At 63.0% G+C, this 56,451-nt stretch carries 54 protein-coding genes and 4 pseudogenes (1 of these 58 only partly in view); 22 read left to right on the top strand and 36 right to left on the bottom strand.

Annotated features, from left to right (window positions below):
* The 4 genes from ACHIRB_RS18580 to ACHIRB_RS18565 form a co-directional block, all read left to right on the top strand.
* A protein-coding gene (locus ACHIRB_RS18580) for a glycoside hydrolase family 65 protein (RefSeq protein ID WP_395115727.1) crosses the window boundary here: on the top strand, positions 1-467 show its 3' portion. It extends 1,903 nt beyond the left edge of the window; 467 of the gene's 2,370 nt are visible here — the last part of the coding sequence; its start codon lies off the left edge, out of view; its stop codon occupies positions 465-467.
* Entirely contained in the window at positions 464-1,189 is a 726-nt protein-coding gene (locus tag ACHIRB_RS18575; protein WP_395125395.1) for an HAD family hydrolase, read from the top strand. Before ACHIRB_RS18580 ends, ACHIRB_RS18575 begins: the two co-directional genes overlap by 4 nt.
* Before the next feature lie 104 nt (positions 1,190-1,293).
* Positions 1,294-2,607: a DoxX family protein gene (locus ACHIRB_RS18570; protein WP_395125396.1), complete on the top strand. Its 1,314-nt coding sequence runs from the start codon at positions 1,294-1,296 to the stop codon at positions 2,605-2,607.
* 28 nt (positions 2,608-2,635) lie between these two features.
* The gene (locus ACHIRB_RS18565; protein ID WP_395125397.1) at positions 2,636-3,664 is read left to right on the top strand and encodes a TIGR03617 family F420-dependent LLM class oxidoreductase; all 1,029 of its coding nucleotides are present in this window, start codon (positions 2,636-2,638) and stop codon (positions 3,662-3,664) included.
* Here the strand turns inward: ACHIRB_RS18565 and ACHIRB_RS18560 are convergent.
* The gene (locus ACHIRB_RS18560) at positions 3,624-4,334 is read right to left on the bottom strand and encodes a DUF998 domain-containing protein (protein WP_395115731.1); all 711 of its coding nucleotides are present in this window, start codon (positions 4,332-4,334) and stop codon (positions 3,624-3,626) included. The two genes, ACHIRB_RS18565 and ACHIRB_RS18560, sit on opposite strands and share 41 nt — an antisense overlap.
* A gap of 120 nt (positions 4,335-4,454) precedes the next feature.
* On the opposite strand from ACHIRB_RS18560, the gene ACHIRB_RS18555 reads away from it, so the two are divergent.
* Positions 4,455-5,120 carry an Abi-alpha family protein gene (locus tag ACHIRB_RS18555; RefSeq protein ID WP_395125398.1) on the top strand — a complete coding sequence of 222 codons (666 nt, stop codon included), beginning with the start codon at positions 4,455-4,457 and terminating at the stop codon, positions 5,118-5,120.
* 12 nt (positions 5,121-5,132) lie between these two features.
* Entirely contained in the window at positions 5,133-6,551 is a 1,419-nt protein-coding gene (locus ACHIRB_RS18550) for a DUF445 domain-containing protein (RefSeq protein WP_395115733.1), read from the top strand.
* A 72-nt stretch (positions 6,552-6,623) separates the two neighbouring features.
* On the opposite strand, the gene mbp1 is transcribed toward ACHIRB_RS18550, so the two are convergent.
* Positions 6,624-6,860 (bottom strand): microaggregate-binding protein 1, encoded by a 237-nt coding sequence (gene mbp1 / locus ACHIRB_RS18545; RefSeq protein WP_395115734.1) that lies wholly within the window; start codon positions 6,858-6,860, stop codon positions 6,624-6,626.
* Between the two features lie 437 nt (positions 6,861-7,297).
* On the opposite strand from mbp1, the gene ACHIRB_RS18540 reads away from it, so the two are divergent.
* Positions 7,298-7,594 (top strand): MerR family transcriptional regulator, encoded by a 297-nt coding sequence (locus tag ACHIRB_RS18540; RefSeq protein WP_395115736.1) that lies wholly within the window; start codon positions 7,298-7,300, stop codon positions 7,592-7,594.
* 49 nt (positions 7,595-7,643) lie between these two features.
* A complete protein-coding gene (locus tag ACHIRB_RS18535; protein WP_395125400.1) occupies positions 7,644-9,824 on the top strand; it encodes a bifunctional diguanylate cyclase/phosphodiesterase in 2,181 nt (726 codons plus the stop codon).
* A gap of 10 nt (positions 9,825-9,834) precedes the next feature.
* Here ACHIRB_RS18535 and ACHIRB_RS18530 read toward each other — a convergent pair whose 3' ends face one another.
* Entirely contained in the window at positions 9,835-10,128 is a 294-nt protein-coding gene (locus ACHIRB_RS18530; RefSeq protein ID WP_395125401.1) for a hypothetical protein, read from the bottom strand.
* A gap of 127 nt (positions 10,129-10,255) precedes the next feature.
* Between ACHIRB_RS18530 and ACHIRB_RS18525 the strand changes: the two are divergent.
* A pseudogene (locus ACHIRB_RS18525) lies at positions 10,256-12,142 on the top strand (diiron oxygenase); the annotation flags it as partial.
* A 77-nt stretch (positions 12,143-12,219) separates the two neighbouring features.
* The gene (locus tag ACHIRB_RS18520) at positions 12,220-12,552 is read left to right on the top strand and encodes a 2Fe-2S iron-sulfur cluster-binding protein (protein ID WP_395127743.1); all 333 of its coding nucleotides are present in this window, start codon (positions 12,220-12,222) and stop codon (positions 12,550-12,552) included.
* Positions 12,553-12,558: 6 nt separating this feature from the next.
* On the opposite strand, the gene ACHIRB_RS18515 is transcribed toward ACHIRB_RS18520, so the two are convergent.
* The 4 genes from ACHIRB_RS18515 to ACHIRB_RS18500 all read right to left on the bottom strand — a co-directional run bounded on the left by ACHIRB_RS18515 (position 12,559) and on the right by ACHIRB_RS18500 (position 15,627).
* Positions 12,559-13,323 carry an enoyl-CoA hydratase gene (locus ACHIRB_RS18515; protein ID WP_395125402.1) on the bottom strand — a complete coding sequence of 255 codons (765 nt, stop codon included), beginning with the start codon at positions 13,321-13,323 and terminating at the stop codon, positions 12,559-12,561.
* An 87-nt stretch (positions 13,324-13,410) separates the two neighbouring features.
* A complete protein-coding gene (locus ACHIRB_RS18510; RefSeq protein WP_395115742.1) occupies positions 13,411-14,745 on the bottom strand; it encodes an HNH endonuclease in 1,335 nt (444 codons plus the stop codon).
* A 64-nt stretch (positions 14,746-14,809) separates the two neighbouring features.
* On the bottom strand, positions 14,810-15,289 hold the full coding sequence (locus tag ACHIRB_RS18505) for an SRPBCC family protein (protein ID WP_395115743.1): 480 nt from the start codon (positions 15,287-15,289) through the stop codon (positions 14,810-14,812).
* A complete protein-coding gene (locus ACHIRB_RS18500; protein ID WP_395115744.1) occupies positions 15,286-15,627 on the bottom strand; it encodes an ArsR/SmtB family transcription factor in 342 nt (113 codons plus the stop codon). Before ACHIRB_RS18500 ends, ACHIRB_RS18505 begins: the two co-directional genes overlap by 4 nt.
* Positions 15,628-15,789: 162 nt before the next feature.
* Here ACHIRB_RS18500 and ACHIRB_RS18495 point away from each other — a divergent pair, with 162 nt between their 5' ends.
* Complete coding sequence (locus ACHIRB_RS18495) at positions 15,790-16,572, top strand: hypothetical protein (RefSeq protein ID WP_395125404.1); 783 nt, start codon at positions 15,790-15,792, stop codon at positions 16,570-16,572.
* On the opposite strand, the gene ACHIRB_RS18490 is transcribed toward ACHIRB_RS18495, so the two are convergent.
* Positions 16,563-17,555 (bottom strand): AraC family transcriptional regulator, encoded by a 993-nt coding sequence (locus tag ACHIRB_RS18490; RefSeq protein ID WP_395125405.1) that lies wholly within the window; start codon positions 17,553-17,555, stop codon positions 16,563-16,565. The genes ACHIRB_RS18495 and ACHIRB_RS18490 overlap by 10 nt on opposite strands.
* Before the next feature lie 89 nt (positions 17,556-17,644).
* On the opposite strand from ACHIRB_RS18490, the gene ACHIRB_RS18485 reads away from it, so the two are divergent.
* Complete coding sequence (locus tag ACHIRB_RS18485) at positions 17,645-18,307, top strand: NAD(P)-dependent oxidoreductase (protein WP_395125406.1); 663 nt, start codon at positions 17,645-17,647, stop codon at positions 18,305-18,307.
* 30 nt (positions 18,308-18,337) lie between these two features.
* A complete protein-coding gene (locus ACHIRB_RS18480; RefSeq protein ID WP_395125407.1) occupies positions 18,338-18,949 on the top strand; it encodes an ABC transporter permease in 612 nt (203 codons plus the stop codon).
* Here the strand turns inward: ACHIRB_RS18480 and ACHIRB_RS18475 are convergent.
* From ACHIRB_RS18475 to ACHIRB_RS18440, 8 genes and pseudogenes are all read right to left on the bottom strand, one after another.
* Positions 18,946-19,567: pseudogene (locus tag ACHIRB_RS18475) on the bottom strand (response regulator). The gene ACHIRB_RS18480 and the pseudogene ACHIRB_RS18475 sit on opposite strands and share 4 nt — an antisense overlap.
* On the bottom strand, positions 19,564-20,727 hold the full coding sequence (locus tag ACHIRB_RS18470) for a sensor histidine kinase (protein ID WP_395125442.1): 1,164 nt from the start codon (positions 20,725-20,727) through the stop codon (positions 19,564-19,566). Before ACHIRB_RS18470 ends, ACHIRB_RS18475 begins: the two are co-directional and overlap by 4 nt.
* On the bottom strand, positions 20,727-21,545 hold the full coding sequence (locus ACHIRB_RS18465) for an ABC transporter permease (protein ID WP_395125408.1): 819 nt from the start codon (positions 21,543-21,545) through the stop codon (positions 20,727-20,729). The genes ACHIRB_RS18470 and ACHIRB_RS18465 overlap by 1 nt, the downstream gene beginning before the upstream one ends.
* Complete coding sequence (locus ACHIRB_RS18460; protein WP_395125409.1) at positions 21,542-22,528, bottom strand: ABC transporter ATP-binding protein; 987 nt, start codon at positions 22,526-22,528, stop codon at positions 21,542-21,544. The genes ACHIRB_RS18465 and ACHIRB_RS18460 overlap by 4 nt, the downstream gene beginning before the upstream one ends.
* Entirely contained in the window at positions 22,525-22,764 is a 240-nt protein-coding gene (locus ACHIRB_RS18455; protein ID WP_395125410.1) for a hypothetical protein, read from the bottom strand. Before ACHIRB_RS18455 ends, ACHIRB_RS18460 begins: the two co-directional genes overlap by 4 nt.
* Positions 22,765-23,040: 276 nt before the next feature.
* Complete coding sequence (locus tag ACHIRB_RS18450) at positions 23,041-23,562, bottom strand: hypothetical protein (protein WP_395125411.1); 522 nt, start codon at positions 23,560-23,562, stop codon at positions 23,041-23,043.
* Between the two features lie 17 nt (positions 23,563-23,579).
* Positions 23,580-24,191 (bottom strand): hypothetical protein, encoded by a 612-nt coding sequence (locus ACHIRB_RS18445; protein WP_395125412.1) that lies wholly within the window; start codon positions 24,189-24,191, stop codon positions 23,580-23,582.
* A complete protein-coding gene (locus ACHIRB_RS18440) occupies positions 24,188-25,576 on the bottom strand; it encodes an MFS transporter (RefSeq protein ID WP_395125413.1) in 1,389 nt (462 codons plus the stop codon). The genes ACHIRB_RS18445 and ACHIRB_RS18440 overlap by 4 nt, the downstream gene beginning before the upstream one ends.
* A gap of 117 nt (positions 25,577-25,693) precedes the next feature.
* Here ACHIRB_RS18440 and ACHIRB_RS18435 point away from each other — a divergent pair, with 117 nt between their 5' ends.
* Positions 25,694-27,082 (top strand): wax ester/triacylglycerol synthase family O-acyltransferase, encoded by a 1,389-nt coding sequence (locus tag ACHIRB_RS18435; RefSeq protein ID WP_395125414.1) that lies wholly within the window; start codon positions 25,694-25,696, stop codon positions 27,080-27,082.
* A 12-nt stretch (positions 27,083-27,094) separates the two neighbouring features.
* Here the strand turns inward: ACHIRB_RS18435 and dacB are convergent, their stop codons facing one another.
* On the bottom strand, positions 27,095-28,663 hold the full coding sequence (gene dacB / locus ACHIRB_RS18430; protein WP_395125415.1) for a D-alanyl-D-alanine carboxypeptidase/D-alanyl-D-alanine endopeptidase: 1,569 nt from the start codon (positions 28,661-28,663) through the stop codon (positions 27,095-27,097).
* A 144-nt stretch (positions 28,664-28,807) separates the two neighbouring features.
* On the opposite strand from dacB, the gene ACHIRB_RS18425 reads away from it, so the two are divergent.
* Positions 28,808-29,689: an esterase/lipase family protein gene (locus ACHIRB_RS18425; protein ID WP_395125416.1), complete on the top strand. Its 882-nt coding sequence runs from the start codon at positions 28,808-28,810 to the stop codon at positions 29,687-29,689.
* A 24-nt stretch (positions 29,690-29,713) separates the two neighbouring features.
* Here ACHIRB_RS18425 and ACHIRB_RS18420 read toward each other — a convergent pair whose 3' ends face one another.
* The 18 genes and pseudogenes from ACHIRB_RS18420 to ACHIRB_RS18335 all read right to left on the bottom strand — a co-directional run bounded on the left by ACHIRB_RS18420 (position 29,714) and on the right by ACHIRB_RS18335 (position 49,001).
* On the bottom strand, positions 29,714-29,986 hold the full coding sequence (locus ACHIRB_RS18420; RefSeq protein WP_395125417.1) for a hypothetical protein: 273 nt from the start codon (positions 29,984-29,986) through the stop codon (positions 29,714-29,716).
* Between the two features lie 405 nt (positions 29,987-30,391).
* Positions 30,392-31,630 carry a bifunctional 3,4-dihydroxy-2-butanone-4-phosphate synthase/GTP cyclohydrolase II gene (locus ACHIRB_RS18415; RefSeq protein WP_395125418.1) on the bottom strand — a complete coding sequence of 413 codons (1,239 nt, stop codon included), beginning with the start codon at positions 31,628-31,630 and terminating at the stop codon, positions 30,392-30,394.
* A gap of 9 nt (positions 31,631-31,639) precedes the next feature.
* On the bottom strand, positions 31,640-32,821 hold the full coding sequence (locus ACHIRB_RS18410; RefSeq protein WP_395125419.1) for a thiolase family protein: 1,182 nt from the start codon (positions 32,819-32,821) through the stop codon (positions 31,640-31,642).
* Positions 32,818-34,284, bottom strand: coding sequence for an aldehyde dehydrogenase family protein (locus ACHIRB_RS18405; protein ID WP_395125420.1), 1,467 nt, complete (start codon positions 34,282-34,284; stop codon positions 32,818-32,820). The genes ACHIRB_RS18410 and ACHIRB_RS18405 overlap by 4 nt, the downstream gene beginning before the upstream one ends.
* Before the next feature lie 25 nt (positions 34,285-34,309).
* On the bottom strand, positions 34,310-35,434 hold the full coding sequence (locus ACHIRB_RS18400; protein WP_395125421.1) for an LLM class flavin-dependent oxidoreductase: 1,125 nt from the start codon (positions 35,432-35,434) through the stop codon (positions 34,310-34,312).
* 84 nt (positions 35,435-35,518) lie between these two features.
* On the bottom strand, positions 35,519-37,042 hold the full coding sequence (locus tag ACHIRB_RS18395; RefSeq protein ID WP_395125422.1) for a GMC family oxidoreductase: 1,524 nt from the start codon (positions 37,040-37,042) through the stop codon (positions 35,519-35,521).
* A 176-nt stretch (positions 37,043-37,218) separates the two neighbouring features.
* Positions 37,219-39,477 (bottom strand): ATP-binding protein, encoded by a 2,259-nt coding sequence (locus ACHIRB_RS18390; RefSeq protein ID WP_395125423.1) that lies wholly within the window; start codon positions 39,475-39,477, stop codon positions 37,219-37,221.
* Positions 39,478-39,534: 57 nt separating this feature from the next.
* Positions 39,535-39,690 (bottom strand): hypothetical protein, encoded by a 156-nt coding sequence (locus ACHIRB_RS18385; protein ID WP_395125424.1) that lies wholly within the window; start codon positions 39,688-39,690, stop codon positions 39,535-39,537.
* A gap of 21 nt (positions 39,691-39,711) precedes the next feature.
* Positions 39,712-41,202, bottom strand: coding sequence for an aldehyde dehydrogenase family protein (locus ACHIRB_RS18380; RefSeq protein WP_395125425.1), 1,491 nt, complete (start codon positions 41,200-41,202; stop codon positions 39,712-39,714).
* Positions 41,199-42,232, bottom strand: a pseudogene (locus ACHIRB_RS18375) (LLM class flavin-dependent oxidoreductase). The gene ACHIRB_RS18380 and the pseudogene ACHIRB_RS18375 overlap by 4 nt, the downstream one beginning before the upstream one ends.
* 98 nt (positions 42,233-42,330) lie before the next feature.
* A complete protein-coding gene (locus ACHIRB_RS18370) occupies positions 42,331-43,716 on the bottom strand; it encodes an ammonium transporter (protein ID WP_395125426.1) in 1,386 nt (461 codons plus the stop codon).
* 27 nt (positions 43,717-43,743) lie between these two features.
* Entirely contained in the window at positions 43,744-44,202 is a 459-nt protein-coding gene (locus ACHIRB_RS18365) for a RidA family protein (protein WP_395125427.1), read from the bottom strand.
* 158 nt (positions 44,203-44,360) lie between these two features.
* The gene (locus ACHIRB_RS18360) at positions 44,361-45,008 is read right to left on the bottom strand and encodes a TetR family transcriptional regulator (protein ID WP_395125428.1); all 648 of its coding nucleotides are present in this window, start codon (positions 45,006-45,008) and stop codon (positions 44,361-44,363) included.
* Positions 45,009-45,242: 234 nt separating this feature from the next.
* A complete protein-coding gene (locus ACHIRB_RS18355; RefSeq protein WP_395125429.1) occupies positions 45,243-45,743 on the bottom strand; it encodes a flavin reductase family protein in 501 nt (166 codons plus the stop codon).
* Entirely contained in the window at positions 45,740-46,543 is an 804-nt protein-coding gene (locus ACHIRB_RS18350; protein WP_395125430.1) for an enoyl-CoA hydratase-related protein, read from the bottom strand. Before ACHIRB_RS18350 ends, ACHIRB_RS18355 begins: the two co-directional genes overlap by 4 nt.
* Position 46,544: 1 nt before the next feature.
* Positions 46,545-46,940 carry a RidA family protein gene (locus ACHIRB_RS18345; RefSeq protein ID WP_395125431.1) on the bottom strand — a complete coding sequence of 132 codons (396 nt, stop codon included), beginning with the start codon at positions 46,938-46,940 and terminating at the stop codon, positions 46,545-46,547.
* 11 nt (positions 46,941-46,951) lie between these two features.
* Positions 46,952-47,800: an amidohydrolase family protein gene (locus tag ACHIRB_RS18340; protein WP_395125432.1), complete on the bottom strand. Its 849-nt coding sequence runs from the start codon at positions 47,798-47,800 to the stop codon at positions 46,952-46,954.
* A 28-nt stretch (positions 47,801-47,828) separates the two neighbouring features.
* Positions 47,829-49,001, bottom strand: a complete 1,173-nt coding sequence (locus tag ACHIRB_RS18335; protein ID WP_395125433.1) for an LLM class flavin-dependent oxidoreductase — start codon at positions 48,999-49,001, stop codon at positions 47,829-47,831.
* A gap of 306 nt (positions 49,002-49,307) precedes the next feature.
* Between ACHIRB_RS18335 and ACHIRB_RS18330 the strand changes: the two genes are divergently transcribed.
* The 6 genes and pseudogenes from ACHIRB_RS18330 to ACHIRB_RS18305 all read left to right on the top strand — a co-directional run bounded on the left by ACHIRB_RS18330 (position 49,308) and on the right by ACHIRB_RS18305 (position 53,416).
* Complete coding sequence (locus tag ACHIRB_RS18330; RefSeq protein ID WP_395125434.1) at positions 49,308-49,760, top strand: MaoC/PaaZ C-terminal domain-containing protein; 453 nt, start codon at positions 49,308-49,310, stop codon at positions 49,758-49,760.
* The gene (locus ACHIRB_RS18325; RefSeq protein ID WP_395125435.1) at positions 49,757-50,191 is read left to right on the top strand and encodes a hypothetical protein; all 435 of its coding nucleotides are present in this window, start codon (positions 49,757-49,759) and stop codon (positions 50,189-50,191) included. Before ACHIRB_RS18330 ends, ACHIRB_RS18325 begins: the two co-directional genes overlap by 4 nt.
* On the top strand, positions 50,188-50,889 hold the full coding sequence (locus tag ACHIRB_RS18320) for an SDR family oxidoreductase (protein WP_395125436.1): 702 nt from the start codon (positions 50,188-50,190) through the stop codon (positions 50,887-50,889). The genes ACHIRB_RS18325 and ACHIRB_RS18320 overlap by 4 nt, the downstream gene beginning before the upstream one ends.
* A 19-nt stretch (positions 50,890-50,908) precedes the next feature.
* Positions 50,909-52,054, top strand: coding sequence for an acyl-CoA dehydrogenase family protein (locus ACHIRB_RS18315; protein ID WP_395125437.1), 1,146 nt, complete (start codon positions 50,909-50,911; stop codon positions 52,052-52,054).
* Positions 52,054-53,093: pseudogene (locus tag ACHIRB_RS18310) on the top strand (acyl-CoA dehydrogenase family protein). Before ACHIRB_RS18315 ends, ACHIRB_RS18310 begins: the two are co-directional and overlap by 1 nt.
* Positions 53,090-53,416, top strand: a complete 327-nt coding sequence (locus ACHIRB_RS18305) for a carboxymuconolactone decarboxylase family protein (protein WP_395125438.1) — start codon at positions 53,090-53,092, stop codon at positions 53,414-53,416. The pseudogene ACHIRB_RS18310 and the gene ACHIRB_RS18305 overlap by 4 nt, the downstream one beginning before the upstream one ends.
* An 11-nt stretch (positions 53,417-53,427) precedes the next feature.
* On the opposite strand, the gene ACHIRB_RS18300 is transcribed toward ACHIRB_RS18305, so the two are convergent.
* A complete protein-coding gene (locus ACHIRB_RS18300) occupies positions 53,428-54,348 on the bottom strand; it encodes an alpha/beta fold hydrolase (protein WP_395125439.1) in 921 nt (306 codons plus the stop codon).
* Positions 54,349-54,591: 243 nt separating this feature from the next.
* Here ACHIRB_RS18300 and ACHIRB_RS18295 point away from each other — a divergent pair, with 243 nt between their 5' ends.
* Positions 54,592-55,755 (top strand): tyrosine-type recombinase/integrase, encoded by a 1,164-nt coding sequence (locus ACHIRB_RS18295; RefSeq protein ID WP_395125440.1) that lies wholly within the window; start codon positions 54,592-54,594, stop codon positions 55,753-55,755.
* Positions 55,756-56,451 lie beyond the last annotated feature (696 nt).

Genomic DNA, 56,451 nt, shown 5'->3' with positions numbered 1-56,451 from the left:
AGTACTACGAATCCCGCACGCTGCACAAATCGTCACTTAGCCCTGCCATCCACGCGATCATGGGGATCGAGGTCGGCGATTTCACCCGGGCGCTGAAGTACTTCACACGATCCGCGTTCGTCGATCTGCACGACAATCAGGGCAACACACACGAAGGTATGCACGCCGCATCCACCGGCGGCACCTGGCAGACGCTGGTGTGCGGATTCGGTGGCTTCCGAGTGCTCAACGGGCACATGTCGTTCACTCCATGGCTCCCGGAGCATTGGGAGGAGATCCGCTTCCGACTGCAGTGGCGCGGCTCGACGGTACGGGTTGCGGTTCGCCACAACGAGATCGAGCTCGGTCTCGATGCCGCGAGCGGTACCACCGAACCGATCATGGTGTGCGGTCGGGAATACACGCTCTCGTCGCAACGGGATTCGGTCATCGCCTATTCTCGTGCCGAGGTCGGAATAGCGATATGAGGGTGTCGGACTCCGTCGCGGTCCTGTTCGACCTCGACGGAGTACTGACCGACACGGCCGCCGTACATGAGCGAGCCTGGGCGCGCGTGTTCACCGATTTCTTCGCGAGCCAACCAGCCGAACGCGACACAGCGCCGTACACCGACGCCGACTACTTCACCTACATCGACGGCAAACCGAGGTTGGAAGGTGTTCGGGCGGTGCTCGATTCGCGCTCGATTGTGCTGCCGGAGGGCGAGGCCAACGATTCTACCGACGCTGCAACGGTGTACGGACTTGGCAATCGCAAGAATGCACTGTTCCTCCAGTTGTTGGAAACCGAAGGTGTGCAGGCATTTCCAGGCTCCACCGCGTTGGTCGACCGCTTGACCGAACGTGGTCTGCCGATCGCCGTTGTCTCCAGTTCGCGCAACGCGAATGCCGTGCTTGTCGCTGCCGATCTGGCGTCGAAGTTCAGCACGGTCGTCGACGGCGAACTCGCCGCAACAATTGGACTCGCAGGCAAACCTGCGCCCGATACGTTTCTGCACGCCGCCGCCGAACTCGGCGCCGAACCGCATCGCACGATCGTCATCGAAGACGCGTCCTCCGGTGTCCGCGCCGCCCACGCCGGTGGCTTCTGGGTCGTAGGCGTCGATCGCGGGTCGGGACATAGCGCGCTCCTCGACGACGGTGCCGACATCGTGATCACCGATCTGGCGGAGCTTCTCGAGCAGTGCTGAGACGTACCGCTGCTGCTCGTGCTGGCACGTACGTCGAAAGAGGTAGAGACAAATAGGGGTCATCCCGGAGGCGAATCACTGCACCGCTCCGATACCTTCGGCCCATGACGAATGGCCCCCGAACGACGACCGAGTGGAACCCCCTGAGCCGCATAGTCTTCCGGTTCGTCGTCGCCTACTTCGGACTGTTCTGCCTGCTGTTCGCGCAGATCACCTTCGTGTTCACCGGACTCGCGGGAAAGTGGTTGCCCGACGGTGCGATCATGTGGCAGATGCGGACCGTCACCCCGCTCACCGACTGGCTCGGTGGCAAGGTGTTCGGCGTCGACGCTGTGCTGCACGAGGATTCGGGTAGCGGCGACCAAGCATCGATCTGGTTGCTGATCTTCGGTCTACTACTGGCTGCCGCGGTGATCACCATCGTCTGGTCGGTACTCGACAGGCGTCGCCGACAGTACGTCACCTTCGGCAGTTGGTTTCTCGCCGCAATGCGCCTGTGCCTCGGTGGCCAGATGCTCTGGTACGGAATATTCAAACTCATTCCCACCCAGATGCCGTCGCCTGCACTGACGACATTGCTGACCGACTACGGCGACTTCACCCCGATGATGGTGCTGTGGAATCAGGTCGGCTCGTCGCATCACTACGAGATGGCTCTTGGTGCGGCGGAAGTGGTCGGTGGACTACTTCTCTTCCTCCCCCGAACCGCCACTGGCGGTGCCCTGTTGAGCATGATCTGCATGGCTCAGGCGTTTCTCCTCAACATGACCTTCGATGTGCCCGTGAAGATTCTGTCTCTCCACCTGCTGTTGCTGTCGCTGGTCGTACTGGCACCGCAGGCGCGACGCCTCGCGAACGTGCTTGTGCTGGAGAAGGATTCCGAGCCGGCGACCCAGCCGGCCCTGTTCGCTACCCCGCGTCGCAACCGAATCTCGGCCACATTGCAGGTGGCCCTTGGCATCTGGATTCTGCTCGGTGCTGTCCAGATCGCCTGGCAGGGCTGGCGCGAATGGGGCGACGGTGCGCCGAAGCCGGAGCTGTACGGAATCTGGACCGTCACGGAATTCACGAGGGACGGGCTACCGGTACCGCCATTGACGACCGACCCGATCCGTTGGCAACGGCTCGTCGTCGACACCAACGACACCTCGTACCAACTGATGGACGACACGTTCGTACCCACCGTGGCCACCGTCGATACCAACGCCGACACGATCACGCTCACCGAACCCGCCTCGACTCCGGACGCAGAACCGACCGAGATCGCAACCTTCACCTTCGTTCGGCCGACACCCGAGGAAATGACGTTGACCGGGCAACTGAACGGCCGCGCCGTCATGGTCGTCCTGCAAGAATTCGACATCGACTCGTTCCCGCAACGCAGTCGCGGTTTCAACTGGGTGCAGGAATACGCTTAGCGCACATCGAGGTCCACGGGAGGCATGCGTGAAGATCGATACGACGTCGACCGGTGGACTCCATACGATCGCGCAGGACGCCATCGCGGCCGAACAGGCCGGCTACGCCGGTCTGTGGACCTTCGAGGGTGCCCACGATCCGTTCCTACCTCTGCTGCTCGCAGCAGAACATACCGAGAACATCGAGATCGGCACCTCGATAGCTGTCGCCTTCGCACGAAATCCACTGCTGCTGGCGACAATCGGTTGGGATCTGCAATCGTTTTCTCGAGGGCGGTTCGTGCTCGGCCTCGGCACCCAGATTCGCGCTCACGTGACTCGCCGCTATTCGATGCCGTGGAGTCAACCCGCGGAACGGATGCGCGACATGGTGTCAGCCGTTCGAGCGATCTGGGCCTCGTGGACGGACGGGAGCCGCCTCGATCACAACGGTCCGTTCTATCAGCACACGCTGATGCCACCGCTGTTCATGCCGAATCCGACCGAGGTCGACGGCTTCGGTCCGCCGCCGATCTATCTGTCTGCGGTCGGACCGCGAATGACGCGGGTTGCAGGCGAAGTTGCCGACGGCTTGATGTCGCATCCATTCTGCAGTCCGCAGTTTCTGCGTGAGGCTACCGTTCCGGAGTTGGCTGCCGGTGCCGATGCTGCGGGAAAGTCGCTGAGCGACATCGTCGTTCACCATTCGGTGATGCTGGCGATCGGCGAGAACGAAGAACGAATCGCGGCAGCACGCTCCGCGATCCGCAAGCAGATGGCGTTCTACGGTTCGACGCAGGCGTATTGGCCGATTCTCGCGCTGCACGACCGCCAGGAGTTGGGGCCACGGCTTCGAGATTTGTCCAAGAAGGGCGAGTGGGACCGGATGACGGACCTGATCGACGACGAGTTTCTCGACGCTGTCGCCGTGACCGTCCGTAGTCCCGCGGAGGCGGCTGACGAACTGCGACGTCGCTTCGACGGCATCGTCGATCGTCTGGGATTCAATACCCCCTATGCGGCGGATCCGATATTGCTCACCGGACTGTTGCGCGCATTGGGCGGAAGCGGCGACTGATCATCGTTGCCAGAACCGCCACCCCGGTCACGGCCATAAACGCCGGCAGCGGGTACAACACCAACCGTTCACTGATACCGATCCGTACTGCCGAACCGAGAAACAGCACGGCCCCGACGACGCCGCTCAGTGCACACGTCGCAGACCACACGGCAACGATTCGCCGCTGCTTCCACAACCACACCGCAAGCAAGATCAGCACGATGTGCCGTGACACGAACCCAGGTACGACGGCAAGCATGTGTAGAACGAAGTTGTCGTTCGACGGCATGAGTCCGGTCGCAGCTGTACTCAGTCCGACGAGAACCGCGAGCGACAGGATCCACCGGCGCTGGTAGCCGTTCGTGAGGGTTTCTCGAAACAGCACAGCACCAACGATTGTGAGCAAACCGAGCACGACGAACGTTGTATTCATCACCAGGTGGCGCGGGGAACAGATGTCGACTGTGCACGCGGTGACACCGAGGTCGCTGATCGTGTCGTGTTGGAAGCTGTACGGTGTGCTCCAGGCCAAAGCGGTCACGATCTCGGCTGCGATGTAGACGAACGCCAGACTCCACGCGACTGCGGCCGCGGCATGTCGGACACCGCGGGACTGCAAAACCAGGTCGACGCGGACCATGCCCGCAAGGACGTCCTGAGCGATACGAATGCGACGCGGGTCTGACATAGGCCTCGCTCCGTCGCGTTATGTGTCCTACTTCACTACCAACGACGCTACGCTCCGACATGCGTTACTCGAGATCGGAGCCTCATGAGCGAGCCGAGTGGTCAACAAGGATCCACGGACGTGCGCGTCCTGCTGTCGAAACTGCTCGACGCGGTGAGCATCGGCCCTCGAGATGCGGTCAAGGCCGCCGTCGCATTGACCAGGGATCTCGAAACAGCTGACGACCTTCGAAAACGAGGGAACAAGCTCATCCGCGATTCGCACAATCCCGAATCGCAGCCCCGTCGTTTGCATCCCGCGTTCTCCAGAATCATGGACGATCTGACTCCCGACGAGGCACGCATTCTGCGATTTCTCGCGGTTGCGGGTCCGCAACCGGTCGTCGACGTACGAACGAAGACGTTGTTTCAGCTCGGCTCGGAGCAACTCGCGGAAGGCGTCAGCATGATCGCGGAAATGGCGAGCTGCCGCTGGCCGGACCGCGACTACCACTACTTCGCGAACCTCCATCGACTCGGTTTGCTGCGCTTCTCGAAGGAGCCGGTCGACGACGTTCGCAGGTACGCATTGATCGAAGTGCAGCCTCGGGCCCTCGACGCGATGGCACGCGCAAAGAAGTCGATCACCATCTACCGCAGTATCCGCCTGTCCGTCTTCGGCGCGCAGTTCTGCGAGACGTGTTTCGACACAACCGGATACCACGCCGGCGGGTGGGACTCCGACGAGCGAGGCGACAAGATCATCGGCCCAGGTCCACCGGATCCGTCCAAGAAGCACCACCACTGACCGGGGGACGTCATGGAAACTCTTGCGGCCGGAATGTTCATCGACTGGGAGCAATTGACAGGCCAGTCGAAGTTCGTCGTCGACATGGTCAGCGTCCCGATCTTCAGCGCGCTTGCCGGCCTGATAACCAACTGGACCGGCGTGATCATGCTGTTCGCGCCTGTCCGTTTCACAGGCTTCTACGTACCCGGCCTGAAATCCCTCTTTCCGTTCCTCCCCCGCAAACTGCAGATACTTCCGACGTTCGCGCCGAACGGAGTACTCGGCTTCCAAGGATTCATTCCGTGTCGAGCCGAGAAGATGGCCAGTCTGATCGTCGACAAGTCGATCGCACGTATCGGCAGCATCGGGGATTTCTACGACCAGCTTGGCCCGGACAGCCTGGCCGATCGGCTTGCACGATCGGCGAGACCCGAGATCCGACGACTGACCGAGGAGGTCATCGAGAAGGAGCATCCGAATCTGTGGCGGTCACTGCCCGATGCAGTCAAGGAGACGGTCCTGCAAACCGTCGACGACGAACTTCCGGATATCTCCAGACGCGCGTTCGAGAAGATCGGCGACAATATCGACGAACTGCTCAACGTGAAGCTGATGACGGTCAACTACCTCCGCAAGAAGCCGGAAGTGTTGCGCGACATCATCAAAGGCATGGCGGTTCCCGAGCTGCGATTTATGGTGAAGATCGGAGCACTCGGCTTTCCGATGGGCATCCTGTTGGCTCTGTGGTTGTCGTTCGTGCACTACAGCAGCGATCACGTCATCGACCATGCCGGACCCGGCGCTGTCACCATCGATCTACCCGGACCGATCAGCGACATCGTGCATTTCGTCCCAGCTTGGCTCTGGGTTGTCGGAGGTGCGGCGCTGATCGGGATCTTCGTCAACATCATCGCTATCAAGGTTGTCTTCGAACCCGGCGAGCCGCAGCCGAGGTACAAGTACCTGTGGAAACAGGGGCTGTTCGCGCAGCGGCAGCATGAGGCGGCGGCCGAGCTGTCGCAGATGTTGTCCGCCGAAGTGTTGACCGTCGCCAACTTCGCGAACGAACTTCTCAACGGCGCGGGTGGTGACAAAACGGTCGAATTCATCGAGGAAGCGGTCTCCGAAGAGGCTAGGCGGATTCTCGGCCCGCTGATGACGATCGCTGAAAACTCCTTCGGTGTCGTCGATGTCGAAGCGCTCGAACACGACGCTGGTTCCGCTGCAGTTGCGTTCGCACCGACCCTCTTCTACGACCCGGACTTCAATCGTGAGCAAGCCGAGAAGATCGACGCCTTCGCTACCGAGAAGTTCCGCGAACTACCACCCGAGGAATTCGGCGAAATGCTGTATTCCGCCATCGAGCAGGACGCGTGGCTGCTCTACGCACACGGAGGCCTGCTCGGCTTGGTCGTCGGTGCGCTGCATATCTTGATCTTCGGGGCCTGAACCCACACGGAACGTCGGCACACGAAAGAGCCGGACTTCTTTCGAAGTCCGGCTCGACCGTTGTGCAAGCTGCTACTGAGCTGCGCGCTGACGCTCTTCGTCTGCCTTGGCCGCGGCACGGGCCTTCTCGGCCTCTGCTTCCTTGAGCGCAACCTCGCGCTGGTTCTCAGCCTTGTCCTGCTGAGCTGCGCCTTCTTCCTGGAGGCTGTCGTTGCCGACGACGCTGCCAACTGCTTCCTTGGCCTTGCCCTTCACGTCTTCGACAATGCCCTTGACGCCTTCGGCGGGTCCACTGTTTTCGTCAGCCATGTCGCTCCTTCATATCGTTGGGTTCGTGCTGGAGAAGTAGTACCCACGCAGCCTGCGGTCGTAAACGTAGCCGGAACAGACTTTCTTCGGATTCTGCAGAATCCTTTGCCTTGCAGCGCTTTACGCGTACCCGCCGCCCTTGCCGTGAGCAGGTCGTTTGACCTCGCGCCCAACTGGGTACGCCTGATCCGATCGAGTGAAGGGTCGGTTTCATGGCAGACGAACGCACATCCGCGAAGGCCACTCCGGAGCGGAAGAAGGACAGGGACGACCACACCGATCCACCGGGCCCGGTCGACCATGGTGGCCGCGGCGGTATGGCAACGCGGGAGCAGGATTCGAACGAGCCAGAGAGATAATCTGCTTCGACTGCCACAGATCTGCCAGCACCTGAGCTAGACTTGGCGACTACCCGTCAGCCAGGAAGGTGAGGCGCGATGCGCGAACCCGACCACTCATCCGGGCCGCCCGCTGCTGGTCACGCTGTGTACGGAATCTCGGTCGCTGCCGAACTTTCCGGTGCCGCAGTTCAGTCCCTGCGCTTGTTCGAACGCCACGGCTTGGTCACCCCCGCACGCAGCGAAGGAGGCACCCGCCGGTACAGCAGCAACGACATCGACCGCATTCGACGCATCACCGACCTGATGAAGTCCGGCATCAATCTCGCGGGGATCGACCGAATCCTGGAGCTCGAAGACGACAACGCCGAGCTTCGCGAAGCAAACGGCCGCTGATACATTCCGATCCATCGATCGAAGTCCTCGTCGAACCGGGGAGGATGCGGTGCACAAGGAAACAGAGACCGTCGAGCTGCTGCGCTCGGTCTTCGACAAATCACCCGATTCGATTGTCCTGACGGATTCGGCAGGTCGGGTTCTCTACATCAACCCGGCAGGGACGGCGTTGGCAGGATTGCCACAATCGCCGGCGGGCTCGAGCCTTTCGATGCGAGAACTGTTCGGCGGCAGCGAGTACGACGATCTAGCGCAGGTAGTGGTCCAGTCCGGGCAGTGGTGCGGACCCGGCCACATCCAACATGGTCCTACCGGGCAGCAGATCCCCGTCCAAATTTCAGCGTTTGCCATCGAGGGCACCGACGACAAACCGATCACGGCCCTGATCGTCCGCGACTACCGCGAAGTCGAGTACGAACAGAGGCGGGCCGCCGTCGACGCACTGGAATATCGAGCAGCGGAACAACAGGCTGTCGCGGAACTGAGCAAGCTCGCTCTCGACGGAAAGCTCGGCGAACTACTCGAGGCGGCCACCGCAGCCGCGTCGACATTGATGGGCGTCAACCGATCCATGATCACGCGGATCTCACCCTCCGATGCCGACTTGCTCACCGTCGAAGCCTTCGCGGGCAAGCCACCCCGGCCACCGCACCTTCCCGCGGGCACGTGGTCCCTGATGGGTTACTCGCTGCTCACCAACGAGGTCGTGATCTGCGAGGACCGCGACTACGAGACGCGCTTCTCCACGGTCGCCATGGCGTCCTACGGTTTTCGGAGTGGCGTATGCGTGCCCATCCCGGCCGGTGCTCACGCGTGGGGTGCACTGTCGGTGCACAGCGTGAAGAACCGCGTCTACACCGATCGCGACATCGCGTTTCTGCAGACCGTCACCGGCATTCTTTCGGCAGCGATTCGACGTCTCGATCTCGATAGACAACTGCACGAGCGCAGCATGCGAGATGCGCTGACAGGGCTACCCAACCGTGCACACGCCTACGAATGCATAGACGCCTCCCTTGCGCGGGCAAACAGTGCCGGGACGACGATGGCCGTGCTGCTGATCGACATCGACGACTTCAAGATCATCAACGACAGCTTGGGCCACGATGCAGGCGATCTCGCTCTGATCCGGTTCGCCGAACGACTTGTCGCGACCACTCGTCCGGACGACACGGTCGCAAGACTCGGCGGCGACGAATTTCTGGTCGTCTGCGACGGAATCGTCGGGGCCGACGATGTAGCGGTGATCGCGCGCACCCTGACCGACGCGATCGGCCGCGCCCACGTGTTCGACAAGGATCCCGCACCCCTGAGCGCAAGCATCGGAGTCGCGATCTCGGACCGCACGACAACACGACAAGAGCTGATCCGCCGTGCCGATCTCGCCATGTATCGAGCCAAGGAGACCGGCCTCGGGGGCCACGCCGTCTTCGACCAAAGCGACGTCTACGACGCCGAACGAACTCGCGCACTGTCCGTGGACCTGCGAACCGGCCTGAGTCGGGGAAATCTGACTCTCGTCTATCAACCCTTGGTCGACCTGACCACAGGTGCCATCGACGCCATGGAAGCGCTTGCGCGATGGGAGCATCCGACCCTCGGTGCGATCGGCCCGTCCGAATTCATCGCTATCGCAGAGCGAACCGGACTCGTCGGCGAACTCGGCGAGTGGGCATTGCAGACAGCATGCGAGCAAGCCGCGTCATGGCGCGAATTCACCGACGTCGGCATCCGCGTCAACGTCAGCGCACTGCAGTTGCGTGACCCGGCTTTCGTCTCGCAAGTCGCAGAGATCTTGGCTCGGACCGGCCTCGACCCAGCTTCGTTGGGGCTGGAGATCACCGAGACGGTCTGGGTCTCCGACACCGCTCGGGTGGCAGGGACGTTGTCCACACTGCATGAAATGGGCGTGAAGATCGTTCTCGACGACCTCGGCAGCGGTCACAGCTCCATCAACTATTTGCGCCGCTACCCGGTTTTCGACTGTTTCAAAATCGACAAATCCTTCATCTCCGACCTACCTGGCACTCGTCCCGAAGCGATGGTGTCGGCCATGGTGATGCTGGCTCGGGCATTCGACGTCACGTGTGTCGGCGAGGGAGTAGAGACGGCCGCACAACTCGACGCACTGCGCAGGTGCGGTTGCGATGTCGCTCAGGGGTTCCTGCTCGGCCTGCCGATAGCAGCGGACAAAGCTATGTCGCTACTCATGGCCGGCGTATCGCACTAGTCGACGCGAATCAGACGCTCGGCGGCTCGCCGAGATGGTTCGGCCACGGCCGCTTGCCTTCGCGAACCTCCACGTACTTGATCGGCTGATCCGGCTTCAAGTCGACGAGACCGGACTTGCGCACCCAGATCGACGGAATCCACGTGCCCATGTCGTTGCGGGCGATGACGGCGGGAGCCGGCGCGTACCAGCCGCGTTCCAACGCAAAATTCTCCAGGTCCGCGATCGTATCGGACTCGAGAACCGGCCTCAGGTCGCTGAGCATGTAATGCTTAACCGATTGCCAGAGACCGTATTTCGCCATCGGTCGATTCTAGGTGCGCCCAACACCTGAACCGGGATTCGCAACACCACTGCCTCGTGCCGATGCCGATGTTAGGCTCCGTGATCTAGGTCACAGCGGTGTTTTTGACGGTGCATTTGGAGGCGACATGACCGGCGCAGTCGACGAACGTTTCGAGGCATCCGAGAAGATCTCGAGCCGGCTGATCAAATCCTCGCTCAAGCAGTCCTACGATCCTTGGTCCGACATCGATTGGGACGCTCCACTTGTCGGAGACGCACCGTTTATGCCGCTGCATCGCTCGACTCTGTACGGCACAGACATCTGGGAGACCCTGTCCCCCACCCAGCGAGTCGAGTTGACGCGTCACGAATTCGGCAGCGTGATGAGCACAGGCATCTGGTTCGAGATGATCCTCATGCAGTTGGTGCTTCGCAGCGCCTACGACATGGATCCGCGCACAGCACACATGCAGTGGGCGCTTACCGAGGTTGCCGACGAATGCCACCACTCGATCATGTTCGGAAAAGTCCTCGCGCGCACCGGCATTCCGCCGCACCGGCACTCGAAAGTACTCAACGAACTCGGCCGCGTGTTCAAGGCGATCACCTGGGGACCCAGCTCGTACGCTGCGATTCTGGTAGCTGAGGAGATACTCGACGAAGCTCAGCGAGAGATGTTGTCCGACGAGACGATCGAGCCGCTGATCAAGCGTATCAACCAGATTCACGTCACCGAAGAAGCGCGGCACATTCGATTCGCGCGTGAACAGATCTCCGACATGATGAAGCAGGGACTGGACCCCGCCGAGTTGCTGATTCAGCAAACCCTCTGCGCTGTAGTCGGATTCGCCATCGTCGAAGCTCTGATCAGTCCCGGGGTGTACGGCGCGATCGGCCTCGACCCCGGTAAGGCTTACAAGACGGCCCGCGAAAACCCGAACATGCATCGAACCCGTGCCGACTGGGGTAAGAACGTGGTCGAGTTCTTGAGCGAGAACAACCTGATCGGTGGACCCGCCGCGGGCCTTTGGCGCGCGAGCCATTTGATCAACGACGCCGACGTCGAGCGCGGGTTGATAGGTCGTGGCGTCGACACCGGAACCGCAGCAGCGTTTGATGCAGCGACGAAGATCCTGACCATTCCTGGGCTTGGCAAGTTGAGCCGCGGCACCCTCGCGGGCGCGGGATCGGGTCCGGGTAAACAACCGAAACCGCGTGAGGAGTCGGGGCCCTCCAACGGAACATCGTTGTCGCTGCCGGACATGGTGACCAATTCGGCTCCCGTCCAGGCGATTCGGCGCGCCACCGGGTTTCTACCGTGGGGCCTCATCGGGGATCCACTCGCACCGTCGGAGCGGCCGCGCCTACGACCGGAGAGTTCGAAGAGCGTCCACCGACTCACCGTCTGCGACGTGACTCGGCTGACTCCCGACAGTGTCGCCGTCACGTTCGACGTTGCGCCCGAACTCGCCGAGACCTATCGCTACAAGCAAGGGCAGTACCTGACTGTCGAAGCCGTCATCGACGGCGAAAAAGTCCGGCGGAGTTACTCGATATGTGCGCCGGTGTCGGCGCAAACCTTGCGAGTCGGCGTCAAGCAGACACCCAACGGCGTCTTCTCGACCTACGTCGTCGAGAAGTTGAAAGTCGGCGACGAGGTCGACGTGGTCCCACCCGCCGGTCGATTCCATACCGAACTGGACGCAGCCAACGCGTTGCACTACGTGGGTGTCGCCGGCGGCAGCGGCATCACCCCGATTCTGTCGATCATGGCCAGCGTCCTCGAGGAAGAGCCCGACAGCAGATTCACGTTGCTGTACGCCAACAAGGACCGAAGTTCGGTGATGTTCTTCGACGAAATCGCCGCACTGGACCGGCAATACGGGGATCGGCTCACGGTGCTGCACGTGCTCGAAAAGGGCGGCAGAAGCGGTGCGGGGTTTGCCAGCGGATTCATCGACGCGGCCCGACTCGCCGAACTCGAACTGGAGGACGCCGCCCACTGGTTCCTGTGCGGACCGGCTCCGATGACCGAAGCGGTTCGCGATGCCCTTCTTGCCAAGGACGTGTCGCGCAAGGCAATTCATTTTGAACTGTTCAACACGATCGCATCCACGGCCACCGTCACCGCGACACCCGCGCCGACCGATGCCACCAGCGTTGCGGCGCGCAGCTGCGATTCGACTTCGAAGGTGCAGACGAAACAATCCAGCTCACCGACAACGAACTACTGCTCGACGCGGCACTGCGCACCGGACAGGACATTCCGTGGTCGTGCAGGGAAGCGGTGTGTGGAATGTGCAGGGCCAAGGTGTGCGATGGCCAGGCAACACCGATGGCAGCGAACTTCATCCTCTCCGACGACGAAGTTGCCGACGGGTTCGTGCTGACCTGCCAAACGCGCGCCGCGAGCGAGAAGGTTCGCCTCGACTTCGACGCGTGATAGCCGTCAGGCTTTGCCGAAGTTGTCGAGGTAGCTCCCGAATTCGTCGCTCCCGACCGAAGATGCCTGCGCCCAGGATTCGAAATCGACCGACGTAGCAAGATCCGACGTGGTCGCGATCTGCACCGACCGTTTGATGTTCGCGTTGAGCTCGGGACTCCGGGCAGCGAACCTAGTGGCGAGTTCACGCGCTTTCGCCTCCGGCTCGTCGGCGAGAAGGTTCGCCAGACCGAGACGAATTGCATTGTCCGCCTTGATGATGTCGCCGGACAGCAAAGCAGCGGTAGCCTGCGCAGGACCCATCCTCTCGGTGAGCATAAACGAGCAGCCGCCGCCTGGATGCAGCCCGATTTCCGCGAACGTAGGTCCGAACGCAGCGCGAGGCCCGGCAACCACGATGTCGCAGGCGAGTGCGATGTTCATCCCGGCGCCCACCGCTGCGCCCTGCACTGCCGCGATGGTCGGGATCGTCAGGTCTCGGATACCGAGAAACGATCCGTAGACGCCTTTGAGATGGCGTCGCAGTTCGTGCACCGGCCTCGTTATGTCGCCGAACATGCCACCGAGATCGGCTCCAGCGCAGAACGATTTGCCCGCACCGGCGACGATCAGCGCGCGCGCATCACCATCAGCTCGCACCGTCTCGATCGCTGCTGCCAGTTCGCGAAGCAGGTCGGCGTCGAGTGCATTGCGGCGCTCCGGCGCGTTGAGCCGGATGGTCCGGACTGCACCTTCGCGCTCGAGCAGGACGAGATCTTCGGTCCGAGTCATGTGGCTCAGCCTAGAGAAGGCCGCCGACTGCATAGGTGTTCAGGTGTCACCGTGCGGAATTGCCTGCACAACTATGCACTCGACGGACTATGCGGCAATGACGATTTCGATAAGGCGTTGTTCGGCCGTGGGAAACCCGATGTCGCGTCCACGCAGAGGCATTGGTAGTGCTGGTGCGGTCGAGCGGTATTGATGCCCGGTCGGGGTGGTGATCCGGTAACTGTGCAACTCACCCGGCTTCCGTGTGTCGGGCGTTGTCGTCCAGCCGTCGGCTTCTTTGGCGTAGTTGCACGCTTCGCACAGTCCGGCACTGTTGTCGAACGTCGTGTCCCCGCCGTTGGCGACCGATCTGACGTGATCCCCGTGCCGGATCGGTGCACCACACCACGGGGTCCGGCAGATCTTGTCCCGGAACTTCGTCATCCGCAGTATCCCGGTCGGGAAGTCTCGGGATTTCGATTCCATCGCCGTCAACGCCCCGGTCTCGGGGTTGGCGTAGAGGCGGCGTAGTTCGTTTTTGGCGTCGTCGTCGTGCAGCCACCGGATGACCAGATCCGTCGGAACGGGTCCGTAGCCCTCGACCTCGGCCGGTTCACACCTGCCACCGAGCAACGCCTCGTCGGACAGGACGACGTTGACGGTGACCGGAACCGCCGTCGCGGTGGACAGTCCGGTGACCCGTTCGACGAGCAGGTCGGCCATGATCTGACTTTTGGTTCGTTCGTCGCCTGCGCCGAGGATCGCGGCACTGTCCCGCATCAGTGTTGCGTGCACACAGACCGCTTGTTTGACCGGCAGCAACGCCGACAGATACGCCATCGTGTCCGGTGCAGGTCGGGAGGTGACGCGACGGTCGCCGATGGCTTTGCTGGCGCGGCGGACCAGTGCTTCGGCATCGATCCTGGCCACCGCCGAGCGAGAGGACGCCGAGACTTGGCTGTCGCTTTTCCCGTCCAATGTTGCCGGATCACTGCATAATTCGCGGTCGACAAGCCCGCGATCTTCGCGGGAGAGGCCGAAGGTGTCACGCACGATCATGGTGGCTCGCCATTCCGAGAGATCCCCGCACGCGAGACGGGCCAGGGTGTGCGGCATCTCGTCGACCAACACCCGCGCGAAACCGAGGTGACGTCCCCCTTTGTTGGCTGAATCGTGGCGGGCCAACCCGATTTCGGACGCGACGCCGGTGTCCCACTGCGATTTCGGTAGTCCTTTCGCGGCGCGTTCGGCGCGACGCGAGGTGTGCAGATCGGCCGTCGCAACCGCCTGCGTTGCCGCACTTGCCGACTTCACCACTTCGAGTGCGGTGATGACGTCGGCCCTCGTGGTGTCGGTCAGGTCGCGTCGGATCGCCACGATCTCTTTGGCCATCTCCGAGAGTCTGGCAGTGATTTGTTTTTCGATTTCCCCGGTATCGAACATGCGTTCTATTCTACTCCCTGAGCGGCAATCCGCAAGGGGCACAGAAGGGTTGGATCAGCCCGACCTACACTCCGATACGCTCGACAACTCCTGCGAGCTGTTCGATGACAGTCCCCCACCCGTCGTAGAAGCCGAGCTCTTCGTGTTGATCGCGATCGACGATGTTGCGGTGCATCGCGTTCGCGACGTACTCGGTACCGAGCGGATGGTCGTGCATCGTGATGACTGCCGTCATAAACGGGTCTTCGGCGGGTCGCCAGCCACCGACGAGCGAGTTGGTGAACACGATCCGTTCGAGATCGTCGATGGCAAGGAAGCAGCCGTTCAGGTGCGGAGCAAAATCGCCGCCGTCTTCGCTGATCAGCGTGCGAAACGAACCTCCAGGCCGCAGGTCCATCTCCGCAACCTTGCAGACCGCAGGCGCCGGAACCCACCACTGCTCGAAGCGAGTTGGGTCGGTCCAGGCCTTCCACACCGCTTCGCGTGGCGCCTTGATGATTCGCGTGATCGTGAGGTCGAGCTCGGGGTGTGCCGATGACGTCATTTCTGTTCTCCCTCTTCGTAATTAGTGACGAACTCTTCGAGTCTGTCCGTGCGGCCCTGCCAGAGCCTTTGCTGTTCGGCGAGCCAGGTCTCGACGACGTCGAACGAGGTCCGTTCGATGACACAGGTCCGCACACGTCCGGTCTTGTGGGTACGGATCCAACCGCTGCCCTCCAGAAGGTGGATGTGCTTCATAAACGACGGCAAAGCCATGTCGAACGGTTTTGCCAGCTCGCTGATGCTCGCGGGGCCCTGGCCGAGGCGACCAAGCACCGCACGCCGTGTTGGATCCGCCAGTGCCTGGAAGACTCCGTCGAGGTTCTGCGAATACTGGGCCATAAGGCAAAGTATCAATGATCAACACTTAGCGCAAGAGCTAAGCATTAACAGTTGTTACGCGCCCTCGTCGGGTCTTTTGTGAACTCGAACTTTGTGATCGCATTACTCGTACCTGGGTAGGAGCAGAGCTACTCCCCCGCCGAACCGATCCGGAGAACGACCATGCGTCACCTGCCGATTCGCATCGCCCTCGCTACCGTCGCAGCAACCGGCCTCGCGGCACTCGCCGGGTGCGGCAGCGACGACCCCCCCACTGCTACAACGACATCCACGTCGGCTGCGGCGTCGCCCTCAGTACCGGCAGACGCACAATCGATCCTCGACTCGATCCCGTCCCCGTTCGCCGACGCGCCACGTCCAGCCGACACCTACCTCGGCAGCGTCGACGGCACGAACGCCTACATTGCGGTCGTCGTGTCCGGCGACAAAGCAGTTGCCTTCGTCTGCGACGGTGCGACCACGTGGGCATGGCCGGCGGGTTCGTTCGACAACTCCCGGCTCGCCCTCGCAGATCCGAACGGCACCACTGTCGACGCCCAACTGGAAGGTTCGACGGTGACAGGCACCGTCAAGATCAATGGCACCGACCATGCCTTCACCGCCGCACCTGCGCAAACGAACGAGGGCGTCTATCGAACAGCGCTCGACGAAAACGGCCAAACTTTCACGGTCGGCTGGATCGTCCGAGAGGAAGGCGGCCGCGGACTCGAGCGATCAGCCACCGGAACCTTCCGCAACGCCGTCAACATCAGTCAGGACGACGGCGCGGATCGACGCCAGGACGAACAGAACGAGCAACGGCGCTGCGAAGAACTCGAACGCGACCTCGCCGACGCACGGGCAACGCTGAGCGCACTCCAAGCCCGGCCCCGCGAAGGTGGAAACATCCAGATGGTCGCACTCGCCCAGCAACGACTCGATCGTTTGATCAACGCTCAGTGCTGACTCACTGCCGGCGTCCGAATTTCATTGGCAGCGCGGCGAACTGCGCCCGGCGAGCTACCGAGGGTCCGCGTGAACGCGCGGCTGAACGACGCTTCGGATAGGTAACCGAGTTCGGCTGCGACCGCTCCGACAGTGGCGTCGCCACGTTCGAGTCGGGAGCGTGCAACGTCCATCCGACACCGTGTCACGTATCGCATTGCGGGCTCACCCACAAGCTCGGTGAACCGGGCGGCAAATGCGGAGCGAGACATAACCGCCTCGCGCGCAAGGGATTCAACCGTCCATTCCTCGCCAGGTGATCGATGTACGGCAGCGATAGCGCGGCCGAGTTGCGGATCCTGTATCGCGCCGAGCCATCCTGTCCGCGCAGCCGGATCCGACGCCAACCAAGACCGAATTGCTTCGATGACAAGAATGTCCGCGAGCCGGGTGGTGACGGCCTCGCCGCCCGGCCGCAGCGACCTGAGTTCGGCGGACATCAGGCGAAGCGCAGCGCCGATAGGTGAATCTCGGTCGTCTGCGGTATCTATGTGGATCACCGGTGGCAGCAGTTCGAGTAGCCGCCCGACAGTGGGCTGATCGAAGCTGACGACTCCGCAGATCAGGGTGGACCTAGCTCCTCCTCCCCCGCAGCGCAGCAGCGAGTAGTGCTCGCTCACCATCTGTTGTGGCAACTCGTCGACGCGGCCCATGAGGGTGGCTCCTGGGTTGCTCCTGAGTAGGTGTCCGCGCCCGTGCGGGACCAGTGCGAGTTCGCCGGCACGCACGTATACCGAAGCCTGCCCTTCGATCTCGAGCCAGCACCCGCCCCTCGTGACGACGTGAAAGCTCATGCAGTTCGCGAACGGTGGCATCACCACCCCCCAAGGTTCGGTGGCTTCCGTTTGCGAATAGAACACCCCGTTCATCCGCACCAGATACAACGCCTCCCCCAACGGGTCGTGCGATAACCATGGCTCCACAGGTGCTGGACGAATAGACATAGATTTCAGACTATTCGCCATAGAGCATCCTGACAACGCCTCCTAGCCTGGACGTATCCGAAGATCACACTTCCTCGAAAGGAAACGTCATGAAGGTTCTCGTAGTCGGCGCAACGGGTGGCAGCGGGCGTGCAGTCGTCGCGGAGTTGCTCGAACGCGGCCACGCGGTCACTGCGTTTTCGCGGCACGCGAGCGGGCTGGCCACCGAAACCCGGGGTGATTTGCGAACGATCGACGGCGACGCGACCGATCCCGATGCCATCGTGGGCGCCGTGCCCGGCCACGATGCCGTCGTAGTCACGCTGGGAATCAGCGAGAACCCCGCGCGCGTGCGCCTGCTCGGACCTGCGCACACCGCAGCCGACGTCCGCTCGCGAGGGATCGGCAATGTCGTCGCCGCCATGAAGCGCAGCGGTGTGACGCGCTTGGTCGTACAGAGCACCTACGGCGTCGGCGAAACGGCGTCGCGGCTGGCGCTCGTCGATCGGATCTTCTTCGCTGTACTGATCAAGCAGCAGGCTGCCGACCACGCCGAGCAGGAACGAATTGTGCGAGCAAGTGGCCTCGACTGGACGATCGTGCAGCCCGTGCACCTCACCGATAGTCCAGCCTACGAGGACGAATTCGTCTCCGCCGCAGGAGAAGTCAAATCACGCAAAGTTTCGCGCAACACGGTCGGGCGGGTCGTCGCCGATGCCGCTACCGAGTCCAGCTATGCCGGTCGGTCGATCGCAGTGTCCGCACTGCGCTGACCGTGCATTTCGAAACATAAGGGGGTCAACATGTTTCACGACGACGCTCGTATCGCCACCCGCGCCGAGGCGGGCCCGGTTATCGACAACCTGCCGTCGTACGTGAGCTTCGGCTTCGTATGGCTCGTCGGATACGGAAGTTTCGCATCGTCCTACGGAGACGATCCGATCGTGCCGCTGCCGTCGGCAATTCCAGGCAGCCTGCTAGTCGTCGGCTTGCTTGCGGCGTTGGTCGTGACCTTTGTTGTCACAGCCCGCGCGCAACGCGGAGCGAAAGGCGAAGCCGCGTTGGTCGGTAGGATGCTCGATGCCTCCTGGCTGGTCGGGTTCGGTGCGCTGTTCATAACCATCACCGCCCTCGCGGAAGCCGTGCAGATGCAGGAGGTCCACGCACTGCTGTGGCCGACAGGATCCGGCCTTGTCGTAGGAATGCTCTATCTCGCCGGCGGCAGCGCGCAGCGCGACATCGTGCAGTACACGCTCGGACTCTGGCTCGCCCTTGCATCGTCCGCAGCGCTGTTTCTACCGGGAGCGGGCATGTACGCCTGCCTGGCGCTCGCTGGCGGTGGTGGGTACTTCGCCGCAGCAGCACTGGAGCCGCGACGGAGGCGTGCATCTCGATGTCGACGATGGGCGGACTAGATCCACCCGTGCCTGCGCGCGGTGAGAGCCGCTTCGTACCCGGTTGGACGCACCTAGCTTGGCCATCGCCGTCGAGAGGTAGTTGCGGGTGGTGCCAAGCGAGAGGTGTGCGCGGATCGCGATTTCCTCGGTGGACGCACCGTCGATGGCGAACTCGAGTACGTCGGCTTCGCGGGCGGTCAGCACCGTGTCACCGGTGCTGATGGCTTCGGCAGCAAGCTGTGGGTCGACGTGGCGTCCGCCGCTCGCGACCGTGCGGATGACCTCGGCGAGTGTCGCCGCAGACGTCGTTTTGGGCAGAAAGCCCCGCACCCCGGCGGTGAGTGCTCGTTTCAGATAGCCGGGTCGGCCATGGCTGGTAACGATCAGAATGCCTGCTCTGGGAGTAAGCGCCAGTAGTTCGATTGCGGTGTCGATTCCGTCGATACCGCGCATCTGCAAGTCGATGACCGCCACTGCGTCCTGCTCACCGTCGTCGACTCGCCGCCGCCAGATGGCGATCAACTCTTCGCCGGATTCGACGTCGGCGATCACGTCGATATCGTCCTCGAGGTCGAGCATCGCCGCCATTGCGGTTCGGATCAGGTTTTCGTCATCGGCGAGCAGTACTGGAATCACGATTTCTCCCAACGTATTTCGAGCACGAAATTATCGCCGGTGGTGGTGGTGGTGTCCAGCACCGCGCCGACAGTGGTGAGCCGCTCGGCGAGTCCGCGCAGACCCGACTGCTGTGCTGGATCACGGGCAGAGCGGGATCTGTCGGAAACACCGTTGTTGCGCAACGACATTCCGGCGTCGCCGAAGGTCATCGTTGCCGTTGTGGCTGCCGAATGCTTGACGATGTTCGTCGTGCCTTCGCGCACGACCCAGGCTGTGACCTCGTGGAATGGCGCTGGAATCCTCGTCGGGTCGCCCTCGATGGTGAGCTGACAGCCCGCGGCCGCCAGCAGCGAACGGGCTCCGGCGACCTCACCTTCGAGATTGATGTCGCGGTAGCCCCGGACGAGATCGCGCATTCTGTTCATGGATTCGACAGCGAGGTGCCTGACGTCCTCCATTTCGGTGGCCGCGCGGTCGGCGGCACCGGATCGCGAGAGTGTCGCGGCGAGTTCGCTTTTGACAGCGATCGCCGAGAACCCGCGGCCGACCACATCGTGTAGATCGCGCGCGAAACGCAAACGCTCTTCGGCGACCTGCAACTGCGCCTCGATCGTTTTGGCGCGATCCAGGTCTTCGACGATCTGAAGGCCCCATCTCGTCAGAAGGGTGCTGGCAACAATGACAGCGCCAAGGGCTGCAGTCAGCGCAGCCAACCGCACACCCCCGGCAAGAGACGATCCGAGCGCCGCGCCGGTGGCGATTCCGATCCCGACAACGATCCACCATCGGTATCGCAGGAACGGAACGACCGACTGCGCCAGGAGCAGTGCGGAGATCAGCCCTGTCGAGCGAATCGCGTCACCATCGGAGTCGTCGGTTCCCAGGTAGATTGCGGCGACACAGGCCAGCCAGACCGCGATCAGGATCGATGTCCCGACCGGCAGCGCCCACCGCCGCAGCGCGGATGTGCTCCACGCAGCCAGATCAGGTTGGGCCTGCACGGCAAGGATCGCCGCGATCCCGGAGACGACGATCCCGGCAGAAGCCAGTGGCTCGGCTGCGTTGGCGATGCTCGCAAGGACCACAACCGCAGCGATGGCCACCGGGAGCGTGAGCTGTGCATAAAGACGGAACTTCGCCGGCCCCGACTGCTCACGCCACCAGGTGGCCACTCGCATCATCCGCGGTCGTCCCAGCGAAAGCTTGTCGCGACGATTGCCAATGCCAACACGGTCCACAGTCCCAGTGTCGCAAGCGGTTGGGCCATCTCGGCGAAGGTCCCCGCGAAGTCGAGGGCAACTGCGGAATCAGGGGCCGTCGCAGGCAAGCCTGCGGCGCCGAGGGAAATCAGGTCGGAGAGCGCCGCGAAAGGTGTCCAGTCTACGAAAGCGCCGAGTCGGTCGGGAAGCACATTGCGGATCGAGGTCAGTCCGACGAACGCGATCATCATCACCGGCATCGACGTGATCTGTGCTGCCTCAGCGTTTTTCGTGACGGCACTGGTAGCAAGTCCGAGTAGCGAGAAGAGGACGATACCGCCGAGCAGGGCGACCACAAGTGCCACCGGGTTGACCGGTGCCGGCGATCCGGCGCCATAGATCACTCCGCCGACGATCGCAGCACCGGCAACTGTGAGGATGGCGCCGGGCACCGCCGGAGCGGTCTGAATTTGCCAATCCGCCGCCTCACCCGTGCGCAGCCGCTTCAAGACCCCTTCGCCACGACGAGTGGTGATCATCGACAGCACCGAGTAGTACTGCACGAACAGAAATGCCATCAACGCGAACATTTCCAGGCCGGTGGTCGCCACTTCCGCCGTTGACCCGAGGTTGTTCCGTGCGAGGAAGAACGAGACCAGCGGCAGAGCAACCGGGAACACCGTTCCCATGATCACCAGCGTCTTGTTGCGACGGAACTGCCGGTACTCGGCAGTGGAGAGCGCCGTCAGTGGGCGTTTGCCGTAGCCGACAGCTGGGGCCGCCATCAGGGTGGTCATAGTTGGGCTCCGATCATGTCGTTCGTTGGGGCCGAGATCTCGGCAGTGTTGATGGCGTCGCTCGAGTTGTTGGCGTCGCTCGAGTCGTCGGCGTCGGTGGCGATGTCGAGAAACACCGACTCGAGCGAGGCAGCGCGCGCTTCCAGGCCGTTCAACCGCAGTCGGTGCGCACCGGCCCAAGCGAGCAGTTCGGACAGATGGGCCTGCAGATCGTGGGTATAGATGGTCACCCGCGATTGTGGATCGATCCGGGCGCCGCGAAGTGGCGGCAACTCGAGGCCCGGATGGTCGAAGACGATGCGTGCAGGGTGCTCGTCGACGATGTCGCGTAGGGTGCCGCGGCGCGCGATTCGGCCTTTGTGCATGATCGCGATGGTGTCGGCGAGTGCTTCGGCTTCGTCGAGGTAATGCGTCGTCAAGACCATCGTGACGCCCGCAGCCTTGAGCCCGGCGAGTAATTTCCATGTCGCACGCCGACTTTCGGGGTCGAGCCCGGTCGTCGGTTCGTCCAGAAACAGCAGTCGCGGTTGCCCGAGCAGCGCGCACGCGAGATCGACACGTCGCCTTTCGCCGCCGGACAACGATCCGACTCGGACGTCGGCCCGGTCGGTGAGGTCGACCTGAGCAAGAACAGCTGCAGCGGTGGTCGGGTTGGAACAGGTGCCGCGCCACATCTCCAAGGTCTCGGCGATGGTGAGTTCGGCGGGGAGACCACCGGACTGCAGCATGATGCCCACCTGCGGGCGCACCAGCTTTCGGTCACGACGAGGGTCGAGGCCGAAGACCTCGACGTCGCCCGCGGTGGGTGCCGAAAGTCCTTCCAAGAGATCGAATGTCGACGTCTTGCCTGCCCCGTTCGTGCCGAGCAGAGCGAAAACCTCACCTTCGGCGACGTCGAGATCGATGCCCTTGACTGCTTCGAATGCGTTGTCGCCCTGGCCGTAGACCCGGCGCAGTCCGCGCGCGGTGATCACGGTGCTCATCGCGAACCCCACTTCCGGGTGCCGAGTGCCCAGCGGACCGCAAAGTTTCCGACGACCAAGGCGCACGCGATAGCCGTGAAGACGATCGTCGGCTGCACTATGGCCAGGACGGCCGCCATCAGCACGACGGTAGTCACGATGACTGCGACTTCACGCCCTCGGCTCGGGGCGGGGCCGAAGCGAATGGCGTCGGTGACCAGGTTGGCCAGAGGTGAATCGTTCTGTGTTGTGTTCATGGTTATAACCCTGGTCGAGACAGGCTTTCACCAGTAGTGCGAGCGATCATCGATTGCGCTGGGATCTGTCACCGATACATGCTGACAAAAATCACCTGCGACGCGTAACCTACGGCGTCACGTAGAACGTGCCGAAGCTCGGTGTACCGAACACATCGTCGAGGCCAGGTAAATGTGCTGTCGCCGTGACGATTACCTGACCCGGACCCGTCACCACCGCGTCGCGATCGGGGAGATCGTCGGTGATGACGCCCGACGCTCCGGTCGACAGATTCGTTACAGACCGGTCGCCTCGACGATGTCGTAGATCTCGTCGGGGCGAGCGGCCAGAACGAGTTTCGACATCTTCTCGATCTCAGCGAGGAATCGTCCGCGCTCGTCGGCAGCCGCCTTTCGACCGAGTAGCGCGAAACGCATGAGGTCCTCGGGGACGAACTCCTCACGAGCGTGTGCAGTGACGATTCTGTCGCGGTAAGCAAATTCGAAGACCCACCACGCCATTCGGTCGCCGCCGTCGATACGGGCGAACTGCGGGTCGTGACGGAAACGGTCCTCGACGACGGCTCGCGTGACGAACTCGATCCCGTCGCGAACGCCCGGTCCGGGATGCGCTGTGCGCACTCGAATTTCGCGTCGTTCGGGCGGTCCATCGGGTGACAGCAGTGGGAAGACTCTTTGCATCACCCTGAACGAATGCGCAAGCCCGCCTATCGATCTCGGCCCGCTGTACAGCCGCAGATCACCGAACGTGAACTGCAACCGCGAGCCGAAATCGACGACATCGAGCGTGTCGGACACAACGGACAGGATACGCGTCAACCCGGCAGCAGGTCGCGCAACCTGGCGATCAGGGAATCCTTCACCGCTCGGCTGACCGCGTCGTTGATCATGCGGGTGATGTCGTCGGTGTCGGTCAGGTCGGCCAGTAGCGCGCGAAGGTCGAGGTCGTCGATCGCCCGAAGCAGAACGTCGTCGGTCTTCAAACCGCCGTTCACCATCGAGTCCGGCAAACGGCGGAGCAGCGACTTCACGTAGCCCGGCAGGTCCGCGTTGGCCAGCGCCTCGTCGACGAGATCGGACGCTGGCGGCAGGGTGCCGTCGGTCTGCATTCGCTGCACCGCGTCCCGCAAACCCGTTCGCATCGCGTCGATTTCGGCGTCCGTACGCTCCCTCGGCTGTGCAAGCTGCAACACCAACGCCTCGCGCGAGATCCGCAATTGACATGCGGCGCCATCCAATCCGAGCAGGACCAACCTCGCCCCGAGCGCCTCGATGCCTGTCCCGATCGGTTCGACGACCCTCGCGACGCACGGGTCCGCCGTGCGGGCCGGGGCAAAGTCACCGCCACCGTTGGCGACCTGGACCCCGAGCACGATGCTCACCAGCGCCGCGGCGATGGAGGGAAGGATGGCAGCGCGGACCGTCACGTTTTCACCCTGCCACGCAGCAGGCCGAACGGGATCAGGGGCACAAGGGCGGCCAACGCCAATGCCGCGCCGATGAGGAACGAGTCGCGAAAGGCCCGGGTCGCGGCTCGTTCGAGCTGTTCGTCGAGGTTCCGTTCGAGCGCCTGAGCGGCCGGCCGCTGCTCGGGGGCGACCTGCAGCGCAGCGAACGCCGGGTGGAGGTCGGGCACCCGGCCTCGCTCACTCGCCAGTTGGTCGCTCAGGCCATTGGCGAGGGCGATCTTGTCCCGCACGGGCAATGGCGCGTCGAGCACCAACCCCGTAATGGCTTCCTGCGCGGGCCCTTGGGCGTCGACCAGGTCCGCGGTGAACACCGGCGTTAACAATGCAAGGCCGAGAACAACTCCCGCGTGCCGAGCGCCGATCGTCCACCCGCCGTGAATCGCCCGCGGCACCCGATCACGCAGGGCTGCGAAGGTGAGTGAGTCGACCGTCAACCCGAGTCCGAGCCCGATCAAGGCCTGCGGCGCGATCGTCCAGGCCAGGTGCGCCGACGGCGGAATCGCCAGGCCGACAAGACCGCCCGCGATGAGCAGACAACCGGCGGCCGACTCCGAGCGGGGCCCAGCCCGGACCCGTCGAGCCAGCGGAGTCGCGACGAACGCCGCGACCGGAACCACCGACACCGTCAGTGCTGCGGTCGCAGGTGAGCGGCCCCAGCCTTCGACAAGTAGCAAGACGAGCAGAAACAACGCAGCGGTGAGCGCAGCGGAAAGCAACACCAACGCGAGGTTCGGCGCGATGGCTGGGCGCTGCTTGGCTACTGCGCGAACTGGATTGCCGCGGATCGCAAGCGCGGCAGGCACTGCCAGAACTGCGATCGGAACCTGCACGATGAAGATCGACTGCCAGGAGATGGCCTCGGTGAGCAGTCCGCCCGCGACCGGGCCGACGGCGGTCCCAAGAACACCCGCCATCGTCCAGCGAGCAACTCCACGTTTCTCGTCGGTCGCCGAGACCAGTAGTTCCAGACAGCCGACCAGAGCGAAAGCACCACCGAGCGCCTGCGCGCAACGCGCGGCGATCAGCACCTCCATCGTGCCGGCCAGCGCACACGCGGCCGAGGCACCGGCGAACACTGCGATCCCGGCTGCACACAGGGGCGCGGGGTTCCAGCGTGTGCATGCCCACGCGGCCGGTACGACGACCAGGGCGAGTACGAGGTTGAACGCGATGAGCACCCACGCGACCTGAGCGACACTGCCACCGAGATGCCGCAGGATCTCCGGCAGCGCAAGCGTGACGATCGCCGAATCCGCGAGCACAACTCCCACGGTCAACGACAGCAGGGGAACCGCGGCGCGACGCACGAGAACAGACTTACCGGAGTTGGCACCTGTGTCCACCGAGGCGCGCTGAGCAACGCAGATTGCCGCCGGAGCAACACAGTGACTTATGTTGTAACATCGTGACAGTTCGGTTGCTAGTCAGACTCTACGTCCCCCGAGGAAGTGGGCACACCCATGTCGATCAAGGCCATCTCACCGCTCGATGCAGCGTTTCTGCTGATAGAGAGCGACGACATGCCATGGCACGCGGCGCTGCTTATGTTGTTCACGCTTCCGGACGACGCCGCGGCCAGCTTCGTTCCCGACCTCGTCGATCGGATGCGTGGTCCACACAAGCCGGTCAGCCCATTCAATCTCGCACCCGCGTACGCGAAGATGCCCCAGCTCCCGTTCGTGCGCGAAGTCGACACGATCGACGTCGATCACCACGTCGTCGTTCATTCGCTACCTCGCCCCGGAGGCGAGGACGAACTGAACTCTGTGATCGGCCAGTTGCACAGCCGCCGGCTCGATCCGTCGCGTCCGCTGTGGGAACTGCACCTGATCGACGGTCTGGCCGACAATCGCTTTGCGGCTTTCATCAAAATTCACCACTCGCTTGCAGACGGAGTGACCGGCATGCGCCGTTTGCTGCAATGGCTGACGCCGAATCCCGACGCCGACCCGTGTTCGCCGCTGTTCACCGTTGGACCTAGCGGTCGCATCGATGCACCGGTCACACCGCGGCGGGGTCTGCGCGCGGTGCGTAAACAATTGGCTGCCAGAGCAACTGCCGGACACGAATTGAGCCGGACGATCTACGAGATGATGCGCCGCACCTATGCCGGCCAGGCTCTCACGGTTCCGTACCGGACTCCCAAAACCGTGTGGCACGGCCGAATCGACAGCGACCGCAGCATCGCCTACACCCAATTCGATCTCTCGCGGCTCAAAGCACTCGCCGACGCAACCGACACAAAGTTCAGCGACATCGCTTTCTACACCTGCGGATCAGCGCTGCGCACCTACCTCGCCGAACACGCCGATGTGCCGTCGACACCGCTGACCGCCGGGGTGCCGATGAGCACACGTGACGAAAACGACGATCGTCCAGGTTCGGCATTCGGCTTCATCACCGTCGATCTCGCCACCAACATCGCCGATCCCATCGAGCGCCTGCAGACCATCGCCCGATCGAATGCAACCGCAACAGAGCAGCTTTCGCATCTGTCCGAGCCCGGTCTCGTGTTGCAGCCGGTACTCGCCAACGGCCCGATGATTGCCGCGCTCGCCCTCCGATTCGGTAAGCGGACCCCTGCGGCATTCGGTCTTGTCATGTCGAACATCCCGGGACCGAAGGTTCAGCTTTACCTGGACGGCGCCCGCCTCGATGCCTTGGTTCCGGTATCGGTGCCGATGCACAACAGCCCCGTCAACATGACGTGCATCGGTCACGGCGACAAGATCACCTTCGGCATCGCCGTCGCAACTCGCAACGTGCCGGACGTCGGACACATTGCCGCAGGGCTGGAAAAGGCCATCGTCGACCTCGAGCGCCAGGTCGCGGCCCGCAAGGCTGCGTGAGGCCGCAGTGTTTCAGCCGTGCTGCTGAATCTGAGTGAGCACCTTGGCGGTCAGTGGGAAGGTGTCGATCCCGTCGGTGAATTTCGGATACACACCGTTGAGCGCGTAGAAAGCGACGACAAGTTCTTTGCCGCTCTCCGTCGTCAGATAGCCGGCCTGCCCGGCGGCGACGAACATCGACTGCATCGGACCGATGTCGGGACGTGCGCTCAAGCCGCTCTTGACCAGAATCTTTCCGTCGCGGTTGATATCGGGTAGGCCTTCCTTGAGCTGTGCACCCCACGGCTGTTCGTGAATCCAGGTGAGCCACCGCACCATTGCGGCCGGCGTGGCCGAGGCGGGATCGGACCCTTCGCCGTCGTAGATCTCCACCGTGCCGGGTTCGATGTTCGCCTTGGCGAACTTACCGATCACGGTCGTCAGGCCGTCTTCGCAGTCGGTCGAGCCTGCCTTCTTCGCGAGGAGGCACAGCAGCGTCTCCGCTCCCCTGTTGTGACTGATCTTGAGCACAAGCTTCGTGAGGATGCTGGTCGGCGGTGACGTCAAGAACGTGACCTTGTTCGCGTCGGTGTATGCACTGTCGGACGGAAGCGTGCCGCGGGCTTTGTCTAGCGGAGTGTCGACCGTGACCCCCGCGCGGCGGAGTGCCTCGATGAACAACGCCCGGGCGTAGGCCGCCGGGTCCGGAGCGAAGACCGTCAAGTCGAGTTGCTTCGAGCCGATAGGCACGTTGCCGCTCACGACGACACGGTTGTCAGCACCGAGCGTCGCGGTCGCGGTGGTTTCGCTCCCGGCCGCGCTGGTCTTGGCCTCGTTGACAACCTCATAGAACGCTGTTTGCGGGCGTGTGTTCATCGTGATCGGATCGCCTGCATTCGCACCCGGATCGACGACGATGTCGAGGAGGTTGTCGTTGACCATGATCGAGGTCAACACCCCCTCCTTGGTCTGATAGGGATCCCAGAGCCTGTCGTCGACGAGCACATCGCCCTCGATGGAGGTAATCCCCTTGGCGACAACGTCTTTGGCGAGCTTATCGAGTCCGGCGAGCGGATCGGCCTTGACCGGCTGCGACGTCGGGATCGCATAGGCATAGATGTGATCGTCTGGATCGATGTATTCCAGTTGCCCGTCGAGCACACCCCGGCTGCCAAGTATGAAGTCGCCCGAGCCGACGAGCACGAGGTCGCCCTGCAGCGTTGCACCATTGCGCGTGCCGACAGAATAGACCGGAGTCTCCAGTGTCGAATCTGCGCCGAATTCGTCCAGATACGTTCCAGCAGTGAACAACTTCGTCGTCGAGCCGAGGAAGTTGAGCTCGTTCTCGTTCTGCGCGTACACGGTGTTGCCGCTGCCGAGTTCGACTGCGTCCCAGTGCCACGTCCCATGCGCGAACGGCGCAGAATTCACAACCTCCAGTGCGTCGGCGGGTAAGCCCCCCGATGTCGCGGCGTCGTCCGACCCGCACGCCGTGAGGACGAGCAAGCCTGTCAGGAAGGTGGCTCCGAGCAACCGCGAAGGGGGTCCGGAAGACGCCGAACGTGTTGTTCCACAACGGTTCACAGGTGCTGTCTGCAGCATGGTCGACTTCCTTTCGGGAAGAAAGCTGACGCTACCCGATGATGCCGCGTCCGAAACGAGAATCGATGTGGAGCGGCACACCGACGGCGATAAACTGACGCAACCGACTGCCTCATCCCGATCGCGGTCGGAAAGGAATCGACTGTGAAGCACCAACTCGTTGCGGGGGTGTTCGCGGTAGTCGTATCTGCAACTGTGGCGATGGCACCTACCGTGCATGCCGCTGAGTTCCCGGTAACAACGGACGGTCTGGCAGCCGTCGTCGCAGGCATCGGCCAACCCGATATCGCACCGCCCGGCGCGAACAGACCCTCGTGTCGCAGTACAGCTCACCCGACTCCGGTTGTCCTGGTCCACGGCACGGCGTTGAACCAGAATGCTAACTGGGCAGCACTCGCCCCGACGCTCGCCAACAACGGCTACTGCGTCTTCACGCTGACATACGGACGCACCCCGTACAGCCTCGGCAGCGGCGCGGTCGACAGCCTCTTCACGTCGGCCGAGCAACTCGGCGTCTTCGTGGATCAGGTACGCGCCTGGACCGGTGCCGACCGCGTGGACCTGGTCGGACACTCTCAAGGTGCCGCTGTCCAGCGCATCTACACCGAAAGCAACCCCGAAGCGGTCCGTCGCGTCATCGGCCTGGCCGCGTCCTATTCACGTGGGACGGCGTCCGACGGGATCGAGCGTCTGGTCGATGCCATCCCCGCGTTGCGGCCCTTCCTGTCCCTCGGCTGCCCCGCGTGTGAAGACCTGAACAATCCGGCCGCGTACCCGCCGCCCGCGCCAACTGTGCTCTATCACAACATCATCAGCGTCACAGACGAGGTGATCACCCCGTACACGGTCGGCTTCCTGCCGCCCGGCTTCAACGTCGTCAATCAGACCGTGCAGAACGTGTGCCCCGATGACAAAGTCGGCCATCTCGGCATCGTCTTCGATCCGGCGACGCTGCGAATGGTGATGAATGCGTTGAGCCCCGACGACGCGGTTCCCGTCGTGTGCGATCAGGGGCTTCCCATCTGAGTCCGGAACCTGCCCCGGACCGACTCACGCCGAGTGCCGGAGGGATCTCGCTCGAGCGGCCGAATGCTGTGATCGGTCGGTCCACAGCCGACGCCTACATACCTTCAGCAACTCGTCGGCGGTTTCGGCGTCCAACCTGTGCTGGCCGGACTGGACGATCCGTTCCACTCTCCGGAAGAACTCCGGAGCGGACAAACCGAATCGGACCATGATGTCTTCGTCCGGGCCACCGCCGAAGCGTCGCCATGAGCAGGCGAAGTCGAGCATCAACTGAGTCGTGTTGACGGAGTTCGTCATTCCAGCCTCCATGTGCAGGCGAAGTGAGCTCGTGCGGACCACGACGGCCATGGTCACCACCATAGGTCCGGAAAATGACGCCGATGTTTCCGATCGATCAGATGCTGAAGGCGGCGTCGGTGGCCTGCCCGTCAGAGTGATGCGAGGCGGATCGATTCGATCGCGGCCGCGGCGTATTGCTCGGGGTGGGTGATCGGCGCCAAATGATCTTCGTCGAGTTCGACTATCCGTGCGCCGATCTGATCGGCGAGTTGATGCTGCAGCCATGGCAGACAGACCGCGTCGCGAACAGGCGGTTACTGTCCGACCCACTCGCCCGATGTCCCAGCAACAGCCTGCTCGGCCTCTGGATTGGAATCCCAGTGCGGCGAGATCCCCTCGCCGCACCGGGGTTTGGGAGCCCGGTCAAAGCCGGGCAGTGATACGACCACGCAACTCGGGGATCTCGTGCCCCATCCGCTCGCGCTTGGTGCGGAGATAGTCCTCGTTGTGATGGTTCGGCAAGGGCGTCAACGGAATCCGGGCAGCGACGGCTATCCCCATGGCCGCCAGGCTGGCAACCTTTTCGGGATTGTTGGTCAGCAACCGCACCGAGGAGACACCGAGGTCGCGAAGAATTTGCGCCGCCGCACCGTAATGGCGGGAGTCGACGGGCAGGCCGAGTTCCACGTTGGCATCGACGGTGTCCCGCCCAGCGTCCTGAAGGCGGTAGGCCTGCAATTTCGCCGCAAGCCCGATCCCCCGGCCCTCGTGGCCGCGCAAGTAGATGACCACTCCCCTGCCCTCGATCGCGATCCGTTCCATCGCCTCTGTCAATTGCGCACCGCAGTCGCATCGACACGATCCGAAGACGTCGCCGGTCAGACACTCCGAATGCACCCGCGTCAACACCGGCGCACCACCCGAAATGTCACCGTGGACCAGCGCGATGTGCTCGCCCTCGTCGAACGAGGCCCGGTACCCGAAAGCCGTGAAATCGCAGGTCTTCGTCGGCAAGTACGTTTCTGCCACCCGTTCGACCAAGACCTCGTGGCGACGGCGATACTGCACAAGGGCATCGATCGAAATCATCGCCAGCCCATGGGTATCGGCGAAACGTCGCAGTTCGGGTGTGCGCTTCATGGAACCGTCGTCGTTGACCAACTCGACGAGCACTCCCGCAGGTCGGAGGCCGGCCAATGTCGCGAGATCGACTGCGGCCTCGGTGTGGCCACGCCGCACCAGCACACCGCCGTCGCGATACCGCAGCGGGAATACGTGACCCGGCCGCGACAGGTCCCCTGGCATCGCACCAGGATCGGCGAGCACCTGGGCAGTACGCGCCCGGTCTGCTACCGAGATGCCCGTGCTGACGCCAACGCGCGCATCCACCGAGACCGTGTACGCCGTGCGCAGCGGATCTTGGTTGTGCGGCGTCATCAGTGGGATGTCGAGACGGTCGAGGAGTTCGCCCGTCATCGGGACACAGATCACCCCGCTCGAATGACGAATCGTGAAGGCCATCAACTCCGGTGTCGCCTTCTCGGCCGCGAAGATGATGTCGCCTTCGTTCTCGCGATTCTCGTCATCGACGACGACCACCGCTTTGCCCGCGGCGATGTCTGCGATCGCCCGCGCCACGCTGTCGAACTCGACCGTGCTCATTGCAACTCCTTACCGATCTCTCTCCAACACAAGGGCATTTGCCATTCCGCCTGCCTCGCACACCGTCTGCAATCCGAGCCGGTGGTCGGCGTCCTCCATCGCGTGCAGCATCGTGGTCAGCAACCGACATCCCGTCGCGCCGAGCGGATGGCCCAGCGCAATCGCTCCCCCTCGCGGATTCAGCCGAGCGCTGTCTGCGCCCAACTCCAGCTGCCAGGCAAGCGGAACCGATGCGAACGCTTCGTTGACCTCGAAATGGTCGATCTCCTCGACACTCGAGCCGATGCGTTGCAAGATCTTCCGCGTTGCCGCTATCGGGGCCGTCAACATCAGCAACGGATCGTCACCGCACGCGTAGAACCCCCGAAACCGTGCCCGCGCTTGCCAGCCCATACGTTCGGCGGCCCGCTCACTGGCGATCAACGCCGCACTCGCACCATCGGTCAGCTGTGACGAGCTTGCGGCGGTGAGCTGCCAGTCCAGTTCGGGAAAGCGGTCGGCGTACTCGTCGGTCCGGAAGGCAGGGCGCAGTTCGCGAAGGGAGTCGACGTTGCTGCCTGGCCGAATTGTTTCGTCCCGCTCCACAACTCGGCCTGGCGCGTGGATGGGCACGATCTCGCGCTCGAACGCACCCGACGAGTCCGCGGCGTGCGCCAATTCGTGTGAGCGTGCCGCGAACTCGTCGAGCTGCGTACGGTCGATACCCCAGCGCTGTGCGACGAGCTCGGCGGCGACACCCTGCGGCAGCAGACCCGGCGAATACCGTTGCTGCACAGACGGACCGTAGCTGTCGGCGCCTTGTCGATTCGATCCGATCGCCACCCGACTCATCGACTCGACCCCAGCTGCGATGACGATGTCGTAGGACCCCGCCATCACCCCCTGAGCAGCGAATTGCACTGCCTGCTGACCAGATCCGCATTTGCGCTCGATCGTGACCGACGGAACGTGCTCGGGCAGACCCGCAGCCAGCCACGCCATCCGGCCCACGTTGCCCGATTGCTCCGACGACTGTGTGACGCAGCCGACGAGCAGGTCGTCGACATCGGACGGATCGACCCCCGACCGCTCGACCAGCGCGGAAACAACCTGGGCCAGAAGCTCGACGGGATGAACGTCGGCCAACGATCCGCCCGGACGGCCCCGACCCATCGGCGACCGCACCGCATCGATGACGAGCGCAGGACTCACCACCTCGATACCACCAGCTTCTGATCGGTGTAGAAGGCCAGCGGAGCATCGCCGCAAACATGCATATCGCCGTAGAACGATGCGCCGTAGCCACCCATGGTTACGTTGGCCGGCGGCGCTGGGAACGAGTTGATGCCGACGTTGCCCGCGCGGACCCGGCGTTCGAAGGCAGCGGCCACCGCACCCGACTGTGTGAAAATCGATGCAGCGTTTCCGAATTCGGTGTCGTTGGCGAGCGCGATCGCAGCGTCGAACGACTCGACGCGGTGGAAGTTGATGACCGGTCCGAACAACTCCATCCGCTCGACCGGGTGTGCGGGATCGAGACCCGCAACAATTGTGGGTCCGATGAAGTAGCCGTTCTCCGTCTCCGCGCCGCCGGACGGCTTCACGTTCCGGCCGTCGAGTACAAATGTCGCACCGAGCTTTTCGGCTTCCGCCAGTGCGCCGAGGATTCGCTCCTTGCTTGCCGCGCTCACCACAGGGCCCATCGTCACGTCGTCATCCAGGCCGTTGCCGACGATGATCTGATTGGCAATGGCGACAACGCGTTCCAGCAGTTCGTCGTAGACGTCACCGATCACTACGACCCTGCTGCCTGCCAGGCATCGCTGCCCGGCCATTCCGTACGACGACGAGATGATGCCTGCGGCCGCCTTGTCCAGATCGGCGTCGGGAGCGACGACGATCGGGTTCTTGGCACCGCCGTTGGCCTGCACACGTTTTCCGGCCGCGGCCGCTGCCTCGTAGATGGCCTTTGCCGTTGGTGACGAGGTGATGCAGGACACCGCTACCACCGACGGGTGGGAAATCAAGTGCTTCACCACATCTGCGCGGCCATGCAGCAAGGTCAGCACACCTGCCGGGAGGCCTGCCTGCTGTAGCAGTCGAATCGCTGCGGTCGACGCGAGCGGATCCTGCTCGGATGCTTTGATGATCAACGCATTCCCGGTAACGAGGGCCCACGCGGAGAACTGCACGGTGTTCATCACGGGAAAGTTGGATGGCGTCACCGCGACGCATACTCCCAGCGGCTCGCGCACGCGGCGGGCATCGAGTCCCGTTGTCACGTTGATGTTCTGACCGTGATAGAGCATCGGCGCAGCAAGTGCGGTCTCGAGGAAATCGAGCGCACGAGCGACCTCTCCGCGGGCCTCGTCCAGCAACTTGCCCTGGTCGAGTGTGATCGTTCGCGCCAGGTTCTCGGCGTTCTGTTCGATAATCGTCTTCATCCGGTACAGGACTCGCACTCGTTCGCCGAGCGGTCGCGCTGCCCAGTCGACGAATGCACGCGATGCGGCCGCAATTGCAGTTTCGGCATCCTCGATGGTCGCGGGTTGCAGATCGGTGATCTTCTCGCCGGTCGCCGGGTTGAACACCTCGATCGCATCGCTTCCGGATCCCGGCACCCAGCGGCCGTCGATCAGGTTCTCGGCAGATGGTTTCAGTTCGGTTGTCGTCATGTCAGTACCTCTTTCTCGAAAGTTCTCAGGACAGGGTGTGTAGTTCGCGCGTTTCGACGCCGTGCCGAACGCCGATGTCGCCGCCGACGTTGTGTGCCTGCAGGCGCGGAAGAACCTCAGCCGCAAGCAGTTCGAAGTTGCGCCGAGCGACCTCGGGCGCCATCCCGCCGAACGAGGGGGCGACAAGGACGGCACCGGCGTCGAGGCGTTCGACATAGTCGAGGATCCGGGACACAACCTGATCCGGCGTGCCCCATACCTGCAGGTCTGCCAGGAAATCGCAGAAGCCCTCGACACCGTGCTTCTCGATGTTGCGGCTCAATCCGGCGTAGTACTCGTATCCCTCGATCTTCGCGAATCCGACGTTGTCGAATTCGTAGTGTTGGACGGTGGATTCGGCATATCGCTTCAGATAGACATCTCGCATCTGTTGCGCCTCGGCCTCGGTTTCGCCGACGCCGACGAACACACACAGCACGGGCTTCGCAGGCTCCTCACCGTTGATCTCCAGGTAGCGGTTCCGATACGCCTTCATCTCGGCTTCCGCTTTGTCCCATGGCTTTTGCGCAATCACCATCAGTCCGACCTCGAGGCTCGCCATCAGGTCGATCGACTGGGGTGACACCGCCGATGCGAACGTGCGACCGCGAAACGATGCATACGGTGCCGGACGAAGTTCCATCGCGGGCTGCTTGTAGAGCTCGCCGTCGTACTCCATCACTCCGGACTCGAACCCGTTGAGGATCGCCTCTGCGTATTCCGCGAAAAGCTTTCGCGACTGCCCCATTTCGACGCGGAACCCGTCGAACTCGACGCGTCCGAGTCCCCGACCGATTCCCACCACGGCCCGGCCTTCCGACAGATGATCCAGCAGGCAGAAGCCCTCTGCGACTCTGACCGGATCCTGCCACGGCAGTACGGAGACCATTGTGCCGAGCTTGATGGTGGACGTCTTGGCGGCCAACCACGAAAGAAACTGCGGCACATCGGGAGTCATGCCGTAGGCGGTGAAGTGGTGTTCAGGTGTCCACGCCGAATCGAAGCCGACCCCTTCCGCACGCAGAGCCAGGTCAAGTTCGTGCCGAAAGGCCTCTTCGTCGGTCAGCTTTCCGTCCAAGTTCTGGAAAACGAGAGTCAATCCTGTGTGCATATCCGCTCCTTCGATTCAGTCATTCCGACCAGTTGGTATTTGTCAGGCGCGACGAGACATCGAGTGCCGCAGCATCGTGGCTGTCTAGTGCGGGCGGAGTTCACCGCGGAGCAGGTCCGCGGCTACTTCGCCGATCAGTACCGTCGCTGCATTCGTGTTCGCCGAGACGATGCTCGGCATCACCGAGGCATCCGCGACACGCAAGCCGGCGACACCGTTCACACGCAGCTGCGGATCGACGACCGCATCGGCATCCGCACCCATCCGGCACGTACCGGAAAGATGAAAGAAGCTGCTGACCGACTCACGAACGGCCTGTTCCAGTTGCGGCCGGTCAAGTTGCAGCAAATCCGTTGTCTCGCAGTCTCCGCCCCACTCGTCGAATGCGCCCGACCGCGCGAGGCCATCGACCGCCTCGATTCCGGCAATGAGCTGACCCATGTCGTAGTCGTCGCTCAGATAGCGCGGGTCGATCAGTGGTGCCCGTGCCGGATCGGCCGATGCGAGGCGGACCGTTCCGCGACTACGTGGCCGCATGTGGCCGATCCCGAAGGTGAAGCCGTTCGGCACGGCCTGCTGCCACGGCAGGTGATAGTCGACCTGGATCTGGACGATCTGCAACTCGCACCGAGTCTGCGCCGCATCGGTTTTCATGAACAATGTCGACTCGGCGTAGTTGCCGCTCGGCGCGGGCAGCGGTCGATCGGCACGCATCCGGACGCCGGCGAGCAGAATGTGGTCTTGCAGGTTGCGTCCAACTTCGGCCGAATCGACGACAGTCCCGATCCCGAGGTCCTCTAGCTCGACGGCACGGCCGATGCCGGAGAGCATGAGCAAGCGCGGCGTAGCCACCGCCCCGGCGCACAGAACTACCTCGCTCGCAACAGAATCCGTGATCGCCCGACCGTCCCAGGTGTACCGGACGCCGGTGCAACGGCCACCCGTCACCACGAGGCCGGCAACGTCCGCACCGGTACGAACCGTCAAGTTCGGACGGTCGAGCGCGGGCCGCAGGTACGCCGTCGCCGTGCTCTGCCGCACACCGGCCGCGATCAGCAGATCGTGACATCCGGCCCCGAGCAACTCGGGTCCGTTGAGGTCCTGCGACACTACGTGACCGACCGCCCTTGCAGCCTCGACGTGGGCCAGGGACAGCGGGTGTGGAGATTCGATGGGACGCGGCGTGAGCGGCCCGCCGCGGCCGCGAAACCGCGGGTCGCCGTGCGGTGCATCCTCGGAACGGACGAAGTACGGAAGAATCGATTCGTAATCCCAGCCGGTGGCGCCCGCCGCCGCCCAACCGTCGTAATCGAGTCGGTGGCCGCGCAGGTGCGCCATGACGTTGATCGAACCCGATCCTCCGAGAACTCGGCCGCGCGTCGCAGGAACGGTGCGGCCGAGCGTGTCCTGCGGAACGGTCGTGTAACCCCAATCTGCGTCGCTGCCAGCCAGACTCGGCCATGCTCCCGGTGCCTCGATGTCGGCCCGGCGGTCCGTGCCACCAGCTTCGAGCAACAGAACCTGGACTGCGGGGTCTTCGCTGAGTCGGCCTGCCACAACACACCCGGCGGTTCCGCCGCCGACGATGATGAAGTCGTAGGTACTCATGGAGCGATCCCTCTCTCGAAAGCAGCTACATACTGTCTAGCCGGTATGTAGTGGATTGATATCGAGGCTACTTCCGACACTTCCAGCCGGTCTATTCGTGTAACTACGCATTTCGTGGCGTTCGCTACGTACGTAACTACGACGAAGCCAACTCGCTACATACTGATCGGTATGCGCTATGAGCTTTTGCCGCCGCCACGACTCGTGACCCACGCTGCGATCTGCGTCCGGTTCGCGAGCCCAAGCTTGGACATGATCCGATCGACGTGCTTCTCCGCGGTGCGAACCGAAATCACCAGCGACGCAGCTATTTCCCGGTTGGTCAGGCCGCGAGACACAAGATCGCCTACTTCTCGTTCCCTCTTCGTCAAGGCCGCGAGCTCGTTATCCGGTTCGTCCGGTGCCGATTCGGGCGTCTCTCGAAGGGCGAACGCGGCTGCCGCATCCGCGGACATGGCAGCGCCCGACGCGTACGCGACGCGAAACCCGTGTTCCGACGCTCGGCGCCGTACGGTGTCCTCCCACTGCAAATGAAACGCCCACAGCCGCTGAATACCTTCGAGCGGCATGCCGACCTGGCGGAGTAGAGCGTCGGCCGCCCCGAGCAACCTAGCGGCACGATCGACGTCGCCGTCGGACGCCGCGATCCAGGACATAGCCTCCAGGCAGACGGCTATGCCGAGCTGGTCACCCAATTGCCTTTTCAGAACCAGGCTTTCGCGCTCCAACTCGAGCGCCGCGGCGACATCACCCTGGCGCAACTTGTCGATTCCGTATGCCCACAGCGAGAAGGAACGCCACCACGATTCACCCATCGCCGTGGTGAGGTCGTTGCACCGGCGATGCCACCGTGCCGCGCTCTCGGTCTCCCCGGAGAAGCTCAGTGCGAGGCCGACTTCGAACGTCGAGTGAATCTCGCCGTTGCGGTGTCCCAGCTTCGCAAAGGTCGCTACGGCGTCCTCGACACGCTCGACGGCGAAGGGTAGATCGCCGCGAAACAGCGCACTCAGCCCCCAGGTCTGGGCAACGAAGGCTGCGAGAACACCGTCGCGGGTGTGAGTCGCGATCTCCTCTGCTTGCTCGAGAAGGACAGGGACGACGTCCTGGTCACCTTGCAATACGGCGAGCCAGGCACTGAGCCGCAGACCCCGTCCGCGATCGACGGTCGGTTCCATCGCCGCCGCACTGAGCTCGTCGAGCCACTGCCGCGCCTCTGCCAGAAATCCCCTTGCCAACCAATAGTTTTCAATGGACCAGACCAGCCGCAAGCCACTCTGCGCATCGTTCGCCAGACACGAATTGAGGGCAGTTCGCAGATTCGCATGCTCCCAGCGCAACCGCTCCAACCACTGCGCTTGACGGGGACCCGACCAGTCTTCGTCGGCACGCGTTGCAAGCGCGACGAACCACTGCCGATGACGACGTTCCAACTCGTCCGATTCGGCCTCGTCGAGCCGTTCCGCTCCGTACTGCCGAATGGTCTCCAGAATCTGATACCGCGGCTCACGGGCTTCCGCCACGCGGGTCAGGATCGATTTGTCGACGAGTCCCGACACGAGATCGAGCACCGCGTCACGTTCGATGGCTCCGCCGGATGTCACCGCTTCGGCAGCAGCGAGGTCGAATCCGCCCGTGAACACCGCGAGCCTGCTCCACAGCAGCTGCTCTTCCGGCGAACAGAGATCGAAAGTCCAGTCGATCGATGCTCGCAGCGTCTGATGCCGTGCCGGCGCGGTGCGGCTACCGTGCGTGAGCAGACGGTAACGATCCCCCATTCGGGCCAGTAGTTCGGACAGTGGCAACACCCGAAGACGAACTGCCGCAAGCTCGATCGCGAGTGGTATCCCGTCGAGCAACTGGCACAGTTCGACGACCTGAGGTTCGGTTTCGGTGTTCAATTCGAAGCCCGGAACCGCCGCGAGCGCACGGTCGACGAACATGCTGACCGCTTCGCTTTCGGCGATGGCGGCCCGGCTCGGCGTCCCGTACGGATGTGGTGTCGACAGAGGTGGAACCGACAGAGGTGGAACAGAAACCGAGGCTTCACCGTCGATGTTGAGCGCCTGCCTGCTCGTCGCCACGATCCGTAACCGTGGACACGATCGCAACAGAGCGTCGACAAGTGTTGCGGCAGCGTCCACGAGGTGCTCGCAGTTGTCGAACACGAGCAACATCTGCCGATCTCGCAGATGGTCGACCAGCGTTGCCAACTGCCAGCGAGAGGACGTTTCCCTGATGCCGACCGCAGCATTCACCGTGTGCCCGAGCAGGGCGGGATCCTGAACGTCGGCCAGAGCCACCAGCCGGATGCCCTCTTCGAAGGCCCGTGCCGCGTCACGTGCGAGTTGGAAAGCGAGCCGGGTCTTTCCCACACCACCGGTACCGGTCAGGGTCACGAGCCGCGCACGCTCCAGCGCGTGCCGAGCGAGTGCCAACTCGTGACGCCGACCGATGAATCGCGTCAGCTCCAGCGGCAGATCCCCGGGATCTCCTTAGGCGCCGTCGCCGGGTAGGGGCAGGACCACTCCCGTAGTCTCCCCTACCCCGCGCTGTCCCGCGACGATCGGACGAAACGAGGACAGCGCGTCTTCGTCCAGACCGACACGTGCGGTTGCCTCGCCGTGCACGAGTTCAGGCCGCCAGGTCATGATCGCGACACCGTGATCGCCTCAGAGTCCGATCACGACGGTCTTGAGTTCGAGGAACTCGTCGAGGTTTTCTCGGCAGGTTTCCCGACCCCATCCCGATTGCTTGTACCCGCCGAACGGAAGTGCCGCATCGACAGCCTGGTAGCAGTTCACCCAGACCTGGCCTGCCTCGATCGCCCCGGAAAGGCGGTGCGCGCGAGCGAGATCGCGCGTCCACACCCCTGCCCCGAGACCGAACTCGGAGTCGTTGGCGAGACCGAGCACCTCGTCTTCGGAATCGAACGGAATCACCGACAGCACCGGCCCGAAGATCTCTTCGCGAACCAGACGTGACCGAGCATGAACGTTCGTCAGAATGGTCGGTTCGACGAAGTAGCCCTCTGCTCCGTGGCGCCCACCACCGGTGACGACGTCGACGCCTTCCTCGCGGCCGAGATCGATGTAACCGAGCACCTTGTCTCGATGCTCCGCCGAAATGAGCGGTCCCATCTCACTGGACGGATCGAGGCCGGGGCCGAGCTTGATGCTGCGGGCTCGCTCCGCCAGACCGGCCACGACCTCGTCGTATACGCCACGCTGGGCATACAGCCTCGAGCCTGCGACGCAGCTTTCACCCTGGCAGGCGAAGATCGCGAGCGCTGACGACGGAATCGCCTTGGCCAGATCGGCGTCGTCGAAGATCAGGTTGGGCGACTTGCCGCCCAATTCCAACGACACCCGCTTCAGCGTTCCCGTGGCAGCCCGAGCTATGGCCTTGCCGGTTGATCCGGAGCCCGTGAAGCTGATCTTGTCGACACCTGGATGATCGACGAGTGCCGCGCCGACCGTATCGCCGTAGCCGGTCACATAGTTGAACACACCCTCCGGAATACCCGCTTCCAGAACAAGATTCGCCAGCAGCGCGATCGAAAGCGGCGTCTGCTCGGCAGGCTTGACGACGATGGTGTTTCCTGTCGCCAACGCTGGTGCCAGCTTCTTGACTGCCATCATCAGCGGCAGGTTCCACGGCACGATCGCAGCGACGACACCGACGGGTTCACGCAGGGTGCACGCGTGATACGGACCGCCGAAGTTCATCGGAAACGACACCGGAATGGTGTCGCCGGTGATCTTGGTCGGCCAACCGGCGTAGTACCTCAGGACATCGATCGAGAAGGCCACGTCGACATACCGCGCTTCCATGATCGGCATACCGGCGTCGAGCGATTCCAACTCGGCCAATTCCTGTGCGCGCGACTCGATCAGATCGGCCAGTCGCCAGATCATTTTGCCGCGCTCCTGCGGCGTGATCCGACTCCACGGACCGCGCAGGGCAGCACGTGCCGCCGCGACCGCCCGATCGACATCTTCGGCGTCACCGGCGGGAACCTCCGCAACGATCTGCCCGGTCGCAGGATCCTCGACCGAAATCGTCGCACCTGACGCGGCCGAGACCCACTCCGAACCGATCAGCATCTTGTGCGCACTCTGTACCTGGATGCGCAGGTCCGTCGAGAGCAGTGTGGTGGTCATGCCGACACCACAAGCTTCGACGCGGAGAAGTTCTTCATCAAAGGGAACACTTCGCTGCCCATCCGTTTGATGTCCTCGACGTAGTCCGGGAAGATCAACATGTAGCCAGCGACGTCGATCTCGGCCCACTCATCCAGTTGGCGCGCAATGCTTTCCGGTGAACCGGTGATGAAATCCGTCGACATCTGCACGGCGCCCTTCTGATCCATGCTGGCCAGCAGCTCGGACGTCCCGCCTTGAGCGGTATCGGTGACGGCTCCGCTCACCATGTATTCGATCGCACCGAAGTCGGCGTGGTCGACGAAGTTCTGCAGCTTCGCCTCGGCTTCCTCGTCGGTATCGGCGATGACAACGCCGAGCGCGACGTACGGCTTGATCGAGCGCTGCGCCTCCTCCATCTGCTGGTTGAACCGATCGACGACTTCCGCGAGCGCCTCCTTGCCCCCCAACGCCAGTCGGAAGGCGTAGTCGGCGTAGCGCGTCGTGAACTTAATGGCGTCGTCGGAGGCACCGGCACAGACGATGTTCATGTGGTGCGGCGGCTTCGGTCCCATCCGCAAGTCCTCGTACTGGAAGTACTCGCCCTGGAAGTTCGTGACGCGTTCTCCCAGAGTTCGCGTACCACCTGGCAGTACTCGCCGGCGTACTTCCAGCGGTAGCTGTTGTACTCGTAACCCGGCCATACCTTCATAACTTCGAGTTCCCTCGGGTGCCAACCACCTGGAACCATGTTGAGCGAGAAACGGCCGTCGCTGATCGAGTCGATGGTCATCGCCATCCGAGCCGCGATGGCCGGGTGGATCGCGAGGATGTTGACCGAGCCGATGAGCTTCATAGTTGTCGTGTCGCGTGCCAGGGCGGCCATCTGGGTCATCGACTCCAAGGCGTCGTCCCAGAATCCCGTCGTTCCGCCGTGGCCGCGCAGGCACGACAGCGACAGTGCGAACGAGAAGCCGTTCTCCTCACCGGTCTGAATGATCTCGCGCATGTGGGAGTAGGTCGGTGAGTACTGCGGTGCGGTCTCGGACATGATGTAGCCGTTCCGAGCGCTAGGAATGAAGATCCCGAATTCCATTGCAAGACTTCCTGTCTGTTCGAATGTTGGTGGTGGTTGGGTAGGCCCGCAGATCAGCGGACCAGAGTGACTTCGTCGGCGGTCGGGTCGTCGCGCCGGACCGAATCCGTGTGCTCCGAGTAGGCGGCAAGACCTATGACGGCTCGGTCCAGTTGTCCGTCGAGCCCCTCGTCGACCCGCGGGTCCCGCAGACCGACTGTTTTCTCGACCGCGACCACGACGACGAGCGCCGAGACGAGTCCGAGAGCAAGGAAGACCCCGACTCCGATGAGTTGTTGCACGAGTCCGATGGAGGCGTGCTGGAACGCGTAATCGCCTTCGAGCCCGAAGTATCCGCCCTGCTTGACGCCGCTCGCGAAGATCGCGGTCATGAGGGCGCTGTAGATCGCGGGGCCGAGCGTCAGCGGCACGACCTTGGGATCGTCGAGCTTCAGACGAATCATCAGCTTGTAGCCCACGAGCACGATCAAGGGCGCGAAAAACGCGGTCACACCGGCCTGCCATGGCCTGACCACGTCGATCAGACCTGCGACTCCGATCCAGCCGCTCACCGGCGCGACGAGGAAGAAGAACGGGTTGTTGCTGATCTTCCAGGTCAACAGTCCGCCCACCGCGGACGCCGCGAACGCCATCATGAGGTTGGTGACGACGATCCCCATCCCCGAATCGTTCAAGGTGATTCCGAAGTACCCGGCACCCGGCACCAAGAATCCGTTGACCAGCACATATCCGCACAATCCTGCGAGAAAGAGGAGCATCCCGACGACGGTGTACACGAGGTTGTGCGGTGCAGGCGGCACAGCTGACGTCCCACTGAAAACGCCGACCCGCGGCTTCGCGCGCCACACCAGGACGAGCGCCCAACAGCCGAGCAGAATGTAGAAGAACGATCCACCGAAATCGTATGTGCCTGCGTTCGAGAGCGGCCCTACCGGTCCATAGACGAGGTAGCCGCCGAACGGCACGACCAGGGCACCGAAGACCAGAGCGATCAGCGCCAACGGCATCGTCTTGACACGTTCGATCACAGCGCCGGCAAGCAATGCGGCGAGGAAGGCTGCGAACAGTATGAAGATCGCAAAGAACGCATGGTAGGAGTCAGCGCCGGGAACGACTGCGGGATCGATGTTTTGGGGCAAGGTGTTGATATTCGGTCCGCCGAGCCACCAGTCCCCGATCGCCTTGCTCAGTCCGTTCGACACACCGAAGGCCTGGTTGAACTGCCAGTCCCAAATTGCGAAACCGATGATCGACATTCCGGCCGCGGCAACGAATGCGGCGGCCAGCTTCTGGACGAGCGTGTGCATGAGGTTGCCCGGACGGCTCAGCCCTGCGTCGAACAGAATCACACCTGCGAGAGCGAGCATGATGGCGATAACGCCGACGACGTACAGAATTGTCGTCAGCTGCGCGCCGATCGACACTTGATCTTCGTACATTTGCGGTCCTTTCCGTGGATGCGGCGGCTATTGCTTCGGCCGACGAGCGATGGCGTCGATCTCGACCCGGCAATCGCCTGCGATACCAACGACGAACGTGGTGCGTGCGGGAAACGGCCCTGGCGAGAAGACCTCGGTATACGCCTGCCAGAACTCCTTGCGGTACGAGTCGTCGCTCAGGTAGCACGTCGTCTTGACGACATCGCGAAGACTGCTTCCCGCTGCTTCGAGCAGGCCTCGAATCTCGTCGAGCGCGATCTTGGTTTCGGCGGCGATCGTGTCGGCTTCGGGCTTGCGCCTTACCGTTTCGAGGTCGAGCGCCATACCGCCGGCGAAGACGAAATCGTCCGTTGCAACGCCGGGAGTCATTCCGTATCGGGGGTACGGCAGGTTCCACGGATTCAGATATTCGGGCACAGTTCTTCTCTCTTCTACAGTGAGATGCGTTGCCGGCTTGCCCATGTCGTACGAAGTGGCAGCCGTCACACCAGAATCCACGTGCTGCAGAGGCGGCGCGAGCAGGAAACTACGTATCTACTACGTATTCGCGCTCGTACGCGCCCTTGTCTACGGCCCCGAAAACGACTGTGCGCGGTTGGGGAGTCGAAGGACTCGCCAACCGCGCACAGTGTGATTCGTTGCTGCTATCCGGATTTGGCCGTCGGTTCCACAAGGCCCTCCAGCAGAATGTCCGCGTAGATGTTGCCGAGCTCGTTGGGAGTGACGGAGCCGCCGAGATCGAGCCACACGTGCGTCCACGCGCCCATGCCGATGATCCCGAACGCCACCAATCGCGCAGCGCCGACCTTGCGGAATACTCCCTCTCGCATTCCGCGGTCGATGACCTCGACGAAACAATGCTCGAATTCGTCGCGCTTGCGCTGGATCTCGGAGAAGATGTCGCCGGACAGAAAGCGCCGCTCCTGCAGGAACACGGTGATCTCGGACTTGTAGATCGACATCGGCTCCAGGAGTGCTTCGCTGATCAATCGGCGCAGCGTCTCGTCGGTGCTCTGCTGTGTGTCGGCAAGTACCTGGCGTGCGCGGCCGAGTTGATAGTTGATGAACTCGTCATGGACCCTGCGAAGCAGGTCTTCTTTGCTGGCGAAGTGGTGGTAGAACGCACCTTTGGTCAGTTCGGCGTCGTCGACGATGCTCTGGACCGATGTTGCCGCATAGCCGTATTGCTCGAACAGCCCGACTGCACTCTTCAGCAGCGCGCGGCGGGCACCGTCGGGGTCACGAACCCGACGCCCGTCCTGTCGGCTGTTCGATTTTTTCGGTCGTACCACCCGTTCACCTCTCAGCACCACGGCTCGATACCGCACGCTCACGTGCGACGAATATACGCGAACCTACCAACGAGTCGGTAGGATGAAGAGTGATGGACTGGGTAAGCCATTGTGCGCCTTTGCTTTAAGCTACCGAGCCGACTTGCCGGCATGCCTGGGCTGTTCGCTGACTCGATCGCAGTGCTTGCGCTCCGCCCAACAGCCAGTCGCCGACCATCACCGGGATCGCCACCATCAGACGCCTGCAGCCGTGAAGAACGCCCGGCGTGCGTAGGCGAGCGCATGACAACCGTCGCTTGCCTGACCGTCGACGACTTCGCCGACGACAATCACGTGGTCGCCCGCGTCGACGAGTTGTTCGACCTTGCACACGGCGAAGGCGGCACTGTGCTCGTCGAGTATCGGACCGCCCGCTACGCCAACCGGTGCAGACCACCTGTGACCGTCGAACTTCGAGTCGGACTTGACCGCAAAGTCGAGCGCTACATGCTCGCGGCCACTCGCGATGTAGTTCACCGTGAAGGCACCGCTCGAGCGCACCGCCTTCAGAGTGTTGGAGCCGAGATCGAGGCATGCAAGCACCAACGGCGGGTCCAACGACACCGAACACACTGCCGACACCGTCAGACCCTGCGGTCGATCGTCGTCGCCGGTCGCGGTCACGATGGTCGCGGGTCCGGGCGCGCACGCCATTATCTTCTTGAACGTTTCCTTGTCGATCATCTTGTCAATCATCGTGAAATCTCCTTCGCGAGAGGTCTGGTCGAGCGTCCCGCGGCGCGGATGGCCTCCCGCACACCAGGGTTGAACGAACTTGCTGCCTGCGCCCACGACTCGACACCGACCGATACGGCGAATGGACTACTAGCGGCGACGGCCACCGAGCGCTTGATGTCTCGGGCGAGTGCTGGCTCCAGGCGGGCTATGTCGGTAGCGATGGTGAGCGCCGCAGCCTGCGGGTCGGTGGCAAACACATCGGCGAGTCCCTGTGCGTGGGCCTCCGCGCCGTCGAAGGTGAGTCCGAGCAGCAAAGCCTGCAGTGCGCGCCCCGCACCGATCCGGTGCGTCAGAAACGAAGTAGCTCCCCCGCCGGGGTGGAGCCCGAGTTTCGCAAAGCTCGCACCGAATTTCGAATTCGGTCCTGCGACAACGATGTCGCACGCGAGCGCAACATTCATGCCCGCACCGATCGCGTGTCCGTTGACCGCTGCGACTGTCGGATACGGGAGTTCACGCAGCCATAGAAAGCTCTCGTAATACGAAAGTTGGCGTGCGCGGATCTCCGACGGTGACGCACCATCGACATCGAACAGCGCAACCAGGTCGGCGCCGGCACAGAACGACGAACCGGAGCCCGTGACGACGAGACAGCGAGCAGCGGAGTCGTGTGCCAATTGTGTTGCGGCACTGTTCAGCTCCTCGCGCATGTCGGGGCCGATCGCGTTTCGCTTGGCTGGGTCGTCGAGCAGAAGAACCCGCACCCCATCTGCGCGGCGCTCGATCCGGACCTTGGGAGTATCGGTCAGTGTTGCCATGTCAGCTCGAAGTCGACCGGACTGCAACGACCTCGATCTGCACACGGAGGTCCGACGCGATACCGAGGACGAAAGTCGACCGAGCCGGATACGGCCCCTCACCGAAAGCGGCACGGTAGGCCTCGATGAACTCGCCTCGATACGCGTCGTCGCGGAGATAGCAGGTCGTCTTGACAACCTCGCGCAGAGTGACGCCCGCCTCGGCAAGGATCGTGGCGATGTTGGCCAGACAGATCCGGGTTTCGTCCGCGATCGTCGTGGCATCGTCGCGTCGACGCATCGTGTCGGGATCCATCGCGAGGCCGGCCGCGTAGACGAGGACGTCGGTCGCTGTGCCGGAAGACAATCCGACGCGGGCGAAATCGCCGATCTCGGGCGGGTTGAGATAGTCGATCATGTGGGTCTCCTTCACTTGTTCACAATCAGATCGAATGACCGGTTGTACAGAATGTCTTCGACAACCGCGCGCGGAATGGGCAGGGGCATAGCGAGTTCGGAGATGGCGAGGAAATCCTCGGCTGCTTCCTTCGGGTCGAAGGACGGGAAGTCAGAACCGAAGACCAGACGGTCCGTCACGTGCCCCTCGATCGCCAAACGAAGTCCGTTGTACATCTGCCAGGTCTTGATCGGCAGCGTCGACACATCCGCAAAGACGTTGCGGTTCTTCATCATCAACTCGACGCACTCGTTCATCCACGGCTTGCCGAAATGAGCGAGGAGCAGGTTCGTATCGCGGAATTCGCGCGCAACCTTGTCCAGCAGAGTTGGACTCGCATATTCGTTGAATCCGTCCGGCGCAAAGACGCTCGCCTGGTGGAACATCAGAAAGATGCCGAGGTCTGCGGCCGCCCGATACACGGCGTACGCCTCATCCGAATGAGGATGGAAGCCCTGATAGGGCGGCGACAACTTCACACCGTGCAATCCGTACTCGCGCACCGCAAGTCGCAGTTGATCCGCCGCGCCCGGCTGAGTCGGATCGACGCTGCCGACTGCGATCGCACGTTCGCGGTTGTCGGCGAGGTACGCACCGACGAACTCGTTGGGTACGAACATCCCGATGCGCGCAACCTGCAATCCGATGATCAGGAACTTCTCGACTCCCGACGCCGCCATCACGCGGCTGTGTTCGCCCAGGTCGGCCGCACCGAATCCAGGGCGGCCGACCAGCTCGGTACCTCGATCGGTCCAGACCGGTCCGAGGTGCTCGGGTAGGTAGATGTGGGTGTGCCAGTCGGTGAAGGTTCGCTCCGGCATCGTCGATTCCTCTCGCGTCGAACGGAATTCAGCGTGTCGCGAGGGTCGCGGGCTCGATCTTGCGTAGCTCGGGCATGACGCCGCTGGCAAACAGCTCGAGCGAACGGTCGACATCCGAGTGCGCGACGCCGGGGAAGCCCATCTGCACGAGCCAGTTCTGAATTCCGTGGGATCGGCTCAGCCGGCACATCCGTTCGGAGACGCTTTGGGGCGAGCCGATCATCAGGTGGTCACGCTCCATCAACAGGTCGAATGGATCCATTGCGCGGTAGCGCGGATCGGCTGGATCCTCGTCGGCGTCGAGCCAGACTCCGATTCCCCTTACGCGGCAGACAAGTTCGAAGAATTCGACGACGCTCGCCTCGGTGATTCGACGCGCCTCCTCGTCCGTGTCCGCGACATAGGTCAGCCGAAGGACGCCAACGTCCTCCCCCAGCGCCGGCGCTTGCCCTGTGACTGCCTCGCGCTCTGCGCGATAGGCGTCGAGGAGATTACGCAGGACCTGTCCGGTCGGGTACCACGTGATGGGCTTCAAATCCGTATGGGCGGCGCCGCGGAAACCCTCCATGGATTCGGTCACAGCGAACTGCGGCGGAGTTGGCTTTTGCAGCGGCTGCGGGGTCATGCCGAACGCCACGAGTTCATCGTTGGCGTCCACCCAGCCATCCGGCATCGGCGCACCTGGCGAATGAATGAACTTCGTTCCGGGTTCTGGGAACGTGTAGCGCGGGCCCCTCCAACTGAACTTGTCGTCGGTCCAGATCTTGCGGACGATCTCGAGGTTCTCGGCGAAGATCGCGCGACTGTTGTCGCTTCCGTTCCAGCGGTTCGCAGCGGGATTCAGGTTCATCACCTCGATCGGCAGGATCCCGCGGCCGAACGCAACATCGAGTCGGCCACCGCTGAAGTGGTCGAGCAGTGCCAAATCCTCTGCGACACGCAGTGGGTGCCACAACGTCAACGACACCGCTGCCATCCCGAGCCGGATGCGCTCAGTGCGTGCCGCCAGATCGGTAGCCAGCATGATCGGGTTCGGACTTGCGTCGGTGCCGTCGACGTCGAAGTGGTGTTCACCGAGCCAGATTCGGTCGAAACCCAACTCGTCCGCAAGCACCGCATGCCGTCGCGTCTGCTGCAGAACCTCGTGCCACGACAGTGCGCCCGAACGATTGGTCAGCGCATAGAGCAGGTCCAACTTCACGTTTCCTCCATTACTAGATTCCGACTAGTCGGCACCGTACGAATTGCTGCCTGCCAATTCCGAGGCTGCGGGGCATTCCGGTACCTGTCGATACAGCCTCAGCCCGTCGGCATTCCGGGCACTAGCGTAGAAATACGTAATTCCCAGGTAAATGCGTCCGTACGCAGTCGAATTCGAGAATCCGGGCTAGCCACCGAGCCTTCGTCCGCCGGACTCGGGTTGGCGCAGTTGACATTTGACGTTCCGACTAGATGGTATTAAGTTTCGCCAGCAGTGCTCGAAACGACTACTCGCGAAAGGATCGAAATGAGTGGATTGAGTTTCGACGATGCCGAAATCGGCATGCGGTTCGATACCCCTCGACGAACTGTGACGGAGGCAGACGTCGTCAACTTCTGTGGCGTATCGGGTGATTTCCACGCCCTCCACACGGATGCCGAAGCGATGCGCGACAGCCAATTCGGCGAACGAATTGCGCACGGCGCACTGGTGTTGTCGATCGTGACCGGACTCCGCGGCCGACTGGCAATCTTCACCGACTCGCTGTTGGCCTTCGCCGAGATTCGACGTTGGCGATTCGTCCGTCCGGTACTCATCGGCGACACCATCTACGCATCGAACGAGATCGTCGAGCTGACGCCGACATCGAAACCGGATCGCGGGGTGATGGTGCAAAAAGTCGAAGTGTTCAACCAGCACCACGAGGTCGTCCACGAAGGCGAAATGGTGTCGATCGTGAAGCGGACGGTGCACGCGTGAAGGTCCGTACGAACGACCCCGAACGTGCAGCCGCGTTGACTGCCATCGGTCCCAACGAGGGATTGATCTTCGAAGCGCGAACAGGATTGGACGCGTGGAGCGACGCCGAGAACGAATTGACGGAGGCATTCGAGCTGAGTCGTGCCGCCGCGCTGACCGACGCTCCCGTGGTTTTTCTCGTACAAGCCAACGCGATCCTCGGCCGTGCCGCGCCACTCGATTCTGCCGTCGCGACCGGCCTGCTCGGTGGTGCCAGAGCACTCGCATTCGAGCGCCGAAAGTCCGCCAGCTATTCGGTTCTCGTCGCCGTCGGCGACAACGTCGAACCGGCAACGGTCGCCACTGCCATCGATCTGCTGGTAGCCACACGCGGCTCCAACGGTCAGATCTTCACCCTCGGAACCGATCACCTTGGAGCACTGCTGCCATGAGCACCGCACTGGTTACCGGCGCCGCCCGCGGAATCGGGTTCGCCATCGCCCGCAGACTCTCGACCGCAGGCCACCGCATCATCATGGTCGATCTCAGTCCCCAGATCCAGCACAGCGCAACAACTCTCGGCGCCACCGCTGTGCAAGCCGACATCGCTACCTCCGATGGTCGCGACGCGGTCCGCGATGCCGTCCGGTGCAGCGGCGAACCGCTGGACATACTCGTCAACAATGCCGGGATCACCCGCGACGCACTCCTCGCCGACCAGACCGAAGAAATGTTCCGCCTCGTCACGCGGGTCAACCTCGGCTCGTGCTACGAGCTGACGTCCGCGCTGGTAGCCGAAATGGCAACTGGCGGAGCAATAGTCAACCTCGGTTCGCGAGCGCACCTCGGCAACGTAGGGCAGTTCAACTACGCCGTATCCAAAGCCGGTGTGGTCGGGCTGACGCGGTCTCTTGCACTCGCCTACGCGCCGCGCCTTCGCGTCAACGCCGTCGCACCGGGCTTCGTGGCAACCGACATGACAGATGCGATGCCCGAACATGTGCGTGAACGCATCATCTCGCGCATTCCACTGCAACGACCCGGCAGCCCCGACGACATCGCGAGCGCAGTCGCCTGGCTCGGTTCTACCAGCGCCCGGTACGTCACCGGGCAAGTCGTCTACTGCTGCGGTGGACGAAGCCACGGCTGAACTGATGGAGAGAACTGCTATGACCACACACCGACTCGTTCCTGTCGCCGGAGACGATCCCCACTCCCTCGACGCCCTCCGAACCGAGGTCCGAATATTTCTGGCCGAACAAATGACCGAGGGAAAGATCAGCCGGGGGGTCGACTCCTGGCTGACTGGCTGGGACGAAGACTTCACCCGCGCATTGGCCGAGCGCGGGTGGCTCGGGATGACCGTCCCGACCGAATACGGCGGCCATGGTCGCACCTTTCTGGAGCGGTTCGTCGTCACCGAAGAACTCCTCGCCGCGGGTGCACCGGTCGCGGCGCACTGGATCGCTGACCGACAGATCGTGCCCGCACTCCTCAAGTACGGCAACGAGATTCAGAAGCACACGTTCCTCCCCGCCATCGTTCGCGGCGAGCGCTTCTTCGCGATAGGGATGAGCGAACCAGACTCGGGATCCGACCTGGCAAGTGTCCGAACGAAAGCCACCCGGGTCGACGGCGGCTGGACCATCTCCGGAACCAAAGTGTGGACCTCGGGCGCCCACCGTGCCCACGCGTTCATTTGCCTCGCCCGGACCTCCCCCGTCGACTCGGCCCATCGACACGACGGACTCAGCCAATTCGTCGTCGATCTGCATTCGGCAGGCGTCGGCATCCGTCCGATCCTCTCGATGTCCGGCGATCACCACTTCAACGAGGTTGTGCTCGACGACGTATTCGTTTCCGACGACATGGTTTTCGGCGCCATCGGAAACGGCTGGCAACAGGTCACATCGGAGTTGAGCTTCGAACGCAGCGGACCCGAACGCTTCCTGTCCACCTTCACGTTGCTCGCCGAAACAGCCGAGCAGGTGGGCTCTGAAGACGTGCCCCGTCATTCGGACCTCGGCCGCTACGTCGCCAGGATCTCCGGATTACACCAGATGTCGACGGCCGTCGCGGGAGCGCTCGAACGCCACGAACCGGCCGACCCCGCTGCCGCTGTCGTCAAAGTCCTCGGCACCACAACTGAAGGCGACATCGCCGACTTCGCCGACCTACTGACCGGCGACGGCACGCCGGATGGCTATCGCGCGATGGTCGCTCGAGCCGTTGTCCAACGCCCCGGCTTCACTCTGCGTGGCGGCACCAACGAAGTACTGCGCGGTGTAGTCGCGCGAGGATTGGGGATGCGCTGATGAATGCACACACTGCTGTCGATCAGGATCTCGTCGACATGCTGGATGCCGTCTTCGCCCGGCACAGGGAAGAGCATGAGCCAGGCGCCGAGTGGGATCGGTCGCTGTGGGCACGGCTCGGCGAACTCGGTCTGACCAGGCTGACCGGACGCGAAGAATCCGGCGGGAGCGGAGCAACCTGGTTCGAGGCCGCAGAGTTGTTGCGAGCGCCGTGTCCCACGGTGTACGCGCGCCGATCGCAGAACACGACCTGCTCGCGGGTTGGCTACTGGACGTGGCGGGACTGCCTGTCGACGATTCACGGCGCACAGTGTGTGTACTCGACGACAACGGCGTGGCACGGGATGTGCCGTGGGCCGACGAAGCTGACCGCATCGTGGTGGTGTGGCGCGCCGATAACGCTTACCTGGTCGGCGATGTCGCACCATCGGACCTGCGAATTGTGAACGGCGCCAACCTCGCCGGTGAACCTCGTGGGACTGTGAGCACAGACGTCGGGACTCTGACCGGTTCGCGCGTGTCCGACACGGTGTTCGAGCAATTGCATCTTCGCGGTGCACTCGTGCGTGCGCTCCAGATCTGCGCCGCGCTCGACGCCATTCTCGAACTGTCGATCACGCACGCGACCGACCGCACACAGTTCGGCCGACCGCTCGCCAAGTTTCAGGCCGTGCAGAATCTGGTTGCCGACATCGCTGGAGAGGCGGCTCTCGCGCGAGCCGCAACCGAAGCTGCTCTCGCAGCTGCGGTGCGCGCCGGCTGGTCCGGTGCCAACGTCGAATTCCTTGTCGCCGTGGCTCGTTCGTGTGCGGGACACGCCGCGTCCGTCGTCGTTCGCAATGCCCACCAGATTCATGGCGCCATCGGCACAACACAGGAACACCGCCTGCACGAGTACACGAAGCCCGCCCTGGCCTGGCGCTCGGAATTCGGGTCGACGCACTTCTGGGACGACAAACTCACCGAGGCCGCCAGCACCGCGGGGCGTGACAACCTATGGGACCTCGTCACCGGCCTAACAACCGAAAGGACCACATGACCGAGCCTGCCACCCCTGCACACGATCTCATCGGAGACTTCGCACCCAAGCTCGCGGCACTCACCGACGACGTTCTCTTCGGTGATGTCTGGGCCCGACCAGCTCTGAGACCACGAGATCGGAGCCTGATCACCTGCGCAGCCCTTGTCGTCAACGGCAACGTCGAGCAACTGCGTCATCACCTGACGCTGGCGATCGCCAACGGCGTCACGGCGGCCGTAATCACAGAGGTGATAACACATCTCGCCTTCTACGCAGGTTGGCCGCGGGCGATGTCGGCCATCGCAGTGGCGAGGGAGGTTACCGCTGGGCGCGACCGATGACGTTGCACTGCTCAGTTTTCGGCGCTACCTACTCGGAATTCGTCGATGAGTGCTGCCAATTCGATCGGGCGATCGCTCTGGATCGAATGGCCCGCGCCGGCAACGGTTTTCACCACAGCTGACGGACTTTCACGCAACAGCTGAATAGAATCGTCGTCGGTGACAAAGGGAGAATTGCCACCTCTGACGAGCAAGGTCGGTATGGACGAGTCGCGGACGACAGACCATAGCGGGCTGAAATCCATGGCCTTGTCGAGCACGTCGTAGCGCCACGTCCACTGTCCCGATGAGTCCCGGTGGGCGTTGTGCAGGATGCCTCGGCGCAGCGAGGTGCGGCTTCGTGCTGGACTCGCGGCTGCGGTGGCGTCGAGCATCTCGGTGATGGTCGCAAACGTCCGGGGCCCCGAGACCAGCGCTATCGAACCGCGTTGCTCGCGGCTCAACTGTGCAAGACGTTCGTGCGACGTTGGCGTGACGTCGACGATGATTCGCCGTCGAAAAGGCGTCGAATGTTGTTCCAGTGCAATGGCGGTGAGCCCGCCCAATGACATCCCGATGATTGTCGCCGCCCCCGGCGCCAAGCGCTGCAGGAAGGGCGCGAGAGTGGCGGCATTGGTCACGGGCGAGTAATCCCTGTCGTCACGCCAACGGGAATGGCCGTGGCCCGGTAGGTCGACGGCGAGTGCCGATAGGTCGGGGTGTGCGCTGATAAGAGCGAGAACGACCGAATCCCACGTGTGTGCATTCTGGCCACCGCCGTGGAGGAAGACCAACTCCACAGGTCCTGTCCCCCACTGCAACGCGCTGACGTTGCCGTCGTCGACTCGTGACACGACCGGAGCAGACAGTGGGACGCCGATGTCGGCAGCGGTTTCCTCGAGGAGAGCGAACTCCGAGCGATCGTAAGCATCTGCTGCGGCGGGGTCGTCCATGCTGTCGATATTGCCATCGGATCGAATGCGGCAAGACTGCATCGAATCGTGCTGAGGAATGTCGGCGTGAACTTCAGTGATACGTGGTGGTCCCGGCTGGGATCGAACCAGATGTGATATACCTGGTCGGAACCCTAATTACCAGGTCAAGGGCACCGAGGCGTGCCATACCGTGCCTAAATGTGCCAACTTCTGACATTCTGGGGCCCACGGAGGGCCCACGAAATCGAGGAGAGCACGCGCATGGCCAGGAAAGTGTTCGGACGGATTGAAAAGTTGCCGTCAGGCCGGTACCGCGCCCGCCACCCAGACCCCACGCCTGGGAGCGCGGACCGCATCCCGGCACCCAGCACGTTCAGCACCAAAAGCGCGGCACAGACCTGGCTGAACACGCAACAGGACGCAATCGCCGGGGGCACCTGGGTGCACCCAGATGCTGCCGCCGTGGCTCAACAGGCCACTCAGGCCGAGGAGGCACGTAAAGCGGTCGCGTTCGGTGTCTACGCCGAGAAATGGGTTGCCACCAGGACCAACAGCAAGGGCGAGCCGCTACGCCCCCGCACCCGCAAGGAATACGAGCGGATGCTTGGCACAACCGGATCGCTGTTCCACTGGGCGGCAACACCCATCAACGAAATACGCCCCGATGCAGTGCGCGAGTGGCGATCGGAACTACTCGCAACAGGCAAGGCCACAGCCACCGCGAGGGCCTACGACTTAATGAAATCGATATTGAAAACAGCCCTAGAAGACGGCCTGATCAGCGCAAATCCATGCAAAATCAAGGGTGGCTCACTTACTACCACCGGGAAGTCGACCACGCCGCCGACCGAGGTCGAGCTGGACATCATTATCGAAAAGATCGAGCCGAAGTACAAGCCATTCGTGATCATCGCCGCCGCCGGCGGCTTGCGATTCGGCGAGGTCATTGGCCTGACCAGCGACGATGTAGCCGTTGAGCGCGACGGCGACGGCGAGGTGGACGCGGTGCGGATCGCTGTTGTGCGCAGCATCGTCGAGGGGAACGGCATCGCCAAGATAGCCGGACCTCCGAAGAGCGCCGCAGGGCAACGAATCATCGCCATCTTCGGCCACGACGCCCGGATAGTGGCCACCCACGTCGAGTCCGTGAAACCGGGTGCATTGCTGTGGACAGACCGCAGCGGTGGCTACGTGTCACAAAGCACCGTGAATAACCATTGGCGGAAGGCACGGGCAGCAGCAGGCCGCTCCGACCTGGCGTTTCACTCCCTACGCCACTATGCAGGAACTCGCTACGCGCAAACCGGCGCGACCGTGGCCGAGACGATGGCGAGATTGGGCCACAGCAGCGTCAAGGCCGCAATGCGCTACCAGCATGCCGGCACCCGCGACGACGAACTCGCCAGGCGCGCTTCGCGCCGGTAGTGCCGACCACCGCCACGCGCCTCATCAGTACGAGGTGCTTCCACTCTCTCGCCCGGGTGTTCGCCGCGCCCCGGACGCTGCGCGCCCTGCGGCGGGCCGAATACAACTCTGACCTGTGCCAATAGTCTGGCGCCCTGCGCCTCAGCGAGTTAGTGGAGTTCCGTGGGCGTTACGTCGTGCGCTGCGGTTCTAGTTGGCCGTCGAGTCTGGCCAAAAAACTTGACGGCAAACTCACATTGACCGCATCAGCTGGCCAAATGGCTAGCGGAAGGAACTTTGCAAGTCTGCCGGGGGCAGCGTAGCGACCCCGGCGGGCACAAAGCTCCGAGCAGCTACCACGGCGGCGCGAATGCACCACAAGGTAAATGTGGCTGTCGCACACACGATACCGAGTCCTGCGGAAAACGACGTGAGATAGGGAGCAAGGCGGTGTGGCACAGGACAGCGGAAGAACAACGTTGCCTCTTCCCATGTCGACTTCCGCAGCACCGGCCACCGACTTCACTACCGCACCGGGCGCCCGGCCGCCGTAGGGCGCGCAGCGACCGGGGCGCGTCGAACCGCCCGGCGCGACAAACCTGCAACATGACCGTCGACAACGGAGGTCCCTGCAGTTCACCGGAGCACCGGCTACCCCCTAACCTCGCGCTTTCACGCTAATTCGGCAGAGGACTGTGTCGCAGACAAAGAATGGTG

This window comes from Antrihabitans spumae, assembly GCF_043944905.1.
In the GTDB taxonomy this organism is placed as follows: Bacteria; Actinomycetota; Actinomycetes; order Mycobacteriales; family Mycobacteriaceae; genus Antrihabitans; species Antrihabitans spumae.
Note: the sequence above shows the minus strand (reverse complement) of the source record. Positions and strands in the feature narration are given on the sequence as shown.

What these genes read in the sequence shown, in the direction of transcription:
- ACHIRB_RS18575 (WP_395125395.1), top strand. Translation starts at nt 464, where the DNA reads ATGAGGGTGTCGGACTCCGTCGCGGTCCTGTTCGACCTCGACGGAGTA.
- ACHIRB_RS18570 (WP_395125396.1), top strand. Translation starts at nt 1,294, where the DNA reads ATGACGAATGGCCCCCGAACGACGACCGAGTGGAACCCCCTGAGCCGC.
- ACHIRB_RS18560 (WP_395115731.1), bottom strand. Translation starts at nt 4,334, where the DNA reads ATGTCAGACCCGCGTCGCATTCGTATCGCTCAGGACGTCCTTGCGGGC.
- ACHIRB_RS18550 (WP_395115733.1), top strand. Translation starts at nt 5,133, where the DNA reads ATGGAAACTCTTGCGGCCGGAATGTTCATCGACTGGGAGCAATTGACA.
- mbp1 (WP_395115734.1), bottom strand. Translation starts at nt 6,860, where the DNA reads ATGGCTGACGAAAACAGTGGACCCGCCGAAGGCGTCAAGGGCATTGTC.
- ACHIRB_RS18540 (WP_395115736.1), top strand. Translation starts at nt 7,298, where the DNA reads ATGCGCGAACCCGACCACTCATCCGGGCCGCCCGCTGCTGGTCACGCT.
- ACHIRB_RS18530 (WP_395125401.1), bottom strand. Translation starts at nt 10,128, where the DNA reads ATGGCGAAATACGGTCTCTGGCAATCGGTTAAGCATTACATGCTCAGC.
- ACHIRB_RS18515 (WP_395125402.1), bottom strand. Translation starts at nt 13,323, where the DNA reads ATGACTCGGACCGAAGATCTCGTCCTGCTCGAGCGCGAAGGTGCAGTC.
- ACHIRB_RS18510 (WP_395115742.1), bottom strand. Translation starts at nt 14,745, where the DNA reads ATGTTCGATACCGGGGAAATCGAAAAACAAATCACTGCCAGACTCTCG.
- ACHIRB_RS18505 (WP_395115743.1), bottom strand. Translation starts at nt 15,289, where the DNA reads ATGACGTCATCGGCACACCCCGAGCTCGACCTCACGATCACGCGAATC.
- ACHIRB_RS18500 (WP_395115744.1), bottom strand. Translation starts at nt 15,627, where the DNA reads ATGGCCCAGTATTCGCAGAACCTCGACGGAGTCTTCCAGGCACTGGCG.
- ACHIRB_RS18495 (WP_395125404.1), top strand. Translation starts at nt 15,790, where the DNA reads ATGCGTCACCTGCCGATTCGCATCGCCCTCGCTACCGTCGCAGCAACC.
- ACHIRB_RS18490 (WP_395125405.1), bottom strand. Translation starts at nt 17,555, where the DNA reads ATGTCTATTCGTCCAGCACCTGTGGAGCCATGGTTATCGCACGACCCG.
- ACHIRB_RS18485 (WP_395125406.1), top strand. Translation starts at nt 17,645, where the DNA reads ATGAAGGTTCTCGTAGTCGGCGCAACGGGTGGCAGCGGGCGTGCAGTC.
- ACHIRB_RS18480 (WP_395125407.1), top strand. Translation starts at nt 18,338, where the DNA reads ATGTTTCACGACGACGCTCGTATCGCCACCCGCGCCGAGGCGGGCCCG.
- ACHIRB_RS18470 (WP_395125442.1), bottom strand. Translation starts at nt 20,727, where the DNA reads ATGCGAGTGGCCACCTGGTGGCGTGAGCAGTCGGGGCCGGCGAAGTTC.
- ACHIRB_RS18465 (WP_395125408.1), bottom strand. Translation starts at nt 21,545, where the DNA reads ATGACCACCCTGATGGCGGCCCCAGCTGTCGGCTACGGCAAACGCCCA.
- ACHIRB_RS18460 (WP_395125409.1), bottom strand. Translation starts at nt 22,528, where the DNA reads ATGAGCACCGTGATCACCGCGCGCGGACTGCGCCGGGTCTACGGCCAG.
- ACHIRB_RS18455 (WP_395125410.1), bottom strand. Translation starts at nt 22,764, where the DNA reads ATGAACACAACACAGAACGATTCACCTCTGGCCAACCTGGTCACCGAC.
- ACHIRB_RS18435 (WP_395125414.1), top strand. Translation starts at nt 25,694, where the DNA reads ATGTCGATCAAGGCCATCTCACCGCTCGATGCAGCGTTTCTGCTGATA.
- dacB (WP_395125415.1), bottom strand. Translation starts at nt 28,663, where the DNA reads ATGCTGCAGACAGCACCTGTGAACCGTTGTGGAACAACACGTTCGGCG.
- ACHIRB_RS18420 (WP_395125417.1), bottom strand. Translation starts at nt 29,986, where the DNA reads ATGACGAACTCCGTCAACACGACTCAGTTGATGCTCGACTTCGCCTGC.
- ACHIRB_RS18415 (WP_395125418.1), bottom strand. Translation starts at nt 31,630, where the DNA reads ATGAGCACGGTCGAGTTCGACAGCGTGGCGCGGGCGATCGCAGACATC.
- ACHIRB_RS18405 (WP_395125420.1), bottom strand. Translation starts at nt 34,284, where the DNA reads ATGACGACAACCGAACTGAAACCATCTGCCGAGAACCTGATCGACGGC.
- ACHIRB_RS18400 (WP_395125421.1), bottom strand. Translation starts at nt 35,434, where the DNA reads ATGCACACAGGATTGACTCTCGTTTTCCAGAACTTGGACGGAAAGCTG.
- ACHIRB_RS18395 (WP_395125422.1), bottom strand. Translation starts at nt 37,042, where the DNA reads ATGAGTACCTACGACTTCATCATCGTCGGCGGCGGAACCGCCGGGTGT.
- ACHIRB_RS18385 (WP_395125424.1), bottom strand. Translation starts at nt 39,690, where the DNA reads ATGACCTGGCGGCCTGAACTCGTGCACGGCGAGGCAACCGCACGTGTC.
- ACHIRB_RS18380 (WP_395125425.1), bottom strand. Translation starts at nt 41,202, where the DNA reads ATGACCACCACACTGCTCTCGACGGACCTGCGCATCCAGGTACAGAGT.
- ACHIRB_RS18370 (WP_395125426.1), bottom strand. Translation starts at nt 43,716, where the DNA reads ATGTACGAAGATCAAGTGTCGATCGGCGCGCAGCTGACGACAATTCTG.
- ACHIRB_RS18355 (WP_395125429.1), bottom strand. Translation starts at nt 45,743, where the DNA reads ATGATTGACAAGATGATCGACAAGGAAACGTTCAAGAAGATAATGGCG.
- ACHIRB_RS18350 (WP_395125430.1), bottom strand. Translation starts at nt 46,543, where the DNA reads ATGGCAACACTGACCGATACTCCCAAGGTCCGGATCGAGCGCCGCGCA.
- ACHIRB_RS18345 (WP_395125431.1), bottom strand. Translation starts at nt 46,940, where the DNA reads ATGATCGACTATCTCAACCCGCCCGAGATCGGCGATTTCGCCCGCGTC.
- ACHIRB_RS18340 (WP_395125432.1), bottom strand. Translation starts at nt 47,800, where the DNA reads ATGCCGGAGCGAACCTTCACCGACTGGCACACCCACATCTACCTACCC.
- ACHIRB_RS18330 (WP_395125434.1), top strand. Translation starts at nt 49,308, where the DNA reads ATGAGTGGATTGAGTTTCGACGATGCCGAAATCGGCATGCGGTTCGAT.
- ACHIRB_RS18320 (WP_395125436.1), top strand. Translation starts at nt 50,188, where the DNA reads ATGAGCACCGCACTGGTTACCGGCGCCGCCCGCGGAATCGGGTTCGCC.
- ACHIRB_RS18315 (WP_395125437.1), top strand. Translation starts at nt 50,909, where the DNA reads ATGACCACACACCGACTCGTTCCTGTCGCCGGAGACGATCCCCACTCC.
- ACHIRB_RS18305 (WP_395125438.1), top strand. Translation starts at nt 53,090, where the DNA reads ATGACCGAGCCTGCCACCCCTGCACACGATCTCATCGGAGACTTCGCA.
- ACHIRB_RS18300 (WP_395125439.1), bottom strand. Translation starts at nt 54,348, where the DNA reads ATGGACGACCCCGCCGCAGCAGATGCTTACGATCGCTCGGAGTTCGCT.
- ACHIRB_RS18295 (WP_395125440.1), top strand. Translation starts at nt 54,592, where the DNA reads ATGGCCAGGAAAGTGTTCGGACGGATTGAAAAGTTGCCGTCAGGCCGG.